The following is a 41,785-nucleotide window of genomic DNA, read 5'->3' as shown; positions in this document are numbered from 1 at the left end:
TCAGGACAATAAAAAATCAGGAATATATTTACCATCATTGTTTCAATTTTCATCTGAGCCCAAACCTGCAAAAGACGCTATTTCACATTTCTCTGATGAAAAAAAGGTAAATGGACAAATAAAGTCATCTATTAAATCACGAGAAAATTCTACGGTAAATCCTAAAATATCATCACGTTTTCGGTTTTTGACAAATTTCAATAATCAATTTGTTTTATCTCGATTAATAGCGGCGATTTTGTTTTTTTTTATAGGTTTATTGTTGGGTTGGCGAATAATTTTTGCTGAACATCCAATCAAAATTAATGGAATTACAGTTCGGGAAGCTCATAATCTTGTTAAACAATATCCGCAAATAGAGAAATCCAATCATGATCTGGAAACAGAAATTAAGATTTTGAAGGATAGGTTAAAAAATCCACCCTGTAACATAAGGGAATCTCGTGCAGATCCATCATTAAATAAAAGTTTAGAACATCCATTTACACCAATGACTTCAACCGGAAAAATTTTTGAAGGTAGTTTACCGGAATTGCTTGAAAAAAGTACTGTTTTTATAATGGTGTTAAAGGACGATGATGTATCTGCCGCTTCGGGTACAGGATTTTTCGTCACATCCGACACAATCGTGACTAATCGACATGTGGTTGAAAATGCCAAGAACAATTCTGTAATGGTTACCAATAAGTCCTTGGGACAGTTGAAACTTGCTCATGTTGTTTCTGTAAGTCAGACTACAGAAAATGGAGGACTGGACCTGGCAATTCTTAAGGTTGAAAATGCGCCACCGCAACAACCTCTGAGTTTTTCATTAGATGCACGACCCTTACAGGATGTTGTCGCTGCAGGTTATCCGGGAATCATGATAAGCCAGGATGATGCGATGCAAAGGCTGATGAAGGGTGATCTACAAGCAATTCCTGGTGTTATATTGACCAAGGGACAGATTAACGGAATTCAGAATAATCACAATGGAGAAAAAATAATGCCTCATAGCGCAATGGTTTCCCCGGGTAATTCTGGAGGTCCACTGGTTGATCTTTGTGGAAGGGTAGTTGGAGTAAACACGTTTGTAACGATGGATCAGTATACATCCTCCCATGGTAATTATGCCCAAAAATCCGACATGATTGTTAGAGTCTTACAATCCTCAAATCTACCTATCCAGGTTCAATCGGGAGCCTGCCAGCCTGAGCCGGTTGAAAAACAAGACCAATCGACTGACAAGCCCGCATCTAAATCTGACAAATCCGAGCAGGATAATAATCAATCATCTTCTGATCCTATTGAATCTAAAAAGGATAATTCAAAATGAAACTACAATTTATTCCAGGAAGACCGATTGTTACAACCAATTTCAATAAGGCAAAACCCCTTGGAATGAATGGTCAGTTGATATTGGAAAACTGGCATATTCTGTATGATCTTTTGAAGAAGAATGTCGGTCCTGAATGTGCCGCTTTATTGCTTGAACCTCAATTGGATCGGGGACGAGGAGAGGTTGATTGGTATTTGCCTGTCGACAGCCAAAATCTCCCTGTCAAACATTTATCAAAAGAGGAGAATTTAAAAGAGGCGTATGATTATATCGAAAAAGGGAAAAAATACGCTCAATGTTTGATAAACTCTCCAGATTCATTGCAAAAGCAAAGAGGCAAGCTTCTTTTGGATGCATTACAATTTCCCAATGACGAATTCATAATCGCAACCCCTCATGGACCAGCCATATTGGAATGGGGACATGAATCAAATCAGCCTTATTCAAAAAAGGAAGTTTTGTCCGCCAAGGGAAAGGAGAGGAATATGAAAGTTATGACAATTCTTCCTCCTCCAGTTTCACCATTTAATAATCGCATTGAGAACAAAAATTTTTGGCTATGGATAACAAGTGGTCTCATTTTACTGTTATTGATGATATTGCCATGGTGGAAAGGAATCATATCAATAAATTATTGTCGTTATTATTGGCTTTTACCTTTGGTGTTGTTTTTTTTGACATTGCTTGTTGTTGGCGTGATACTAAAAAAACAAAATGATCTTCATTCTTTGGTCAATAAGGAATGAACCTGATGGTTTTGGTATTAAGTCGACAAAAAATCAATCGGTTAAAACCTCTTTTTAATCGGCAACAGAATTTTTATCGTCAGATATATAATGAAATATTAACCTATAGTGATGCGGATCACGCAAAAATTTTTGCTCAGCCAGAATTCAATAACGATATCGTTCGTTGGAATGCGGAGGGACAAACAAGTTTTTCATGGAAAGAACTTGATCAAAATCAGCAGCAAAAATTATTACAGGCAACACGTTCAATTTTGCTGGATATTGAGGAAATCATTCAACGTTATCCTGGTCTCACGCTTTCAAGATTTTTCAATCAATGCCGTCAATTTCCTGGCTTGGATTTTTTGTATGCCGTTGATGGAAAACCTGTAATCACTGCATGGGGTTTTTCATGTGACCAGAAAACCTATGATCCATTGATGGGTATTGAGAGAAAAAAGAGAAATCATTTGTTTTTTTGGAACAGATTTCCTTGGATTACAGCATTGAGTGCTTTTGCATTAGGTTTATTGACGTCAATATTTTGGACGGATGAAGATTTAAATGGAAAAAAATGTGAAATCATTTATCCTTCAAAAAATAAAGTCAGGCATGTTATGAATGACAAAAAACGTCAGGATCAATTGGCGGATGAACGAAATAAGTTGCTTGAACAGTGGAATATTTTACAAAATCAATGTCGAATTCCTTCGGTAAAACCCTTAGTACCTATTGATCCAACAAAAATTGACCCTTTACCATCTTCTGAACCATTACCTGAAATACCATCCCTGAAAGATAATCCGAATTTACCTGATATAGACAATTTACAGAAAAAAAATGTTCCAAAACCTCCCGTAAATTCAACTGTTCCACCAAAAACAGATGTTAAATCCAATAACAATGTTGATCTTCCAAAGGAATCATGGAACAAGAAAGACACGACAATGTTAAAGGGATGTTGGCATTTGACAACACATCTAGAATTATATACGCACGGTTTATTTTTCAATTCTCATCAACCTGTAACAAACTGGTCCTTGTGTTTTAATCCGAACGCGGCGGGTCATCAGGTTTTAACAAGGCGAGATGGTGGGACATGTCAGGGACCTTTATATGCCGGGTTTCAGGGCGAACAGCTTGTACTGAATCAACCAGAGGACTGTCAGGGGGATTTTCATCTTATCAGTGGTAAAAATGTTTGTACAAGATTGAATGATCGCGAAGCAAGATGTACATATATAGACGAAAATGGTCATCAGTCCACAGGTATATTTAAAAGATAATCAAGATGATGTTTCGTAATTATTTATTTCTAGTTTACAGTTTATTTTTATTTTGCTTGCAAGTGAAAGCTGCGGAACAAACATATCATCTGGATGGACATGAAGGAAATTGGACAGCGTTTCATTACTCACATATGAAACAGCAAATTGATTCATGTCATGTTCTTTCAAATGATCTGGTTCTTGGGTTTGAAAGGGATGCAAATAATGTTGGTTTGATTTTATGGGATTCAAAAGGTAAGCAAATTCCGGGTAAAAATAAAAATATAGCCTTGACAATTAATAAGGAACATTTTTTGTTCACGATGAAAGCGATGGATAAGAATATGTTGATGAATCGTTTGAATTTAAAGGATTTCAACTATTTGTTACAAAAATTATCCTATGCAGATTTGGTTGTTGTTGAATATGGTCAGCAACCCGTAAATATTGTTGATTTGCTTGGACTGCCATCCATGTTAAGTAAGTTTAATTATTGTATAAGCCATGCTAAATTCGGATTTTCAGAAAAATGAAAACCATTTTCCCTAAAATATATTTATTTAGTTTGGAAAATGGTTATTAAAGATAAGAAAAACAAAAAGTTTTTATTTTACTACTTTTACCCATTGATAAGGATCAATGACATTTCCGAATTGAATGTCAATCAAACTTTTACGAAGGTCTTGGGTAATTTTTCCTGATTTACCTTCATTTATAATATATTCGCCTTTTGAATTTTTTATTTTTCCAATAGGCGTAATGACAGCGGCAGTGCCACAGGCAAAGATTTCAGAGATTTTTTTTGATTGAATATCGTCAATCAATTGATGGATTGAATATTTTTCCTGTTTAACGGTCAGTCCCTTATCTTTTGCTAAGGTAATAAGAGAATCACGAGTTACCCCAGGTAGAATGGTTCCACTTAAGGGGGGGGTTAGTAAAGTTTCATCTTTGAATACAAAAAAGATATTCATCCCTCCCATTTCCTCAATCCATTTATGCTCTACAGAATCAAGAAAAATAAGTTGGTCACATTGATTTTTTGTAGCTTCCTGTTGGGCGGCAAGGCTGGCTGCATAATTTCCACCACATTTAACCTCTCCAGTTCCACCGGGGGCCGCCCTTGTATAGAATTCAGAAACCCATACAGATACAGATTGTGCATCTTTGGAAAAATAGGAACCGGCTGGCGAGGCAATCAGCATAAACAGATATTCCGGGGAAGGTTTAACACCAAGATAAGGTTTACTGGCAATCATGAAAGGACGGAGATATAGAGAACCTATCTCCTGGTCTGGGATCCAGTTCTTTTCCACTTTAACAAATTCATTTATGGCTTGTAAATAGAGTGATTCAGGAAGTTGGGCCATGGCAAGCCTTTTGGCCGAATTGGCAAAACGTTTTGCGTTGGCTTCTGGTCTGAATAAAAGAATACGACCATCATTTGCCTTATAGGCCTTCATGCCTTCGAATATTTCTTGTGCATAATGAAAAACGCAAACGGCAGGATCCAAACTAATTGGTCCGTAAGTCTTGATTTCCGCATCATGCCATTTTTTTTCATCATTATAATGAATTACCAACATATGGTCTGTGAATTTTTGCCCAAAACCAGGTTTTTTTAAAATTGCCTCACGTTCCTTTTTTGACAGGCTGTTTGGATTTTGGGAGAATTTAATCGGAAATTGTTTTCCGGAATTCATTTTCTTATCTTTCTTTTATCTTTAGTTTTAAGTAATTTTGTTACAAAATATACAACAGCAAAATAGATTGTTATGCAAGTTGTTTTCAGTAAAATTTTAATATGGATCTATTATAAAATATAAATCAAAAACAATTCTTTGTTATGATAATGTAAATTATAACAAAACAGAATTCGCTTTGTTATAATCTCAATAACATTAATTATTCCATATGATAGAAAGCAACAGGCATGGTTCAAAAAAGTCTTGACGATTTAAAAAACAAGTCATTGTTCAAACAGCAATGTTTCATTGATGGTCAATGGTTGAATGCAGATAATGGTCAAGTAATTCAGGTTGTCAATCCTGCAACTGATGAAATTATTGGAACTGTTCCGAAAATGGGTGGTAACGAAACAAAAAAGGCTATTAAAGCCGCACAAACCGCCCAGATTGCGTGGCGAAAAAAAACCGCAAAAGAGCGATCTGTCATTTTGCGTCGTTGGTATGAATTAATGGAAGAAAACAAGGATGATCTTGCATTAATTCTCACACTTGAACAGGGGAAGCCTTTGGCGGAGGCTAAGGGGGAAATTCAATATGGCGCGTCTTATCTGGAATGGTTTGCCGAAGAGGCAAAAAGGGTTTATGGCGATACTATTCCCGGACACGCGGCAGATAAACGGATTTCGGTTATCAAACAACCAATTGGGGTTACGGCAGCAATTACCCCCTGGAATTTTCCCAACGCGATGATTACCCGCAAGGCTGGTCCAGCATTGGCAGTTGGATGTTCAATGGTACTTAAACCCGCAAGTATGACCCCTTACTCTGCCTTGGCCCTGGGTGTGCTGGCTGAAGAAGCTGGATTACCGCCAGGGGTTTTCAATATCATTACAGGATCCTCAGGGGAAATTGGTGGAGAGTTGACCTCTAATCCAATAGTTCGTAAACTAACCTTTACAGGATCAACAGAAATTGGCGCTCAGTTAATACAGGAATCAGCCGGTACGGTAAAAAAATTATCGATGGAATTGGGGGGCAATGCACCCTTCATCGTTTTTGAAGATGCAGATATTGATGCGGCGGTGGAAGGGGCAATGATGTCCAAATATCGAAATGCGGGTCAAACTTGTGTCTGTGCAAATCGATTTTATGTTCATGATTCAGTTTATGATCAATTTATTGAAAAATTTAAACATGCCGTTACCAAACTCAAGGTTGGCAATGGATTGAATAAAGATGTAACCATTGGTCCCTTGATTGATCGAAATGCCTTGAAAAAGGTGAAAGAACATATTGATGATGCTGTAAATAAAGGCGCAACTGTTGTCATGGGTGGTAAAGCTCTTGAGGGATGTTTTTTCGAGCCGACAATTTTATCGAATGTACCATTTAATGCACTGGTTTCGAAAGAGGAAACTTTTGGACCTTTGGCGCCTGTATATCGCTTTGAAACTGAAGAAGAGGTTATTCATTTGGCCAATGATACGGAATTTGGTTTGGCATCCTATTTTTATGCCAATGATATTTCAAGAATAACACGTGTATCAGAAGCCTTGGAATACGGGATTGTGGGAATTAATACTGGTTTGATCTCAAATGAAATGGCACCTTTTGGCGGAATAAAGGCATCAGGTCTTGGAAGGGAAGGTTCCAAATATGGTATAGATGATTATCTTGAAATCAAATATTTATGCTTGGGTATTCATTTGTAAATCAGATTAGACAAGATTAAGGATTAACACGAATTCTAATCCTTAATTATAGTTTTTATAAATTATTCCAGGGTTTTGTGCGCAAGTGCGATTGCTGCCTCTTTTGATGTGGCAACAGCTATGAACAATCCCTTGTGAACGAATTTCGCCCCCAGAATTCCTGTTTCTTTTTCTAGATTTTCACCTTCTAGTCCTCCCCAGCTGGCAGGAAACAATCTACGTCGATCGTTTCCGTGCATACGGATCGGAACTGTCCCGACACGCCATTCATTTTCTGCAGGGTAAATTACCAGTTGTGTATTCCAAGCATTGGCAAAAATCGGATATATATGTGGCATCCAGCGAGGCAACATCAAAATACGGTTATCGGGGCTGTTCTTGTATGCTTCTTCACAACAGCTGATGGCTCTGTTACGAGCAAATTCAATATTGAGTTGATAAATCAAAACAGTTTGAACGATTTTACTTGCCTCAAAAAAACGTTCCAGCTGGTTTGACGGGTCGTCGCAATCCCATGCAGGATTGAAAATATTTATGATTGATGAAAAATTTAATCCGTTTTCAGGTTGCATTTTTCCATTATCGATTGCATCTATGGGAATGACTAGCGCTTTTTCAATTACACTATGCGCAACACGATGTGATTTCTCATCCAGGTCAGGGGCTAGTTTTTTAATGACATCCAAGCCAAAAGCGGTCCATATAAGACCAGCAGAACTATAGGGAATAGTTCCTTCCATGTTTTTGGGTGTCTGTTTGATATCTCTTTCAGGAGCACCAATCTGGTGATGGTCAAAATAACGCTTGCCATCAAAAATTCCCCCAACATCAAATACAATATCAGCTTTTTCAATGATTTCAGGGTTACGTGTTCTTTCCAGCCGAAAGGGTCTATTTTCTAAATCCAATGCAAGAAATAAGGTTGTAAAGGCGAAAACATCGTCAATATGAAAACGTCCGTTATGTGTGACGATTAAAAGTTCCTTTGAATAATCCATCAATCCTTCTGTAAGAGAATCAGAATGAATTGTAGGGGAGTTAGGCATGGGATCTCCTGATCAGTACAAATAAATTAATAACGAGAAAACATAATAAATAAAAACATCATTGGATGCGAGCGATTAATTAGGATTTCATACAGAATATTTTATATGAATTCTAATTATGAAAATATTCAGACTATAAATCTTAATCAATATTACAAAAACGATATTGGATCGATATCCACAGTTATTTTTACGTTTTTTTTGGGTTTAATTGGATCCAACCATTGATGTAGGATCGGCTGTATGGCGATGGATTTATGTGTTCTTAGCAATAAACGCTGTCGATAACGGTTACGAAGCAGAGATAGGGGAGCTGGGGCAGGTCCCAAAACGATGACTCCATCTTGGCTGGGCGCATTTAGACCGAGTTGCTGAGCTGTTTCCAAAGCATCCTGATTTGTATCCGCACTTACGATTATGGCGGCCAATCGACCGTAAGGAGGCCAAAATCCGGCTTTACGCTCATGCGCCTCTTCGATCATGAATTGATTGAAATCACCTTTGATTAACGTCTCCATTACGGGATGATCTGTTAAAAAACTTTGAATTATAACTGTACCGGGAAATCTGGCTCGACCGGCTCTACCCCCGACCTGATGCAATAACTGTAATGTTTTTTCAGCCGCACGTAAATCTGCGCCGGTTAATCCCAAATCGGCATCTATAACCCCAACAAGAGTAAGATCAGGGAAATGCCATCCCTTGGCAACAATTTGGGTGCCGATAATAAGGTTGACTTGTTTTCGTATGATTTTGCGAACGGCTTCGGCTGTCATTTTGGGGCTGTTTAAACGGTCACTGGACATGACAAGGATTTTTGCGTCAGGAAAGGTAATTCTTGCCTCTTCGGTAATGCGTTCAATTCCAGGACCAATGGGAACCAGACTATTCTTGGTATTGCAATGGGGACATTCCAGCGGAACGGGTATAGAATAATCGCAATGATGACATACCAGTTTTCTAGTGCTGCGATGCTCAACCAACCATGCTGAACAATGTGGACATTCAAGACGGTAACCACAAGCACGGCATAAAGTTAAAGGGGCGTAACCGCGCCTGTTCAAAAAAAACAAGACCTGTTCGTTTTTGTCAAGTTTTTCCTGTGTTGCCTTTACAAGAGGTGGTGACAGGAAATGTCCTTTTTCTGGTGGATGTATTTTCATGTCAACCAGTTTGGTTCGTGGCATGATAGCCCCACCATGTCGTTTGGTTAAGGTGAGATGAAAATATTTTCCCTGATGCGCATTTATCAGGGTTTCCATTGAAGGGGTGGCGGAAACCAAAATAATAGGACACGAGGATAGTTTAGCCCTGACAATGGCCATATCTCTGGCATTATAGATAACACCTTCCTCCTGTTTGAAGGAAGATTCGTGTTCCTCGTCCACAATTATCAATCCCAGATCATAAAAAGGGAGAAATAGGGCGGATCTCGCGCCAACTAACACGAAAACTTCATTTTTTAATATAGCCATCCAGGTTTGTTTACGGTGTTTTAAACCTAGATCGGAATGCCATAGTGCAGGATTTACGCCAAAACGTTTGTAAAACCGGTTGGTCCATTGAGCTGACAAAGCGATTTCTGGCAATAAAACCAGAACTTGTTTATTCTGTTCGATGCAGGAAGCTATGGCTTGCATATAAACTTCTGTTTTTCCTGAACCGGTAATGCCTTGCAGTAAAGTTACAGAAAATTTTTTCTTATCGACTTGTTTCGTTAAAAAAGTTGTTGCTTTGGTTTGTTCTTCGGAAAGGTTAGGTTGATGAAAATTGGGATCAGGTTTCGAAAATTGCGTAAAATTGGTAAGGGGTTGTTTGAAAATGCCCCCTGATTTTTCCAGTCCATAAATAACCGAAGGTTTTATATGTAAATTTTCTGTCAATTCCCTTGTTGTATAGGCTTGATCTGGAATATTCATGAAATCCAGAATTTTTTTTCTTTTTTCGGTAATTTTTAAGTTTGTTGGCAAAGGTGAAGTTTTTATCCATCCATATTCTTTTTTTAAGGGAACGGTGAGAGTTCTGATATTACGGATTGCCATTGCCAGAACCGAACCTGATTCCGTAAAATTGTAATTTGCCATCCAATCAATGAATTGCATTAAAACTCTCGGTAAGGGCTGAATGGGTAAAATGGAAATAATTTCTTTTAATTTTCTTTTTTCTTTTTTGGAGGTGGATAATAAAGACAAATTGCCTGATAGAACGTGATCTTGCCAGACAACCCCTATTTCCTTACGTTGATTGAGCGGTACAATAACCAGGGTACCAGGAATGATTTTTTCCACTTTTAGGTCGTGTGGAATTATATAATCAAAAGGTTCCTTGAATGGGTAAGGAAGAAGAACCGGGACTGTTTTACGGTAAGATAGAGGCATATCAGATAAAATATCAGGATTCATTTGACAAACTCAATTGAAATTGAGGCAAAATCTTATTTTACGAGGATAGTATAGCATTGTTTGAAACTATATGTTCTGGATTTAAGATAAAATATATCTCTAGAATGAATTAAAACTATAATCATAAAATATTAGACATAAATTGGGATCTACATGATTAAAAATATTTTAACAATTGCTGGAACCGATCCAAGTGGAGGGGCGGGAATCCAGGCTGATATCAAAACTTTTTCCGCATTGGGAACCTATGCAATGTCAGTTATAACGGCGGTTGTTGCGCAAAACACCCAAGGGGTAAGATCTTTTCAGATTATGGATCCTAAAATGGTTGCAGATCAGATCGATGCGATTTTTCAGGATATCCATGTTGACGCTGTCAAAATCGGAATGCTTGGCAATGAGCTTATTGTCAGGATTGTAGCCCAGAAACTGAGAGAATATAATGTTGCCAAGGTCGTTATTGATCCTGTCATGGTGGCAAAAAGCGGTGATCATTTGATCAATGATGCGGCAGTTAATTCATTGAAGGACGAACTATTTCCTCTTGCCACGCTTATTACCCCGAATATCCCGGAGGCATGTGTTTTATTGAATAGAAATGATCCAATAACAATGCTGGAAATGAAAGAGGAGGCACAGAAATTACTTTCATTTGGATCTCATTGGGTTTTGTTAAAAGGGGGACATCTCGAGGGATTTAACTGTTTAGATGTATTATGTAACAAGAATGAAATTTTCGATTATGAGGATGAAAGAGTGCTGACAAATAATAATCACGGTACAGGATGCACGTTGTCTTCTGCCATAACAGCCTTGATTCCCGTTATGGAAATTCCTGATGCGGTCAGAGAGGCCAAGACTTATCTAGGGCATGCACTTAAGGCTGGCAATCAGCTGCAAGTGGGTAAGGGACATGGGCCGGTCAATCATTTTTACAGAATATGGAATTTATAATAAATTATCATTTCAGTGACAGAATCGTGTTGAAAAGGATCCAATCATGCTGGCAGAAGATTATTTAAAGCATTTCTTGAAATGGATGAGGGACAGTCAAAGAGCCTCATCTAATAGTATTATTGCCTATCAACAAGATTTAACCCTTTTTTTACAATTTTTTGCAAATTATAGGGGTAAAGAAATAACCGGGCATGATCTTGCCGATCTTTCATATAAGGATGTCAGAGCATGGATGGCGGATGAAAATAACAAAGCCCTTAAAAGTCATTATCTTGGTCAGGGTCGACATACGCAAGATGCCGCAATCCGTACACGTAAAAGACGTTTATCCGCATTGCGGTCATTTTATCGCTTTTTGGCAAGGTTTTATTATATTGAGAATAATATTGCTTCATTAATAAAGATTCCAAAGGTCAATCAACCTTTACCTCATCCATTGACGGAAAAAGAGGCTTCAGAGTTGACTAGGAATATTGCGATTGTTGATCAGTTCCCAATGACTCAAAATCGTGACATCGCTTTATTTACATTGTTGTATGGTTGTGGTTTGCGGTTGTCTGAAGCCTTATCCTTAAATTGGGGGGATCTCAGAAATGCAGATCTGACCCGTGAGGGTGCAACCCTAAGGATAACCGGTAAAGGAAATAAGGAACGACTTGTGCCGATTTTGTCCTATGTGGCTGAGGCATTAATAAAATGGGAAAAACATTACCCTTTTATGATAAAATCTCAATCACCAGTTTTTGTCGGTGTTAAAGGCAAAAGGTTAAATCCATCGATTGCCCAAAAAAATATGCGTGAATACAGACGCATGACGGGATTGTCAGAATTGGCAACACCTCATGCTCTACGTCATTCATTTGCCACCCATATTTTACAAAACGGAGGAGATTTAAGAACAATACAGATGTTGTTAGGACATGCAAGCCTGTCTACAACGCAGCGTTATACATTGATGGATGAATCTCATTTACTGGAAGTATGGAATAAAGCCCATCCCAAAGCGAATATAAATAGAAAAATATGAAAAAACTCATTCTGACATTTTATTTTTTTACAGGCTTATGGTCTTTTGATTCAGCCAAAGCCGAAAGGAATTTATGCAGTTATGAAAAAATTGCGCAAATTCCTCTCAGAAATATAGGAGGATATATAATAGGGGATTTTCAAATTAATGGACAAATGGTTTCCCTGATTATTGACACAGGTTCAGAAGGAAGTCTTATTTCTTTGGATGGAGCTTCAAGGCTGCATTTACCTGTGGATCCAGGCCAAAAAACAATAATACTGGGTTCAAAAGGGGGAAGTAAAACAGTACAAAATGTTTTTATCCGAAATATGCACATAGGAACGTACAATCTGGGCGCTTTATCTATACCAGTTGGTAATTTACCTCAATTTCCTAGAATTAAACCTGCCATTTCAGGATTGATCGGTGGAGATATATTATCAAATTTTGATGTTGAATTTTCAATAAAAACAGGAAAGCTGAATTTATGGGAGGTGAACAGCCATTCATTATTATGTATGGTACCACCTTTTTGGCAAGAAAAAGGTCATATTACTGATTTGGACAAAAAAGGTTTTCGTGTGTTTACAAAGATAAGAATTGATCAGTTTCCCCTAGAAGCCCTAATTGACAGTGGTGCACGATCCCGAATAGTTGCCCTTCAAAAAGTAAAAGAAATGGGAATTCATGAAGATGAGCTGGCCACACGTCCGGGTGGACTGGCAAGCTCGATTGGTTCAAAAGAGGTTGTTTATCACTGGTATCAATTTAAGCGTTTCGAAATTGGTGGACAGGTTGAAATCAAACCTACATTGACCGTATCCCCATTGCATGATGAAGCAGATATGCTGATTGGTTCAGACTGGTTTGCACTAAATAAAATATGGATATCCTATAAACGGGAAAAATTGTATTTTATAAATAATAAAGAAGAATAATTATTTTCCTTTTGGCAAAAACCAAAAGATAAAAGAGCTGAAAAGTGTCGTTATACCCAACCAAAACCATGTAAAATGAAAATGTATTGCAGGAGCGGAATTGGGATGCAAAGATTGATCTACATTTAAAAGTATTGCAGAGACGGCAACACCAGAAGCCATGGAAAGTTGCATGACTGTGGATAATAAACCGCTTCCTGAAGGTTGTTTACTAAAAGATAGATCAATAACGGTAACTGTATTCATGGCTGTAAATTGAATGGAATTTATAAATCCAGTAATGAGCATTAGAACAATCAATAATGTCCAGCTGGATGAACTTGTTACAGTTACATACGAAATATATGAAAAACTGAGCAATATAGTGTTGATAAACAGAAAACGTCGGTAACCGGTCTGTCTTATAATCTGATCGACGAAAGATTTTCCTACAAAAGAAGCAATGGCCAATGGTAACATTGCAAAACCACATTTTACGGGTGAAAGTCCCAATAGAATTTGTAACATCAATGGCAGCATGAATGGCACGGCGCCGCATCCGATACGTGCAACGATGTTACCGAAAATTCCAATTGTGAAGCTTCTTACTTTAAAAAGGTTGTGATGAAATAAGGGGTGTTTATGATTATAGGATTTTATCCAGTAAAATATCATTAAAAGGATGCCCAGAATAAGAATCAGGGTTGGAATTTTAAATTGTTTTGTTTCACTAAATAGACTGAGTGCATAGGTAAGAAAGGCTATTGAAATGGCAAATATTCCGTACCCTGTATAATCCATTTTAATTGATTTATCCTTGATATCGGGAAAAATTCGTAAGGCAAATATAATTCCAAGAATACCGAAGGGTATATTGATTAAAAATATTAGAGACCAATGAAAATAAGAAGTGATCATCCCCCCAACAATGGGACCGATCAAGGGACCAGTCAAAGCGGGAAGGGTTACCATACTTAATGCTTTTACCAGTTCGTCTTTGGAAAAGGTCTGGATAATTGCCAATCGACCGATCGGCAGCATAAGTGCTCCTCCAGAACCCTGAATAATCCTTGCGATTAACAATTCATTCAAGTTATGGGAAAGTCCGCATAAAAGAGAGCCAGATGTAAAAATTGCCAGTGAAAGACAAAAAATTATGCGACATCCATGTTTTTGGCATAGATATCCCGTAAGAGGAATAAATAGGGATCCAGCCACCATATAATAAATAATGATATTTTTCGTTTTGAATAAAGGTGTGTTAAAAAAATTGGATAAGTAGGGAATTATTGTATTGACGGCAGTTGAATCAAGTGCAGCCATGAAAAATGATATTGCTGCGACAATGGGTAAAAACCGTTTTTGATTGTTTTCAATCGGAATGTTCATGATTATTAATATACCTAGTAATTTAGGTACGGTATTTGATTTATATAGTCAAGATATGAAACTTAATAAATATAATGTTCAATCATACTCAGAATATTATTTATTTTTTAATTGGTTGAAATTTATATTTAAATAGATTTTCAAAATTATTTCATAAAAATTCGGTCGTTAAAACAATTCAATTATTTATTTTTTATTTTATAATAGCTGTTATAGTTTAATCTATCAATTTGTGTCCTAATATTTCTCAGGGGATTGAGAATCATATGTCTCGTATCATCACTTTAATTCCTGACAGTGGAATACAGTTTTGGTCTATAAAAATTCCTGTTGCGCAATTAAAAAATGTTCATTGCTGGTTTTGGGAAGAGCGTAATGGTGAATATGATGATGGTACACCACGTTATATCTTGCATTCCCTTAGGGAGGATCCCGAAACAGGTGTGTTGAGGGATGTTCAATCCGGTCAGGTTCCACCTGAAAATCAGATTTATGAGGTTTCCTGGAAAGGGATGATGCAAATGTTTCTGCATCAATGGATACCCTTGCCTTTTTTTGCGCTCATATCGGGTGAAGAAACAGGTAATGAGCATTTTCGAAATGGACCGGCAAATTGGGTACGTGGATATCTTACACAGATAAGGGAGGATTTGTATCAATTTGATCTTGTATTCGATACAAGTTTGCAAACACAGGATAATAATGAAATTTATAATGCACCCACTATAGAAGATAGCCAAAGACAGGACTGTTATAAATTCGTTTCTAATTTTACTGATGTGGCATGGTTTTTGAATGAAGGATGGGTTGGTGATTGGCTTTTGAAAATCAAACAGGAAAATGTTGTCAATAGTTCTTTATATGAAGAACGATATTGTTGGCATTATGCCGTCTATCAGGCATTCCTACAGATTTTAACCTCCTTGCAAACCTTACCATCAGTGCATTTGCTGGATGGTGGTAAGGGAATAACATCACAAGTCCCGGTTGAGGTAGACCTAATTCTGGATTTGGGAAATTCAAGGAGCTGTGGAATTTTAGTTGAGGATCATCCGGGACAGGATGTTAATTTTTCAAATAGCTATCCTTTGATTCTTAGAGATCTTTCACGTCCCAATCTTAAATATGACAAACCATTTCCAAGCTGTATAGAATTTGCTCGTGCAAATTTTGGAAGTGATCTTCTCTCTCGTCGTTCCGGAAGGGTGTCTGCCTTTTATTGGCCAAGTCCGGTCAGGGTCGGTTATGAGGCAGCACATTTGGCAGGGACAAGAATTGGAAATGAAGGTATAACCGGTATTACATCTCCTAAAAGATATATATGGGATACGCGTTTATCTTTACAAAACTGGCGTTACAATAGCCGTTCCATGGGTATTTCGGGCAGAATAATTGATCCTCCAGTTACGGGGGCATTTATGGCAATGATTTCACCGGATGGTCGTGTTTTGACTGAGGAGGAACGTTTAATAGGGGAGAATATCACCACACAACCAAATTTTTCACGGAGTTCATTATTTACCTTTATGCTTGTGGAAATTTTGTTTCAAGCGAGATTACAGATGAACTCGCCTCAAAATCGTGAACAAAGACAAAATAAAACTTTAATGAGACATCTTCGGTCTGTAACATTGACTTTACCTCCCGGTATGCCGGTAGCGGAACAGAAAATCTTACGTAATCGTGCGATTGCAGCCATTGATTTATATTGCGAAATGCTGGGTATATCTACAAATGAACGGCCAAAAATTCACACGCATCTTGATGAGGCAACAGCAACCCAAATCGTTTGGTTATATAACGAGATTACCGAACGTCTCGGTGGAAATGTGGATGAGTTCATGCAATTAAACGGTCATGTCGATAAAGATAGGGAAACTGATAACCGGATACCGAAAATTAGGATAGCAAGCTTGGATATTGGAGGTGGAACGACTGACTTGATGATAAGTTCCTATTCTGTGCCTGTGGGTGAGACAATTTGTCCACATCAGGAATTTAGGGAAAGCTTTAAAATAGCAGGGGATGATATTCTTGAACATATCATAACGCATATCATTTTACCCATAATGGAAAATTCCCTACGTAAAGCGGGGGTAATTGACACCCAGGCATTTTTTAGTTCCGCCATTGGACAGGACTGGGGAGGGCAATCAGAACAGGAGCGTCATTTAAGACAGCTTTTTGTCAATAATGTTTTGGAACCGGTTGCATTGGCAATATTGTCCCGTTATGAAAATGTAATTGATCGAACAATCGATATACTTGATGCATTCCATATTGGCGATGTTCTTGGTGAGGACAAGGAAAATATCGAGCGATCCCAAAATTACATTCAGACTCTTGCCAAAAAGGCAGGAGCAGAAAATTTTAAAATAACCGACTTGGAAATCATAGCCAAGGTGCAACAGGTTGAGGCCTCGATCACATATGTTATGGGTGATGTCATAGCGAAATTGTGCGAAGCAATTTGGACCTATGATTGTGATGTCTTGTTGATATCAGGTAGACCTTCAAGATTACGCAGAATTGTTGATATGATTATGGCCGCCATGCCGGTTCCGGTTCACCGTATTATAGGTATGTACCATTATCGTGTTGGTGCATATTATCCTTTCCGTGATGCTCAGAACCGTATAAGTGATCCAAAAACCACCGTTGTAGTTGGTGCATCTTTATGTTTGCAAGCGGAAGGGAAGTTACAGAATTTTGTATTACGATCACGTGATTTGCATATGTATTCCACTGTACGTTTTATTGGTCGTTTGGAAAAAAATGGTCAGTTGAGGAATAAAAATGTTTGGCTTTCAAATATAGATTTACCCGAAAGGAAACCTCAAGAAGATGTAGGTTTCAAGATTGATGATTTTGAAAATACCACCAAGATTGGTTTTCGTCAGCTTGGAATTGAAAGATGGCCAGCGTCGCCATTATATGTTTTGGAAATAAATAATTTCAATGCTCTGAATAAAATTGCCCTGCCTTTGACGGTAACAATTAAGCGTCAGGATATCGATCAAGAAAAGGAAAATCTAAAAAATGATTATTCAGATCGCGAACAATTCAGGATTGTTGAAATAACAGATCGGAATGGCGAGCAATATCCCACCCGACTTTTGGTCTTGAGATTGCAAACCATGATGAATTCCGAAGGTTATTGGCGTGATACAGGTCGCTTTACCTTAGCCTAGAGAAAGATTATTTAATATGCCAAACGATATTCAAGAAATGACCAGGCATCTACAAAAAAGAACCGGGAATGTATTATGTTCTGCTGATATGGCTTTACACTGGTTTGAAGATAATCCAAAAGCCATTAGGGGAGATGGGGATGCAGTCAAATATACCCTTAGGCGATTTCGTCGGCAGGCCAGACAACTTGACAATGCTGCTTACCAGCCACCTGCCGTGGCGGTTTTTGGAGCGTCTCAGGCTGGTAAATCCTATCTTGTTTCAAGTTTGGCGACAAAACCAAGACAGGCATTGATAGCGTATTATCAAAAAGAAAATCTTAATTTCTTAACGGATATGAATCCACAAGGTGGTAATGAATCAACGGGGCTTGTATCTCGTTTTACAACGCGGAAAATTGACGTTATTGATGAAAATATGCCTGTTCCATTACGATTGTTGTCAGCGGTTGATGTCATAAAAATATTGACCAATACATCAATTGAGGATTTTAAGACAAAAGATGCCGAAATTGACGATCAGTCACTACAGAATTTGTTTCATTCCATGAAACCTTTTATGCAAGACAAGATCATTAATTCAATTATAGATATTGATGATATAGAGGTTCTATATGAATATTTAAAAAAACAATATCCCGATCATCATAGATTTGAAAAATTAAGAGAAATTTACTGGCAGCAACTGAGGGAAACCGTTCCGTATATTCCAGCTCATGAATCGGCTGTCTTGTTTTCACCATTATGGAACAATCTGGGACAATTTACTAATTTAGGAAGAAATTTATTTACAGTTTTAGGAAATTTGGGAAAAACGGAAAATGTCTATTGCTCTACAGAAGCACTGAAGCCAAGAGAAAAAAGTATATTGAATGTTGAAACCCTATTCACGCTTGGAATGAATTCCCAGGATAAAATTACCGTTTTGACTTCAAAAGGGGAAAGACAATCAATTGACCGTTCAATTGTAACGGCATTGACGGCAGAATTAACCGTTCCAATAGGAAGTGATGCTCCATGGGCATTTCTCAAGGAAACGGATTTGCTTGATTTTCCTGGCGCAAGATCAAGAGAAATGATTTACGATCCACAAGCGTTTCTCCAGGCACCAGAAGCTTTGGGACGTTTATTTCTTCGGGGAAAGGTGGCCTATCTTTTGCAACGCTATGAAGCCGAACGTGAAATTTCGGCAATGTTATTGTGTATTGGTGATTCCATACAGAATGTTTCAACCCTGCCAGGCATGATTGATGGATGGGTAAGAAACAGTATCGGTGCGACGGAAGAAGAACGTAATAGACAAAGAGATAATTTGTTTGTTGTTTTGACAAAATTTGATCGGGAGTTTGAACAAAAAGCAGGAGAATCTCCTTCATCAAGCACAAGATGGACAGCCAGAATTAATGCAAGTCTAATTGACTTTTTTAAAACGTGCAGTTGGATCGAGAATTGGAGAGATAATCATCCTTTCAATAATCTTTACTGGTTACGCAGTCCCTCTATAAGTTTTCCAGCTGTTATGGATTATGCGGTCATTAACGGACATAAGCAAGAAGCTGGAATTGCGGAACGGGCAAAAAAACTAGTTGAAACGATGAAACAGGCTTATTTGAGTAATCCTGAAATCAAGCGTTATGTGGCTGATCCTGAAAAGGCATGGAATGCTGTTTTGCAGCCAAATGATGGAGGTATCACCTATCTTGCCGGTGCATTGGGAAAAGTATGTGACGCACGGTTAAAAGTTGAACAGATTAATGGACAGATCGAACATCTTGCTGTTAACCTGGCACGTTTTATTTCACCTTATTATCATAGTGGTAATACGGAAGAAGCTATCAAAAAGGCTTCATCAGAGGCTCAATCAATAGCTCTTTCATTGATGCAATCCGTCAAATCACAAATGTTTGGATCTTTGTTACGGTCACTCCAGGTTAGGCGAGAGGATATGATGGAAGCATGGCATAGTATGGAAATGCAGCTTTCTAACCAGAGATTGTTGATCGGTCGAACAAGTGATGTAGACGATCTTTTTCAAGATATGTTTCCAGATGCCGATTTATCGGATCAAAAACAGGAAAAAGAAGTGGATACGGGACAGGCAAAAGATCGTCATGAACAATATGCCGATTTAGTATTGTCCAAATGGAATCATATTATGGATGATTTTTCTCGTAATGATCAGGTTGAACAGCATTTTTATATTTCAACAGAACAATTAACCGCATTAACGGCAGAGATATCCTTGCTTGCAAGACGGTTAAATCTCAGGGATAGGCTCGCTGAACAATTAAGACGCAATGCGGCGCTTTTCACCAGTGGTTCATTAAAGGGTGAAACACAGGTTTTGTTGGCAGAAATGGAAATTGGTAATTTTGTTTATTATTTGGGTTATCATTCCGTACCATTATCCGAAAGACCCATGACAAGAGGATTAAAGGGTGAGCATCATGTATTCGAACCAAGAGAGGCACCCAATGATATATTGATTTTACCTGAACATCCCGTTCCATATCACGAACGTTTTGTTCGAGATTGGATTTCAGCCATGGTACAGCGATTTGAAGAAAATGCTGGCGCGTCCAGTCTTGATGGAATTGATCCAGCTGCAAATGAAGCCCTGGGGCGTATCATAACCGTATTAAAAGGTTTATAAAATGAATTCGGTATTAAAAATTTCAGCATCAGGACCAGGTGAAGCCGCTATTACCGTAATAAGTAAGGCAGATTTGAAGGGACAGAATTTTAATATTACATTTCCACAATTTCCCTCAATTCCTGTTCAAAAGGTTATACGTCAGGAACAACAAGGAAATGATCTAGTTTTATTTATTGAAGCTGACCGTTTATGTGATTTACTGGAGGCGGGGAGCCCATGCCAGATCAAGGTTCCGGAACTGGATCTTGTCCAAACCGTAATCTGGCCTCCCATTATCGGCAAACGAAGTGTTTCCAGAAAAGTTGTTGAAAATAAAAAAATAGATGATGTCAGCAGTTCCGGGAAAGAGAAAAAAAATTTAGAAATAGTTAATAAAATAAATGGGCAACAAGAAGAACCCACTGTTTCCCTGGATCAATCGGGAGCTGAACCGGATATAGAAACTGTTGTAATGGATACTGAAAATAATCGAGTTAATCAGAATGAAAACAAACCTGATTTACCGGTTATAAATCCAGAGATACAAAAGAAACGCCCCATTTTTCCACAGAAAGAGGATTTATTGAATAGTGAAAATCTGCATGGAGAATCAAACAAGACCAGAAGCAAACTACCCTGGATAATTTTAGGATCAGGTTTGGGTCTTTTGTCGTTATTCAGCATTGGAACAGGAATTTATATAAAAAAACATCATGTTCCCAATAAAAATCCTTCTGTTAAGGAAAAAACTTTAGAAAACAAACCAGTAATAAAACAGAGTAATGATAAAAAGAATAATGATGATGGAAAACAATCTGAAAATTCCCAGAAGCAATCTTTTCCTGAATCAACCAAATCCAATTCCCAAAACAAGGCGGAGAATTTGGAATTGATGCCATTACAGGATGTTCTTAGTAAAGCTCCCAGCACATTGGCTATTACTAAAGAGGGGGAAAGGCGGTTAGAAAATAAGCAGGCTGATGATGGAATTTTGTTATTGGAAAATGCAGCATCCAAGGGGGAAAGTGAAGCAATGGTCAAGTTGGGTTTACTTTACAGTCCTGTAAATTTCAAGGTGGATGGTCCCATTCCCAGTCCTGATATGCGTGAAGCGGCACGATATTTCCAGATGGCTGCCCAAAAAGGGTCTCAAGAAGTTGGTGCCCCACGTCAAGCATTGTATGACTGGTTAAGTAAAAAAGCTGAAACTGGGGACGAGATGGCCCGTCTTACGTTAAAGGACTTTTGGCAGTGAGAAAAATTCTGAATAAATCATTAATTCTTTCGCTATTGTATTTTTCAGTAATAGAAAGTTCCTCAGTTATTTATGCTGATCCTGCTGTTTCCCCATCCTCCACACCATTGCTTATGGAAGGAAAACATAATCTTTATCAAAAAATCATAACTAGACCTGGTGTTGTCATATCAGATTCACCCTCAAATCAGAATGCGAAACCGATTGAGGGCTTCAAGGTTTTTTATGTTTATAAACGTCAGAAAGATACACAGGGAAATGAAGATTGGTTGCAGGTTGGAAGCGATACCCAGGGTCATATTGTAGGCTGGGTGCCAGCTGATAAAGTAATTAACTGGGCGCATACAATGGTTGGTGCCTTTACCAATCCGGCTGGACGCGAGCGTTCATTGTTCATGAAAAATGAGCAGGATGAAAAACAGATACTGCTGGATCAATCTGGTGGGGATAAAGCCAAGGAATTAGCAAAAAATGCACTGGCCGGTAATCCTGGCCCGGTGATAGCCATGGAACCTGAAACATATGTAGATATCACTCATAATTTCTATTTGTTGCCAATTCTTGATGCCCAGCAGATAGATCGTCCAAGTGGTCCTCCATTACGTTTGCTTCATGTCGTTTCTGCTCCGTCACAAAAAAGCAAGCCTGATTCATCACCAGCGAATTTGAGGAATTTCAAGGCCAGTTTGGTGTTTGTTATGGATACGACTGTAAGTATGGAACCCTATATTGAACAAACTCAGGCAGCGGTTAAATCATTGATTAATTCAATAAAAAATACAGCGGTTAAAGATAATTTTCGTTTTGGATTGGTTGCCTTTCGGGACAGTTTGAAAGATAATCCGTCACTGGAATATGAAACAAAGGTTTTTGCAAGACCCGATTTCAAGCAACCTGTGGATAGTGTTAACAATGCCATAGCTTCTGTTCATGATGCAAAAGTTTCGTCAAAATCTTTTGACGAGGATGCTATCGCTGGAATTAAAACCGCACTTGATGAAATTGACTGGAATCAATCAGCTGGTAAATATATTATTCTGGTGACGGATGCAGGTGCAAGGGAGGCAAATGATCCTCACAGTATAACTAAACTGGGAATTGAAGAAATCAAACAGCTTGCTGAATCGAAAGGTGTTGCTGTATTTGTTGTTCATTTATTAACGCCTGCAGGTCAGAAAATCAATAATCATACCAGGGCCGCAAGCCAATATAGAAAGCTAAGTCAGTTTGGTACGGCTGGATCCTTATATTTTCCTGTTAGGGGGGGGACACCAGAGGCTTTTTCAGAAGTGATTCAGACCCTCACAATGGCATTATTGCAACAGGTGGCGGATACAACAGGTAGACCTATAGCAGGATTGAATCCGTCAAAGAAAAATGCTCAATCTAAAAAAGCAGAGGATCAAATCAAAGTTGTCAGCCAGGCTATGCGTCTTGCCTATATGGGTAAGGAGGAAAATACTTCCGTTCCTGATGTGATTTCGAGTTATACTACAGATCGGGATTTGACTAATCCAGTTAAAAAGGCCATTGAAGTTCGTGTTCTCTTAACCAAAAACCAGTTGTCAGATTTAGCCCAATCCTTACAGATCATCTTGAAAACAGGATTAGCGGGAAGAACCGAACCACAGACATTTTTTACCCAACTTCGTTCAGCCTTTGCAACAGCGGCCCGTGATCCGCAAAAAATTTCTCAATCTAAAAATATTGGCGGATTACTGGGAGAATATTTGCAAGGTTTACCTTATAAGTCGGATATCATGAACATTTCGGAACAGGATTGGCTGGCAATGGGAGCAATTGCGCAAAGAACAGTTCTGAATAATGTCGAAAGCCGTTTACGACTTTATCAGGAATATGAGTCTCATCCTGATCTTTGGGTACAGTTAACTGGAAGCAAAGATCCTGGTGAAGCGGTTTATCCTGTTCCCTTGGAAGCCTTGCCTTGATGAGAGAATTTTCGGGAAATCCCTTTATTTTTCTTGATAATGTTGCATATGAATTTTCTGACGGAATCAAAATCAATATTGATCATGCAGAAATTAAACATGGTGATCGTATACTCATTTCCGGTCCTTCAGGATGTGGTAAAAGTACGATATTGGGAATGTTATCCTTATCCTTGAAACCGACAAAAGGACGTAATTTCTATTTTGAACAAAATGATATTTTAAAATTATGGAATAATTACAGACGGGATCAATTGGCTCATTTAAGGTTAGCATATTTTGGTTTTGTTCCGCAAACAGCAGGCCTAATTCCTTTTATAACTGTAAAGGAAAATATAACTCTACCCTTATCGATTATTGGAAAAAAGAACAAAGTCTGGTTTGATCAGTTGATTACCTTTCTTGAAATTGGACCAATTTTATCTAAAAAGCCATGTCAGGTATCTGTTGGCCAGCGTCAAAGGGTGGCTGTTGCAAGAGCATTAATCAATAGACCCATGATTGTTTTAGCGGATGAACCCACGGCTTCTGTTCATCCCACTCTAGCCGACGAAATTTTACATTTATTGGTTGAGACAGTAACGGAGGCTGGATCTGTTTTAATCATGACCTCACATGATGTTAAACGGGCGTTACAATATGGTTTAAAGGAGATGGCGTGTAATATTGACAATAAAACGAAAATAACACGGTTACGGATCCATGCATAAAAATCTGCATTTATTTTTATCCGCTAAACTTGCCTGGAAAGACTTGAAAAATGAACCAATTTTATCATTATGCCATATTCTGGGCATTGTCGCAGTTTTGGCCCCTTTAATTGTCATTGCCGGATTAAGAAGTGGTGTATTAACCAGTATTAGGCAATCATTGCTTGAAGATCCTCATGTCAGGGAAATAGTCACAATATCCAATCGTAGTTTTTCCCTTAATGATATAAAGAACATTAATTCAAATAACGATATTGCATTTATCATGCCTCGAACCCGTACATTGGCAGCAAGTTTGTTTATGGAAAATATGACTGACAAGAATAATGGTGATGGCAGGCATATCATGTTAGTACCTTCAGCCAAAGGTGACCCATTGTTAGGTAATATTTCTGCTTTTATACAAGAAAATGATGAAATTTTATTATCAGCCTCAGCGGCCAGCTATTTGCATATTCATGATGGAGACCAAGTAAATGCCATTCTTGAAAGAATATATCATAATACTAAACAGCAGATAAATTTTCCTTTGAAAGTCGTATCTGTATTGCCACCCTCCGTTACAGATAAGGATTGCGCCTTTGTATCCTTGTCTTTGGCTGTTGCCGTGGAAACCTATCAGGATGGTATTGAAGACTGGCCCGTTCAAGTTAATAATTTCAAAATACCGCCAAATATCATGTATTCTGGTTTCCGGTTATATGCCAAAAATTTGACTGATGTGCCAAAATTAGACAGGAATCTACGTAATAACAATATAGATATCATATCAAGAGCAGGAGATGTTTCTGGATTATTATCGTTAACACAACGCTTGCAATATCTTTTCATCTTAATCGCGTCATTAGGAGGGAGCGGTTTATGTATTTCATTGGGATCTGGCCTTTGGGCAAATACCGAACGTAAACACAGATCTCTGGCTTTATTGCGCTATTCTGGATTTTCTTCATTGGATTTAATTTTTTTTCCACTTTTTCAATCTTTTATTCTTGCATTTTGCGGTCTGGCGATCTCGTTCGTTGCCGCGATAGGAGCAGGAGAACTGATCAATCATTTATTTAAAAATATTCTACCACAAAATCATGTTTTATTTTTGTTGAATAAGGAATTGATTTTGGCAACTATCTGTTTAACCTTTGGGGCAAGTTTCATAATCAGTTTTTTATCGGGAAAGAGAGCTGCCAAAATACAACCATGGGAAGGGATAATTGCTTTATGAAACAAATTGTTTTGATTATTGGACTTGGTATTGGATTTTTTCCTACTATTTCAAAAGCAATAAACGCATCATGGCCAAGTAAATTTATAGATATCCATCCAATGAAGGAAGATTTTGCCTTGCCATTGCCTTGTGGTGGTAAAATGGTTTTTCGTAAGGTTGAAGTGCCGACAGAAGGTGGAGTTTTGGATGATTTACCAATTCAGATAGGGCAATCTGAAACCCAGCAAGGTTATAGCGATTATATAAGGCAAGCGCAGCTTGCAGCACCTTTTTCGAGCGGGGTGAATGGAAGTAATTTCTATTATATTGGGAAATATGACGTTACAAGAAATCAATATGATGCTCTTCTAGATCAGGATTCATGCAAACAACCCGATCAGTCAGGACAGAAAGCAGTCAATAATATTTCATGGTTTGAGGCTCAAAATTTTGCGGAAAAATGGTCTGTTTGGCTATTGCAACATGCTAAAAATTCATTGCCAAAACGTGGTAATAAATATGGTTATATCCGTTTACCTACAGAAGCGGAATGGTATTATGCTGCTCAGGGAGGCAACAAGGTTAGCGAAACGGATTTTCTTGCACCAACATGGCCAATGCCAGAAGGAATTGAAGAATATGTTATGGCTGGATCGGAACTGGCAAATGGTCAGGTTCAAACGGTAGGTAGCATGAAACCAAATCCTTTGGGGTTATATGATATGTTGGGAGAAGTGGGTCAAATGATGCAGGATTATTATCATTTGAATCGTGTGGGACGTCAGCATGGACTAACAGGTGGAATAATTGTAAAAGGTGGAAATTATACATTTAATCCATCGGATCTCAATACGGCATTACGTGAGGAGATCCCTTTATATGACCAAAATACCAATCAACCGACACATCTCGCAACCATGGGTTTTAGAGTTGTTATTTCCGCACCTACATTGGGTAGCCTGCAAGAAACCAATCAGGCTTCATCTGAGTTTGATCAATTATTGCAAAAATCCCAAAAAGTGACAGCCAATACGCATCAACTGATTGATAAGCTGAAGAAACAGACAACAGAGGCATCCTTAAAGGCCGGACTTGAACAGATATCAACACAACTGGATCAGGATGCCAGAGCTCGTAATGATTTCTTGGCGGCAACCATGCGTGCCCAAATTGAAGCGGCATCCGCTTTGGCATTAAATATTTGGGAAAATCAACATACAATATTGATTTTGGAAAAGGAATTATCGCTTTTGAATATGTTAAGCCAAAAACAAAAAAACGATATAAAATCAAACATTATCAATCATAAACAAATCTTAAATAATTCAATTGACGGGTATTTGGAAACTATCCGTAAAATAGCAGATTCATCATCGATTATTGATAGAAAAAAACAATTCACCATGATTGAAACAGCATATAAAGCTAGAAAACTCAATAATCTGGCATTTTTTGCCAATCGAATACAGGTATTGCTCTCTTTACCAAAAAGTAAGTGGACAAATGTATATGTCCTGCAAGATATGAAAAATATTCAGTCAAATCAGGCAAGAGATTCTGTGAACATCAATAATTAAAACAATAATTGCAGTCCGTAAACTTAGTGTTACAGACCTCGAGAGAGAATCATGAGACAATACAGATTTGATCTCTTAGTCAGGATTTTTTTATTTTTTTAATGCATTTTCAATATAATCCAATCTCGATTGAAATGGATCAGTTTCAAATTTGATACCGGTTGTTGAAAAATTGAGTAATTTATCAGGATGAATTTTAAATTCGGAAAATTCCGATAATCCGTCTACTTTAGGTTTTGAATATTTTGCAAAATTGACCCAGTATTTTTTTATTGCTTCTGACATGGCATTGTCTTGAGGTGTCAAGGATGAGTATACTTTGTTCAACGTTCCAAAAACATAGGGTAATTCTGATGCATGAGGTGCCCCATAGGAAGTATAAGGACGGGCTGAACTGGTAATATAGGAAAAACGATAGCGATAGACAGGAACATTTTTACTGGCAATTTGTTGTGTCAATAACCGGGTCGGTTCAAGAATTTGAATATCGGCCATAAATTGATGCAAAATTCTGGTTTCGGATAGTTTTCCATTCGGATTATAAATTTTATTGAGATCCTCTATATTCATTCCCAGCTTGCTTGCCATACCTTTCAAACCGGATTGGTTAATCATAAAACCATCACCACTCGTATCACCGATTAATGTAGGAACAGGATAAAAAGCACCTTTTTCAAAAGCACTATCAAGGGATTGCTTCAACATGATACCATCAATAACCAATCCTGAAAAATAGTCAGGTTGTAGATCATCTAAATTCAATTTATCGACAATGGTTTCAGCAGGTAGCTTACGCAAGTTTTCCAAAGCATATTCATCGTTTTGGATATTATTTTTTTTTGCGAAATTTAGGCCTGTTTTTTCTGCGTCATCAATGGTTCTGGGTGGGAAAAAGCGTGAATGCCCTGTTCCAGATTGAATAATGGCCTTATTAAATAAACCTTTTGCCTCTGAAATGGTCATTAGGGATATAATTGAGGCGCCGCCTGCAGATTCGCCAAATAAGGTGATATTATCGCTATCCCCCCCAAAAGAGGAAATATTTTTCTGTACCCATTGTAAAGCTGCAATTTGGTCCATAATTCCATAGTTTGCCCATTTGTTCTCCTCATTTTCTTGCTGCAAGTCCGGACGTGCAAAAAAACCAAAACGTCCAAGTCTATAATTGAAAGTGACAACTATAACCCCTTCATTTGCCATTGAACTGCCATCGAAGATTTCCTGATTACTTCCGCCGGAAACAAAACCACCGCCATGAATCCAGACCATTACAGGATATTTTTTTGGAGTTTCGTTTTTTTCAAAAAAGGATTTTGGCATCCAGATATTAAGATATAAGCAATCCTCGCTTGTTATAGGAAAGGTTTCTTTCTTATCCCATCGATTGGGATACTGACTGCAATTTGGTCCATATTCAGTGGTTGTTTTGATTCCCTGCCAAGGCTGAACAGGCTGTGGGGGAAACCACCTGAATGAACGAACAGGAGGCGTGGCATACGGAATCCCTTTGAAAATAGCTAGTTGGTTATCAAAATATCCCTGAAGTTTTCCTTGATTATTTAATTCAATAAAAGGATGTGATGTTGATGCTGAAGTCATTGTAATAAGTGCCAAAGATGATAAAAATGTGAGAAAAAATTGAAATATTACTTTTTTTAAAAAAGGGTATTCATACATGCGTATTGTACTTTTATATGAAATGAACAAATCTGAATGTTTATAGGCCAGTTAACTCAAATAGTATAAATAAATATCTCTTTTATGATATAATTATTACCTTACAACAATTATCGTGATTCCAAAATTTATTAAAGGATTGGATCATGAACCCATTTGGTTTAGATTATTTGTATTTAATAAAATATTAAGGTAACGTATGTCCAGATCCTATTTTAATAAAATTATTATTGGCTGTTCCTGTTTTTCACTAATGGCATGTACACCTGCCTATAATCCAAATCTATCTCCCGAACAAAATCGACAAATGCAAAGAAATTCCCAATTCAATGAAACGCTTGGGACAGGAGCATTGAGCGGTGCAGCTCTTGGGGCTTTGGTAGGAGGTTTGGCTGGTCATGGTAAGGGGGCTTTGATTGGTTCATTAAGTGGAGCGGCATTGGGAACCGGTGTTGGATATGCTGTTGCACATCGTACAGAAAATCAGCAGTTACAGGAAGATCAATTGAACAAACAAATTGCCGTCGCTCATCAGATAGCTTTAAATGCAAGTAATGACGCGCAACAGGCATCGCTGCAGGTTGCTCAATTACAGAGACAACTGGCAAACCTTAATAAACAGATAGCGTCAAAACAAATTACTGTTAGACAATATAAACAACAATTATCTCATTTTAATAATCAAAAAGCCCAATTAAACAATAAGATAAATTATTATTCTAAACAAAGTGAGCAAATGCACCAATACGCTCAGATAGCTCATGATAATCGTTTTGAGCAGGAAGCACAATCAACAGATGCAGCAGTTAGCCGTTTAAAATATGCCGAGAATATTTTAGTGAATGGCATGAACAATCAACCTGCAGGTTGATTAAAATAAATTTTCAAAAGGATTTATTAATGAAATTCTATCAATTTATCATACCCTTAACTTCATTCATGATATTAACAAACTGTTCCAATCCTCAAAGTTGTGATCCTGATAAAACAAATTTTTTTAGCGGATTGGGATGTTCTGTTGGTAATGGTTATAATAAACGCTCCCAGAATTTGAATAATCAATTGCAATATGAACAGCAAAATGCGGTAAACCAGCAACAAAATGCGGCTCAGGCTCATTCACAATCCATTAAATTGCAGTCCAGGTTAGAACAAAGACGCAATCAATTGACTCAAATAGATAATCAGGCTTGGGCTATACGGAAAAAATTGCAGGATGCTCGAGCGAATCATAGTTTGACGCAACAGCAGTTAAATCAGAAACAAAAATTGCTGGATAATTACAATGCAAAAAGATCCAGGGTAAATGATGATCCTTCACAACAGGATCTAAATGCTCTGTCAGCAATCTTGGGTAAAATGTAATGAATAATTAGGTAGCTTTCCTAAATTTATGAAATATTGTAAAGGATGAGATCCAGCAGAGTATAAATATACTGATAATTATGAAACCTGCAGACCCTAGATTTTCTTGTAATTCTTGAACTTGATCCCAAAAAAATCCGGAAAGCTTGAATTTTTCCTGTAACAATCCTAGGATCTCAATCCCACCAATGACAGTCGCGATAAAAATTGAAAGGCCAGTCATGGTTAGATTATACCATAATTTCCTTAGTGGTTCTTTAAATGCCCAATTATAGGCACCTGTCATAACAATACTGTCTGTAGTGTCAATCAAGGTCATTCCGCAAGTAAATAAAAGCGGAAAAACCATAATATCCCACGTGGCCATGCCTTTAGCTGCCTGTATGGCGGCAATTCCCAACAAACCGATCTCGGTTGCAGTATCAAATCCCAAACCGAAAAGAAAACCCAATGGTAACATATGCCATTCCTTGGACACCATGCGAAAGGCGGGTTTTAAAATTCTCGATAAAAATCCTCTTGAAGCGAGTATATTATCCATATCCTCGATTGAATAGGATTTATTTGCACGAAAATCTTTGAATATTTTCCAAATTTTCAAAAATATAAAAAAATTGATAAATGCTATGATCAACAAGAAACTGCCGGATACCAAAGTCGCTAGGGTGCCACCAATTAATTGGAATTCATCAATTTGTGTTTTGAACCGATTGGCAAAAGTTGCAACGAGCAGACAAAAAAGAATAACTATACTTGAATGACCAAGAGCAAACCATAATCCAGTGGCAAGGGAAGGTTTTTTATGTTGGGTAAATTGTCTGACAACATTATCAATGGCTGCAATGTGGTCTGCATCCACTGCATGACGCAAACCGAATACCCAAGCCAAAAACGCTGTGTTGAGAAGAAGAGGTGATTGGTAAAATGATTTCAGTGCCCAAATCCATGCAAGTATATTTGCAAGTATCAAGAAAAAATAAATGGAAATGACAGATTTTACCGGACGTTTAGGAGAAATTCGCATCAAAATCCTTGAGATATACATTAAAGCCCCTTTTATTAAAGTAATTTAACCTTAAATAAAAGGGGCATTAAAATTCAGATTTTAATTTTTTTTACACCGTAAAAGCGAGAGAGCGGCAAAAATACCAACACCATCAAGAGCGAGATCCTGTTTTCTTTTATGTTTCAAACCTGCAGCAAACATGCATGTTGCAGCTGCCAATAGGGTAAGAGCGCCCAATTTAGAGGTTTTTTTGCATAAAAGCATTGATGCCCCAGCAACTTCAAGGCCACCAACTATTTTCATATTGGTTTGAGACCAATTCATTTCAGAAAATCTTTTTTCTTGGATGCTAGCGCCTAAAACCTTGCTTGTTCCACATGCAGCAAATCCCAAACCAACAAGGGTTTTAAAGATTTTTTTGCAACATTTAGCCATAATTATAATCTCCTAAATATGAATATTTTGTAAATAAGTGTAACAATTACCATTCCAAGAAATTAAGTAAATAAATTTGAAATGAACTTATTTAAAACTGTAAATATATTTTACAAAATGCCTGTAAGAAAATCTATATAAATCGAAGATTATGATAAATTAAGCTACAGCTTGTTTTAATGCCGCCGTAATTTCTTTCGTAGTTACATCACCTCCCAGGTCACGGGTTCTGACTTTATCCTCTACAACAACCTTATGAATTGCCTTATCAATTCTTTTTGCAAGATCGTCACGCTTAACATGTTTCAACATTAAGGCTGCGGCTCTCAACACAGCGATAGGATTGGCGCAGTTTTTACCTGCTATATCTGGAGCGGAACCATGAACAGCCTCAAACATTGCCGCTTTTTCACCGATATTAGCGCCTGGTGCAAGACCCAGCCCACCTGTTAAACCTGATGTCAGGTCTGATAGAATATCCCCGAAGAGATTGGTTGTAACGATTACATCGTAGGTTTCGGGTTTTATAACCAGTTCCATCGAACAGGCATCAACAATACGTTCCTCACAGGCAATTTTGCCTTCGTATTCCTTGGCAACCTTGCGACCCTCTTCAAGAAACAGACCGCATAATTCTTTAAGAATATTGGCCTTGTGAACAAGTGTAACCTTTTTACGATTGTTTTGCACTGCATAATCAAAGGCAAATTTAACAATTCTCCGGCATTCTTTACGTGAGGTGTAACCTGCACATGTGGCGATAGCTTTCAGATCATTATCAACAGGGATATGATTTTCCATGGCAGCATAAAAACCTTCGAGATTTTCACGTACTACAACAATGTCAATATTATCAAATCTGCCACCCTGAATAAGAGTTTTGGTGGGACGAACATTTGCATAAAGTCCGAATTCCCTGCGTAGGGTAACATTGATTGAACGGTAACCTTTACCTACAGGTGTTGTCAGGGGTCCTTTCAATACCAGGCCAGTTTTGTGAATACTCTCGATTGTTGACTGAGGCAATGGATCGCCTGATGCATCCACGCCAGCCATGCCCGCAAGTTGTCTGTCCCATTTGAATGGTGCCTGAATGGCATCGAGAATTTCGATAGTTGCACCAACAATTTCGGGACCTATTCCATCGCCTGGGATAAGGGTGGCTGGAATTAGAGATTGATTTGACATAATTGTACCTTTGAATGATTCTAAATAAAAATTAAATCTATGTTAATTTCATATATTTTTATCATCGATCTCGGGGTTAATAAAGGCATCAACTATCAAATGAACGTGCACATTTTCATGAGCCATGTTTGCTCGTTTTTATTCAGATGAGGATAGATCAAATCGGTGATTTGTTTATGATAATTGTTTAACCAATTTTTTTCCTGTGGGGTTAACAAAGTTGAATTTATGATTTTCCAGTCAAAAGGGACAAGCGTTAAGGGTTTAAATTTCAAAAAGTTATCATAAGGAGCCTTGCAAACAAGTAAAAGATTTTCAAGACGGATACCATGATGTCCAGCAAGATAGTATCCTGGTTCATTGGAAAGAATCATTCCTTCTTTTAGGGAAATAGGAAAGGGTTGTGATGATATTCGACAGGGACCTTCATGTACGGAAAGATAACTTCCCACACCATGACCAGTTCCGTGATCATAATTCAAACCGTTCTGCCATAAAGCGTAACGTGCCAATACGTCAAGTTGACTCCCTGTTGTTCCAATTGGAAAAACGGCTGATGAAAGTGCGATATGGCCTTTTAGAACCATTGTTGCCTGTTCACGAATTGAGGAGGGGGCAAATTCTTTCCCCATCCAAATGGTGCGGGTGATATCTGTGGTTCCGTTTTTGTACTGCCCGCCACTGTCAATAAGGTAAAGCTGATTTTCCCTTATAATCGAGTGGTTTGTTTTTGTTGCTTGGTAATGGATAATCGCACCGTTGGAACCGGTGGCAGAGATTGCAGGAAAACTCTCCTCTTTGTAAAATTTTCCCCCGGTTTCTATTCTGAACTGGTTGAGTTTTTCTGCCACTACAGTTTCGGATTTATCAATACCTTGTTTCTCAAGCCAGAATAAAAAACGGCACATTGCAATACCATCCCTGATATGGGCATTTATGGCACCTTTTTGTTCAACTTGATTTTTGCATGACTTGGGCAACAGAATGGGATTTGTACGATAATGAATTGATATTTCTTGTTTTTCGAGAAGTTGAATAAATCCTATCGGTGTCTGATTTTTATCCAATCCTATGACAAAAGATGTGATTTTTCTTAAATCTGAATATATATCATTTCGTGAACATAATTTTACAGTGTGACCAAGAAAATCTGACAGTGTTTCGGAATATTGTTCCTGATCTGCATATAAACATACATGATCTCTATATAAAATTGCAAAAACAAGTGGGATAGGGCTATATGGAACATCGGAACCACGAATATTAAGAAGCCAGCATATAGAGGCTGGATCACAAAATATAAAAGCATCTTCATTGTTGAAAAGTAGTTCTTTTTGCAATTTTTCAATTTTATTATGATGTGATAAACCAGAAAATTCCAGAGGATGAGGTTCAATAGGTTGATTAGGATAGTCTGGTTGATCCAGCCAAAGTGTGTCTATTGGATTATCAGTTATTGGAACAAGTCTTATTTTATTATTTTGTAGTGATTCCAAGTTTTTTTGACTCATTAATCTTGGGTCATATCCTAATTTTAATTTTTGCAGATGATTGTGATCTAAGACCCATGCAAGAGGTGATTTATGGGAAATATGATGATATTCCCATAATTCTTGGTCAAGCTGCTGTTGCATTTGAAGAATATAGCGTCCATCTGAAAATACAGCAGCATTATCCGGCAATACAACAGCTATGCCTGCACTTCCCGTAAATCCAGTCAACCACGCAAGGCGTTCGGCATAAGGAGCGACATATTCATTGAGAAATTCATCCCCGCGATTGATTATAAATCCGTCAAGATGATCTTTTTTTAGTATGGAACGAAGCGAAGACAGTTTTTCTGTATGTTGCATAAGATGATTTTATTCAAGGTTATTAATGATCTTAATTTATTATTTTGTACATGAACAATAGATCCAGCCATTTTTCAAATTTTATTCCTGTTTGCGGTAAGATACCTGCATGTTTGAATCCGAACCATTCATGTAATCGTATCGAGGCCTGGTTATTGGCGGTTATGGCAGCGACCATGACATGTACATTATTTTGGGAGGCATAATTCACAAGATGCTTCATCAGTTTTTTGCCAAGTCCTTGACCCTGGGCTTCCGGAATCAGATAAACCGAATGCTCAACAGTATGTTTATACCCGTCATAGGCCCTGAAATGTCCATATGTTGCAAAACCGAGGATTTTTTGCTGTTCATTGACGGCAACAAAAATCGGGAATCCCTCTTTTTCATGGTTTTCGAACCATACTAGCTGTTCATCATAGGTGCGGACTTTTGTCATCCAGAAAGCCGTTCCATAAATAATCTCTCGATTAACGATCTGGAGGATACTGTTAAGATCCGTAATTAATGCATGGCGGATTTGAATCATGTTTCTCTCGGTTTTTTAAGAATTAATGTCGCCCAATGTCCCTGTGAAACTTTGTCTTCAAGTTTCAGACCCTGTTTTTGATGTGCGGACAATACCATTGCTGTTTGGGATACAAGTAGACCCGATAATATTGCTATACCTTCAGGCTGTAAATTTCTGGCTAGATTTCTGGCCATTTTACATAAGGGGCGTGCAAGAATATTGGCAAAAACAAGATCATATGGAGCTTGCTTTCGAATTGAAGGTGTCAGCCAACCATTACCAACCTCACAATGGACGAAATTCCCCAGTTTGTTTCTTTTAACATTTTCTCGGGCAGCTCGAACGGACCATGGTTCAATATCAACAGCCAGAACCTTTTGATGGAATAAGGCAGCTGCAGCCATTGCCAAAATTCCTGAACCACATCCAAGATCAAGAATTTTACGAGGTTTTTTATAAGCGATCTTTTCAAGGGCAATTAGGCATCCACGAGTTGAACCATGTTCACCAGATCCAAAAGCCACACCTGCATCAAGGGTTAAAACAACACGTGAAGAAGAGATTGGATCGTTTAAATGCGTGCCACGAATAATGAACATATTACCCACTTTTTGAGCAGGAAAAGATTCATATGTTTTTGCAAGCCATCCTTCTGTTTCAGTGGAATGTTTTTGGATTTCTGGAAAGAACTGGGTAAGGCCGCCTGCTAACGTAATTGCATTGTTAAGCTCTTTATCTCCATAGCCTGTATCCTTGATTCCTTCCAATCGCCAAAGATTCTTGTCTTCATTTTCCTCAAATATCCCTACGGTCGGGCAAACCGTGTTCAGGGCCTGTTCAAATATTTCAATATGTTTTTCTGGAACAATTAGTGAAATGGTTTCAAGCGCATTGGCATGCCGTTTAGTTTTTAATGTCATGATGTTTCCGTCACAAAGCTGTCTATAACGTTTTTAATTCCGGTTTTATCGAAATTGATTTCAAGCTTATTCTGTTCAGTCTTTAATACAGTTCCATAACCGAATTTTTGATGAAACACACGGGCACCTACAGGAATATTTTTAGATTTTGGCAAATTTTGACGTTGTTTATTCGGTGTAAAAATATTTCCAAAAGAAATGGTGTCTCGGGTTCCTTTTTCTTTTTTTCCAAAATTCAAATTATCAAAATAATTTGGATTACTATGGTTTCTATTGATTCTGATTGACGGATTTACAATAAACTGGCTGGGTAATTCTTCAATGAAACGGCTGGGAATTGCTGATTGCCAGTTTCCATAAATCTGGCGGTTTGCGGCATAGGATATCACCAGATTTCGCCTGGCACGGGTAATGCCAACATAAGCCAAACGTCTTTCCTCTTCCAAGCCATTCAATCCATTTTCATCCAGTGTGCGTTGTGAGGGAAAAAGGCCTTCCTCCCATCCCGGCAAAAAAACCGTATCAAATTCAAGGCCCTTGGCGGCGTGAAGTGTCATTAAATTGACCTTGTCATCTCCACTCAGTTCATCATTATCCATTATAAGAGAGATATGCTCCAAGAATTCATTCAAAGATTGAAATTCGGACATCGCCCGGAAAAGTTCCCTGATGTTTTCAAGTCTGCCTTCTGATTCAACAGAGTTGTTTTGCTGCCACATCTCAATATAGCCGCAATGATGAATCAGGTCATCAATCGCTTTGAAATGACCACCTTTTTCACTCGTGGATCTTGCCATTTCAAGTTGAAGCATCAGTTGATTCAGTTCACTCGCTACCTTACCCCTGATTATTCCCTGATTTAATGCTTGCTGTGCTGCCATCGTTAGGGAAATATTGGATTCTCGGGAAAGCAGATGCAATTTCTGAAGGGCGGCTTTGCCAATTCCGCGTTTCGGAACATTAATGATTCTTTCAAATGCCAAATCATCTGACGGCTGGGCGACAGTGCGCATGTAAGCGATGACATCGCGTATTTCAGCACGTTCATAAAACCTTACCCCGCTAATGATTTTATAGGGTATTCCCAATCTAATCATGCATTCCTCAAAAGGACGGGTTTGGGAACTGGTACGCATCAGGATTGCCATATCGCCAAATTGTTGTTCCTTTTTGTGAAAATCAATAATATTTTTACAAATGATTCTTGCCTCTTCATCGGAATCATAGGTTGAGAGAATTTTAACTTTTTCTCCTTCAACGGTGGCATTGGCAGCGTGAAGAGTTTTTCCCAATCGTTGCGAGTTAAATGATATCAAGCCTGATGCGGCACCAAGGATAGAGGAGGTTGAACGATAATTATTTTCCAAACGGATAATTTTAGCCCCTGGAAAATCCCTTTCAAATCTCAAAATATTGGTTATATCTGCCCCACGCCAGGAATATATGGATTGATCGTCATCTCCCACATAGCAAATATTGGCTTCTTGTCCATTTTTTTGGGCTAATAATTTTAACCACAAATATTGTATCATATTGGTGTCTTGATATTCATCAACCATAATATACGTAAAATAACGCTGATATTTTTCCAAGATATGTTGATGCTGGCTAAAAATATTAAACATATGCAGCATAAGATCGCCAAAATCACATGCGTTAATTTCCCGCAGGCGTTTTTGATAATGGGCATAAATTGTCTTGATTAGGGAATTTCCGGATTTATTTATTTCATCATTAGGCAAATTATCCGGTGAGTAACCCTTGTCTTTCCAGAACTGGATTGTACCAAGAATTAACTGTGGGGATACTCTTTTTGTGTCGATTGAATAAGCGGGTGTAATTTGCTTGATTAGGCGTAATTGATCATCTGTGTCCAGAATGGTGAAATTAGAGGTTAATTTGACAAGTGTAGCATTTTGCCTTAACATCCTTGCACATATTTTATGAAAACTTCCCAGCCATAATCCCTCGACTGGCTTATTTATAAGGCTGGCAATTCTTTCGCTCATTTCTCTTGAAGCTTTATTGGTAAAAGTCACCGCTAAAATCTGATTGGGATACGCTTTTCCTGAAAGGAGAATATGGGCAAAACGTGATGTTAAAACACGAGTTTTACCGGTTCCGGCACCAGCCAGCACTAGAATAGGACCTTCTGTTGTTTCAACAGCTTTTTTTTGCGTTTCGTTAAGTTGGCTTAGATATTGGGTCATTACGCTTTACAGGATTGAATTAATTTTCAATATTGTTGATAAGGTGATTGATGAAATCAAATGATAACAGGTTGAACATATTAATGGATCATAATTCTTCTTTACCCTCGAATGATAAAGGAAGCAAACCTTTTAAAAATTTGGACGGTAGGGGACATCGCAACCGTATGCGTTCAAAAATTTTATCCAGGGGAACAGATGTTCTCGAAGATTACGAGATCCTTGAAATGCTGTTATATTCAGTCATTCCCAGAAAGGATACAAAACCTTTGGCAAAACAGTTGATTAACCAGCATGGTTCTTTGGGGCATGTTATCAAAGCAAATACAGATTGTATTGATCAGATCATATACAGTAAGAGATTTACTGAATTGATACAATTCATTCAATTGGTGGCTTTGCGTCTATGCATGTCTGATTTAATTGTGCCAACAAGTTTTAAACGCTTGAATGAAATGGTTGTTTTTTTGGAAAAAAACTTTCCAAAACAGGATAAAATCAATCTTAAATCCTTGAGGATAATTTATTTAAACAGTCAATATAACTTCATCAAAGAATATTTTATGGTGTATCCATCAAAAAATTCTGTTGCGTCTATACTAAAGAAAGCAATTGAAAATGATGCGGCTCAAATTGTATTGGTACATTATGTTAATGACGAAATAAATCCTGATATGAAATATCAGATTGAACAATTCTCCAAAATGTTGCAATCAAAGGTTGGTTTTTTTGATTTAAATCTCAGTGAACATTTATTTTGTGTTAATCATCATTATGTTAGTATATTAAAATAATCCAGAACCCAACAAACTGACTGCGTTTATGTTTTACAAATCAAAATCATCCAGTATTTTATCAGTCAATGATCCTGATCCTGTGAATATGATAAACCGACATTCGATTTCACCCTTTTTGATTATTTGTGATCATGCAGGGAAATTCATTCCTGAAAAACTAAATAACCTTGGATTGGAGCCAAATGATCTTGAGCGACATATTGCTTTTGATATTGGAATAAAAGGGGTAGGGAAAAAACTTGCAAAAAAATTAAATGCCACGTTAATTCTTCAAAACTATTCAAGACTTGTCATTGATTGCAACAGAAATCCAAATCATGAAAACCTGATTATTGAAATTAGCGATAAAACAGTTATAAAAGGTAATCTTGATTTGTCTGATGAGGAAAAAAAATCACGTGTTTCATCAATTTACAATTCCTATCATGCTTGTATTGAACAGGATATTGAACGTCGACAAAATGCGCAGATTTCAACCTGTTTAATAGCGCTGCACAGTTTTACACCTCAAATGGATAATATTGAAAGACCTTGGCATGCGGGTATTTTGCATGATCGTTATCCGGAATTCGGATTAATATTCAAAAAATATCTTGAGCGATATTATGAATTTCCAATTGGAGATAATGAACCCTATCGATTAAATGAGAAGAATGATTATTCTGTTCCTTGTCATGCGTTTGGAAGAAAATTGCCATATTTGGAACTGGAGATTCGACAGGATTTAATAAGATCGGAAATTCAGCAAAGGGAATGGGCGGTTCGTCTGGCTTACTTATTGCCACTGACTTTACAGGAATACGGAAAAAGATGAATATTATAACAGGAAAGGCTAAAGTGGCTGCGGTTCTTGGATGGCCAGTTGAACATTCCCGATCTCCCCTGCTTCATAATTTTTGGTTGAATCGGTATGGAATTGACGGGGTTTACATTCCTCTGGCCGTTAAGCCTGAAAATTTCAAAAAAGTCATAATTGGCCTGTCAGCTTCGGGATTTAAAGGATGCAATATAACCATCCCCAATAAAGAAATTGCCTTTTCATGTTGTGATGAGGTTGATGAAATCGCGAGGAAAATAGGTTCTGTCAATACCTTGACTTTTAAAAATGACGGTAAGATATTTGGCACTTCTACAGATGGTGCTGGTTTTATAGAATCCCTTAGGGATCATAACATCAGAATTAAAAATTGTAATGTACTAATACTTGGAGCGGGTGGGGCTGCACGTTCGGTTATTTCATCGCTTGCCCATGAGAAAGCGAAGATTACAATAGCAAATCGCACAAATTCCAGGGCATTGCAGCTTGCTCAAGATCTTGGGACAGGTAATGTCATCGCATGGGATGCCTGGACATCTTTATTGGGTCAATATGACTTACTGGTAAATACAACCTCTTTGGGAATGGAAGGGAAAGAAAGTTTTGATTTTGATCTATCCAAAGCAAAATCAGGTTTGGTTGTTACGGATATTGTCTATGTTCCTCGTTTAACCCCTCTGTTAAAAGTGGCAAAAGAATTCAATTTGAAGACCATTGAAGGATTGGGGATGCTGCTTCACCAGGCCCGTTTCGGTTTTCGCGAATGGTTTGGAGTGGATCCCAAGGTTGATTCCGAGACAATCGAATATGTTGCCAAAACAATTAGAGAATAATATTTCATTATGAAGATATTGGGCGTAACAGGTGGAATGGGTATGGGTAAAACCACTGTATGTTCCCAGTTGCGTAAAGAGGGTTTCCCAGTTTTTGATGCAGACCATGTTGTGCATCAATTACAGGGATCTGATGGTAAAGCTTTACCATTTCTTGCCAAAGCTTTTCCCGGGTCAGTGCATGACAATATACTTGATCGATCCTATTTGAGGAAATTAATTTCACAGGATCGGAATAATCTAAAAAAAATTGAAAACATTATCCTTCCATTGGTTGATATGGAACGAAAAAAATTCATCCAATTTTGGCAGGGAAAAAGAAAATTATGGTGTGTATTGGATATTCCCTTGTTGTTCGAAAAAAAGATAGATCAAGTATGCACCAAAACTCTTTTGGTTAATGCACCAAAGCAAATTCAAAAAATACGCATTATCAATCGAGGTGGAATTTCATGGCAACAGGCTGAAATACTTATTTCCCATCAGCTTCCCAATAGTTTGAAATGTCAATGGGCGGATAGGGTTATTCAAACAGGATTGAATAGGGCATATACTTACATTCAGGTAAAGCGCTTGGCTATATTAATGAAGAAAGATCAATTATGAAAAAAAGGTCTGTCCTTTTTGATACGGAAACAACAGGTGTCAATCCAGATAATGGCGATCGAATTATAGAAATTGCCGCAATAGAGTTAGTCAATGATTTGCCAACAGATAATTTTTATCATGTTTTGATTGATCCAGGGCGAGATATTCCTGTTGAGGCAACACGAATTCATGGATTTACAATTGAAGATCTGCAAGGTAAGCCAAAATTCAAGGATATTGCTGACGAGTTTCTGAATTTTATTCAAAATGATCCCCTGATCGCGCATAATGCACCGTTTGATTTTAAATTTGTAAATTCAGAACTGAAATATATCAATCGTCCAACATTATCACTGGACAGAATGGTTGATACCTTACAAATTGCCCGCGCTCAATATCCATCCTCGCCAAATAGCCTGGATGCATTATGTCGACGGTTTTCAATAGATTTGTCAGAACGCACAACACATAACGCGTTGTTGGACTGTAAATTATTGTCAGAGGTGTATATTCAGCTTACGGGAGGCCGTCAGAGAGGATTGAGCTTTGATAATCAAACAAAGGAAAAAATAAGAAAAACCTATAAAAAAAATCATATTCATCAACCCGTTTTCATGAAAGCCACTGAAAAAG

Annotated in this window: 34 protein-coding genes; 22 read left to right on the top strand and 12 right to left on the bottom strand. The window is 37.8% G+C overall.

The window, feature by feature from the left end; genetic code table 11:
• The 4 genes from U0839_RS02095 to U0839_RS02080 all read left to right on the top strand — a co-directional run.
• Window positions 1–1,315: trypsin-like peptidase domain-containing protein (locus U0839_RS02095; protein WP_413549986.1), on the top strand; the 1,315-nt coding region annotated here is incomplete at its 5' end.
• Window positions 1,312–2,064 carry a hypothetical protein gene (locus U0839_RS02090; protein WP_413549985.1) on the top strand — a complete coding sequence of 251 codons (753 nt, stop codon included), beginning with the start codon at window positions 1,312–1,314 and terminating at the stop codon, window positions 2,062–2,064. The genes U0839_RS02095 and U0839_RS02090, both read left to right, overlap by 4 nt.
• Before the next feature lie 5 nt (window positions 2,065–2,069).
• Complete coding sequence (locus U0839_RS02085) at window positions 2,070–3,332, top strand: hypothetical protein (protein WP_155565532.1); 1,263 nt, start codon at window positions 2,070–2,072, stop codon at window positions 3,330–3,332.
• 5 nt (window positions 3,333–3,337) lie between these two features.
• The gene (locus U0839_RS02080; RefSeq protein WP_155565531.1) at window positions 3,338–3,847 is read left to right on the top strand and encodes a hypothetical protein; all 510 of its coding nucleotides are present in this window, start codon (window positions 3,338–3,340) and stop codon (window positions 3,845–3,847) included.
• Window positions 3,848–3,919: 72 nt separating this feature from the next.
• Here the strand turns inward: U0839_RS02080 and U0839_RS02075 are convergent, their stop codons facing one another.
• Window positions 3,920–5,017, bottom strand: coding sequence for a branched-chain amino acid aminotransferase (locus U0839_RS02075; protein ID WP_155565530.1), 1,098 nt, complete (start codon window positions 5,015–5,017; stop codon window positions 3,920–3,922).
• 230 nt (window positions 5,018–5,247) lie between these two features.
• Here U0839_RS02075 and gabD point away from each other — a divergent pair, with 230 nt between their 5' ends.
• Window positions 5,248–6,714: an NADP-dependent succinate-semialdehyde dehydrogenase gene (gene gabD / locus U0839_RS02070; RefSeq protein WP_413549984.1), complete on the top strand. Its 1,467-nt coding sequence runs from the start codon at window positions 5,248–5,250 to the stop codon at window positions 6,712–6,714.
• Between the two features lie 62 nt (window positions 6,715–6,776).
• Here gabD and U0839_RS02065 read toward each other — a convergent pair whose 3' ends face one another.
• On the bottom strand, window positions 6,777–7,760 hold the full coding sequence (locus U0839_RS02065) for an MYG1 family protein (RefSeq protein WP_110438079.1): 984 nt from the start codon (window positions 7,758–7,760) through the stop codon (window positions 6,777–6,779).
• Window positions 7,761–7,912: 152 nt separating this feature from the next.
• Entirely contained in the window at window positions 7,913–10,162 is a 2,250-nt protein-coding gene (locus tag U0839_RS02060; RefSeq protein ID WP_413549983.1) for a primosomal protein N', read from the bottom strand.
• A 153-nt stretch (window positions 10,163–10,315) separates the two neighbouring features.
• Between U0839_RS02060 and thiD the strand changes: the two genes are divergently transcribed.
• Genes thiD through U0839_RS02045 form a run of 3 tightly spaced genes read left to right on the top strand, consistent with a single transcriptional unit; the run spans window position 10,316 to window position 13,066 of the window.
• Window positions 10,316–11,116, top strand: a complete 801-nt coding sequence (gene thiD, locus U0839_RS02055) for a bifunctional hydroxymethylpyrimidine kinase/phosphomethylpyrimidine kinase (RefSeq protein ID WP_155565527.1) — start codon at window positions 10,316–10,318, stop codon at window positions 11,114–11,116.
• Window positions 11,117–11,162: 46 nt separating this feature from the next.
• Window positions 11,163–12,146: a tyrosine recombinase XerC gene (locus tag U0839_RS02050; RefSeq protein ID WP_155565526.1), complete on the top strand. Its 984-nt coding sequence runs from the start codon at window positions 11,163–11,165 to the stop codon at window positions 12,144–12,146.
• Entirely contained in the window at window positions 12,143–13,066 is a 924-nt protein-coding gene (locus U0839_RS02045; protein ID WP_413549982.1) for a retroviral-like aspartic protease family protein, read from the top strand. The genes U0839_RS02050 and U0839_RS02045 overlap by 4 nt, the downstream gene beginning before the upstream one ends.
• Here the strand turns inward: U0839_RS02045 and U0839_RS02040 are convergent, their stop codons facing one another.
• Window positions 13,067–14,434: an MFS transporter gene (locus U0839_RS02040; protein WP_155568166.1), complete on the bottom strand. Its 1,368-nt coding sequence runs from the start codon at window positions 14,432–14,434 to the stop codon at window positions 13,067–13,069. It lies immediately after the preceding gene.
• 266 nt (window positions 14,435–14,700) lie between these two features.
• On the opposite strand from U0839_RS02040, the gene U0839_RS02035 reads away from it, so the two are divergent.
• From U0839_RS02035 to U0839_RS02005, 7 genes are read left to right on the top strand one after another with little or no spacing between them, the layout of a single operon-like run.
• Complete coding sequence (locus tag U0839_RS02035) at window positions 14,701–17,625, top strand: virulence factor SrfB (RefSeq protein ID WP_155565523.1); 2,925 nt, start codon at window positions 14,701–14,703, stop codon at window positions 17,623–17,625.
• Window positions 17,626–17,641: 16 nt separating this feature from the next.
• Complete coding sequence (locus U0839_RS02030) at window positions 17,642–20,278, top strand: virulence factor SrfC family protein (protein WP_413549979.1); 2,637 nt, start codon at window positions 17,642–17,644, stop codon at window positions 20,276–20,278.
• 1 nt (window position 20,279) lies between these two features.
• A complete protein-coding gene (locus tag U0839_RS02025; protein WP_155565521.1) occupies window positions 20,280–21,515 on the top strand; it encodes a sel1 repeat family protein in 1,236 nt (411 codons plus the stop codon).
• Entirely contained in the window at window positions 21,512–23,464 is a 1,953-nt protein-coding gene (locus U0839_RS02020; RefSeq protein WP_413549977.1) for a vWA domain-containing protein, read from the top strand. Before U0839_RS02025 ends, U0839_RS02020 begins: the two co-directional genes overlap by 4 nt.
• Window positions 23,464–24,174, top strand: coding sequence for an ABC transporter ATP-binding protein (locus tag U0839_RS02015; protein WP_413549976.1), 711 nt, complete (start codon window positions 23,464–23,466; stop codon window positions 24,172–24,174). The genes U0839_RS02020 and U0839_RS02015 overlap by 1 nt, the downstream gene beginning before the upstream one ends.
• Window positions 24,167–25,393, top strand: a complete 1,227-nt coding sequence (locus U0839_RS02010) for an ABC transporter permease (protein ID WP_413549975.1) — start codon at window positions 24,167–24,169, stop codon at window positions 25,391–25,393. Before U0839_RS02015 ends, U0839_RS02010 begins: the two co-directional genes overlap by 8 nt.
• On the top strand, window positions 25,390–26,952 hold the full coding sequence (locus U0839_RS02005) for a formylglycine-generating enzyme family protein (protein WP_413549974.1): 1,563 nt from the start codon (window positions 25,390–25,392) through the stop codon (window positions 26,950–26,952). Before U0839_RS02010 ends, U0839_RS02005 begins: the two co-directional genes overlap by 4 nt.
• 90 nt (window positions 26,953–27,042) lie before the next feature.
• Here U0839_RS02005 and U0839_RS02000 read toward each other — a convergent pair whose 3' ends face one another.
• Window positions 27,043–28,551, bottom strand: a complete 1,509-nt coding sequence (locus U0839_RS02000; RefSeq protein ID WP_413549971.1) for a carboxylesterase/lipase family protein — start codon at window positions 28,549–28,551, stop codon at window positions 27,043–27,045.
• Between the two features lie 277 nt (window positions 28,552–28,828).
• Between U0839_RS02000 and U0839_RS01995 the strand changes: the two genes are divergently transcribed.
• Together U0839_RS01995 and U0839_RS01990 are read left to right on the top strand one after the other, a co-directional pair.
• Complete coding sequence (locus U0839_RS01995; RefSeq protein WP_413549970.1) at window positions 28,829–29,500, top strand: glycine zipper domain-containing protein; 672 nt, start codon at window positions 28,829–28,831, stop codon at window positions 29,498–29,500.
• Window positions 29,501–29,529: 29 nt separating this feature from the next.
• A complete protein-coding gene (locus U0839_RS01990; RefSeq protein ID WP_413549967.1) occupies window positions 29,530–29,994 on the top strand; it encodes a hypothetical protein in 465 nt (154 codons plus the stop codon).
• A gap of 7 nt (window positions 29,995–30,001) precedes the next feature.
• Here U0839_RS01990 and U0839_RS01985 read toward each other — a convergent pair whose 3' ends face one another.
• The 7 genes from U0839_RS01985 to U0839_RS01955 all read right to left on the bottom strand — a co-directional run bounded on the left by U0839_RS01985 (window position 30,002) and on the right by U0839_RS01955 (window position 38,117).
• Window positions 30,002–31,018 carry a HoxN/HupN/NixA family nickel/cobalt transporter gene (locus U0839_RS01985; protein ID WP_413549965.1) on the bottom strand — a complete coding sequence of 339 codons (1,017 nt, stop codon included), beginning with the start codon at window positions 31,016–31,018 and terminating at the stop codon, window positions 30,002–30,004.
• 81 nt (window positions 31,019–31,099) lie between these two features.
• The gene (locus U0839_RS01980; protein ID WP_110438064.1) at window positions 31,100–31,435 is read right to left on the bottom strand and encodes a DoxX family protein; all 336 of its coding nucleotides are present in this window, start codon (window positions 31,433–31,435) and stop codon (window positions 31,100–31,102) included.
• A 159-nt stretch (window positions 31,436–31,594) separates the two neighbouring features.
• Complete coding sequence (locus tag U0839_RS01975) at window positions 31,595–32,623, bottom strand: isocitrate/isopropylmalate dehydrogenase family protein (protein WP_155565514.1); 1,029 nt, start codon at window positions 32,621–32,623, stop codon at window positions 31,595–31,597.
• Between the two features lie 95 nt (window positions 32,624–32,718).
• On the bottom strand, window positions 32,719–34,476 hold the full coding sequence (locus tag U0839_RS01970; RefSeq protein WP_155565513.1) for an aminopeptidase P family protein: 1,758 nt from the start codon (window positions 34,474–34,476) through the stop codon (window positions 32,719–32,721).
• Window positions 34,477–34,507: 31 nt separating this feature from the next.
• A complete protein-coding gene (locus U0839_RS01965) occupies window positions 34,508–35,005 on the bottom strand; it encodes a GNAT family N-acetyltransferase (RefSeq protein ID WP_110438061.1) in 498 nt (165 codons plus the stop codon).
• Entirely contained in the window at window positions 35,002–35,907 is a 906-nt protein-coding gene (locus U0839_RS01960; RefSeq protein WP_155565512.1) for a 50S ribosomal protein L11 methyltransferase, read from the bottom strand. The genes U0839_RS01965 and U0839_RS01960 overlap by 4 nt, the downstream gene beginning before the upstream one ends.
• Entirely contained in the window at window positions 35,904–38,117 is a 2,214-nt protein-coding gene (locus tag U0839_RS01955; protein ID WP_413549961.1) for an ATP-dependent helicase, read from the bottom strand. Before U0839_RS01955 ends, U0839_RS01960 begins: the two co-directional genes overlap by 4 nt.
• Window positions 38,118–38,167: 50 nt before the next feature.
• Here U0839_RS01955 and U0839_RS01950 point away from each other — a divergent pair, with 50 nt between their 5' ends.
• The 5 genes from U0839_RS01950 to dnaQ all read left to right on the top strand — a co-directional run.
• Window positions 38,168–38,911, top strand: coding sequence for a JAB domain-containing protein (locus tag U0839_RS01950; RefSeq protein ID WP_155565510.1), 744 nt, complete (start codon window positions 38,168–38,170; stop codon window positions 38,909–38,911).
• 28 nt (window positions 38,912–38,939) lie between these two features.
• Window positions 38,940–39,728: an N-formylglutamate amidohydrolase gene (locus tag U0839_RS01945; RefSeq protein ID WP_155565509.1), complete on the top strand. Its 789-nt coding sequence runs from the start codon at window positions 38,940–38,942 to the stop codon at window positions 39,726–39,728.
• Window positions 39,725–40,564, top strand: coding sequence for a shikimate dehydrogenase (locus U0839_RS01940; protein WP_155565508.1), 840 nt, complete (start codon window positions 39,725–39,727; stop codon window positions 40,562–40,564). The genes U0839_RS01945 and U0839_RS01940 overlap by 4 nt, the downstream gene beginning before the upstream one ends.
• Window positions 40,565–40,573: 9 nt before the next feature.
• Window positions 40,574–41,170, top strand: coding sequence for a dephospho-CoA kinase (coaE, locus tag U0839_RS01935; protein WP_122123632.1), 597 nt, complete (start codon window positions 40,574–40,576; stop codon window positions 41,168–41,170).
• Window positions 41,167–41,785: DNA polymerase III subunit epsilon (gene dnaQ, locus U0839_RS01930; protein ID WP_413549960.1), on the top strand; the 619-nt coding region annotated here is incomplete at its 3' end. The genes coaE and dnaQ, both read left to right, overlap by 4 nt.

It is taken from the genome of Commensalibacter sp. A3DC (genome assembly GCF_047307945.1).
Lineage (GTDB): Bacteria > Pseudomonadota > Alphaproteobacteria > Acetobacterales > Acetobacteraceae > Commensalibacter > Commensalibacter melissae.
Note: the sequence above shows the minus strand (reverse complement) of the source record. Positions and strands in the feature narration are given on the sequence as shown.

Coding starts and splice junctions, on each gene's coding strand:
- U0839_RS01965 (WP_110438061.1), bottom strand. CDS start 35,005: ATGATTCAAATCCGCCATGCATTAATTACGGATCTTAACAGTATCCTC.
- coaE (WP_122123632.1), top strand. CDS start 40,574: ATGAAGATATTGGGCGTAACAGGTGGAATGGGTATGGGTAAAACCACT.
- U0839_RS01970 (WP_155565513.1), bottom strand. CDS start 34,476: ATGCAACATACAGAAAAACTGTCTTCGCTTCGTTCCATACTAAAAAAA.
- U0839_RS02025 (WP_155565521.1), top strand. CDS start 20,280: ATGAATTCGGTATTAAAAATTTCAGCATCAGGACCAGGTGAAGCCGCT.
- U0839_RS02065 (WP_110438079.1), bottom strand. CDS start 7,760: ATGCCTAACTCCCCTACAATTCATTCTGATTCTCTTACAGAAGGATTG.
- U0839_RS01955 (WP_413549961.1), bottom strand. CDS start 38,117: ATGACCCAATATCTAAGCCAACTTAACGAAACGCAAAAAAAAGCTGTT.
- U0839_RS02050 (WP_155565526.1), top strand. CDS start 11,163: ATGCTGGCAGAAGATTATTTAAAGCATTTCTTGAAATGGATGAGGGAC.
- U0839_RS02035 (WP_155565523.1), top strand. CDS start 14,701: ATGTCTCGTATCATCACTTTAATTCCTGACAGTGGAATACAGTTTTGG.
- U0839_RS01945 (WP_155565509.1), top strand. CDS start 38,940: ATGTTTTACAAATCAAAATCATCCAGTATTTTATCAGTCAATGATCCT.
- U0839_RS01990 (WP_413549967.1), top strand. CDS start 29,530: ATGAAATTCTATCAATTTATCATACCCTTAACTTCATTCATGATATTA.
- U0839_RS01995 (WP_413549970.1), top strand. CDS start 28,829: ATGTCCAGATCCTATTTTAATAAAATTATTATTGGCTGTTCCTGTTTT.
- U0839_RS02080 (WP_155565531.1), top strand. CDS start 3,338: ATGATGTTTCGTAATTATTTATTTCTAGTTTACAGTTTATTTTTATTT.
- U0839_RS01980 (WP_110438064.1), bottom strand. CDS start 31,435: ATGGCTAAATGTTGCAAAAAAATCTTTAAAACCCTTGTTGGTTTGGGA.
- U0839_RS02005 (WP_413549974.1), top strand. CDS start 25,390: ATGAAACAAATTGTTTTGATTATTGGACTTGGTATTGGATTTTTTCCT.
- U0839_RS02030 (WP_413549979.1), top strand. CDS start 17,642: ATGCCAAACGATATTCAAGAAATGACCAGGCATCTACAAAAAAGAACC.
- U0839_RS02045 (WP_413549982.1), top strand. CDS start 12,143: ATGAAAAAACTCATTCTGACATTTTATTTTTTTACAGGCTTATGGTCT.
- U0839_RS02075 (WP_155565530.1), bottom strand. CDS start 5,017: ATGAATTCCGGAAAACAATTTCCGATTAAATTCTCCCAAAATCCAAAC.
- U0839_RS01975 (WP_155565514.1), bottom strand. CDS start 32,623: ATGTCAAATCAATCTCTAATTCCAGCCACCCTTATCCCAGGCGATGGA.
- U0839_RS02015 (WP_413549976.1), top strand. CDS start 23,464: ATGAGAGAATTTTCGGGAAATCCCTTTATTTTTCTTGATAATGTTGCA.
- U0839_RS02000 (WP_413549971.1), bottom strand. CDS start 28,551: ATGACTTCAGCATCAACATCACATCCTTTTATTGAATTAAATAATCAA.
- U0839_RS02040 (WP_155568166.1), bottom strand. CDS start 14,434: ATGAACATTCCGATTGAAAACAATCAAAAACGGTTTTTACCCATTGTC.
- U0839_RS01950 (WP_155565510.1), top strand. CDS start 38,168: ATGAAATCAAATGATAACAGGTTGAACATATTAATGGATCATAATTCT.
- U0839_RS01940 (WP_155565508.1), top strand. CDS start 39,725: ATGAATATTATAACAGGAAAGGCTAAAGTGGCTGCGGTTCTTGGATGG.
- U0839_RS01960 (WP_155565512.1), bottom strand. CDS start 35,907: ATGACATTAAAAACTAAACGGCATGCCAATGCGCTTGAAACCATTTCA.
- thiD (WP_155565527.1), top strand. CDS start 10,316: ATGATTAAAAATATTTTAACAATTGCTGGAACCGATCCAAGTGGAGGG.
- U0839_RS02010 (WP_413549975.1), top strand. CDS start 24,167: ATGCATAAAAATCTGCATTTATTTTTATCCGCTAAACTTGCCTGGAAA.
- U0839_RS02090 (WP_413549985.1), top strand. CDS start 1,312: ATGAAACTACAATTTATTCCAGGAAGACCGATTGTTACAACCAATTTC.
- U0839_RS02085 (WP_155565532.1), top strand. CDS start 2,070: ATGGTTTTGGTATTAAGTCGACAAAAAATCAATCGGTTAAAACCTCTT.
- U0839_RS02060 (WP_413549983.1), bottom strand. CDS start 10,162: ATGAATCCTGATATTTTATCTGATATGCCTCTATCTTACCGTAAAACA.
- gabD (WP_413549984.1), top strand. CDS start 5,248: ATGGTTCAAAAAAGTCTTGACGATTTAAAAAACAAGTCATTGTTCAAA.
- U0839_RS01985 (WP_413549965.1), bottom strand. CDS start 31,018: ATGCGAATTTCTCCTAAACGTCCGGTAAAATCTGTCATTTCCATTTAT.